Raw genomic sequence first — 44,005 nt, 5'->3', positions numbered from 1 at the left:
GGCCGCGGCCGCGTGCCTGGAGCGCGCCCGCGCCGCCGACGAGGACCGGCGCGCCGTGCAGCGCGCCGCGGACGACGCCCGCCGCACCGCCCGCGCGCTGCGCGCCGAGCGCGCCGAGGTGACCGGCGTGCCCGACGAGGGCGTCGAGGAGGCGGCGCCCGCCGCCGACGCGCCCTCCCTGCCGGCGCTGCGCGAGGCGTACCGGTCCGCGTCCCAGCTGTACGAGAAGGTCGGCGTCGGCGCCGACCTGCGCGCCGAGCAGGCCAGGGCCGAGGGGGACGAGAGCGCCGCGCTGGCCGCCCTCGATCGGCTGAGCAACAAGGTCCGCACCCGCGCCGCCCGGCTGCTCGACGGTCCTGAGGGCGCCGACGGCCCCTCCCGGCAGGCCGCCGTGGCCCGCGCCGAGGCCCTGGTCCAGCTGCTTGAGTCCCGGGCGTCCGCCGCCAGCGAGCAGCTGGGCAGGCTGCGCGGCGAGGCAGAGCGGCTCGCCCCGGCCGACGGGGAGGCGCACATCGAGCTGCCGGCCGAGCGGGTTCCGGCCGACGCCGCGGCGGCCAAGGAGCTGCTGCGCGCGGCCACCGCCGAGTTGGCCGCCCACGAGGACGCGCACGCCGCGGCCGTCGCCGCCCACGAGGACCTGCTGCGCGAGCATCGGGCCGCCCAGGAGGCCGCCGCCGGCTTCGAGGAGACCGCGGTGCCGCTGCGCGACCAGCTGCGCGACCCGGCACCCGGCGCCGGCGCGCCGGCCGCCGAGGGCGGCGACGGCGCGGGGGAGCCACCCGCCGAGCCCTACCAGGGCGGCCTCGACGAGGCTCGCCGGGCCGCGGCGGAGGCCCGCCGCTCCCTGCGTTCCTGCGCCGCCGGGCTCGCCGCGGCCGAGGCCGCCGTCCGGGAGGCCGGGGACCGGCTGGTGCGGCACGCCAACTCGACCCGGTTCGAGCAGGTCCGCACCCCCGCCCGGCAGCAGATCCGCGAGCTGCCGGCCGCCGCCCTGCCGGCCAACGCCGCCGCCTGGGCCGAGGCGTTCGCCCCCCGGCTGCGCGTCCTCACCGACGAGCTCGAGCAGTTGGAGCGCAACCGGGACGGGATCGTGGACCGGCTGCGCGGCCTCGTGGAGTCGGCGCTCGCCACCCTCCGCTCCGCCCAGCGGCTCTCCCGGCTGCCCGAGGGCCTGGGCGAGTGGTCGGGCCAGGAGTTCCTCCGCATCCGCTTCGACGACCCCGACCAGGCCACCCTCACCGAGCGACTCGGCGAGGTCATCGACGAGACCACCAGGGCGGCCGTCCGCAAGAACTCCGACCTGCGGCGCGACGGCGTCTCGCTGCTGCTGCGGGGGGTGCACGCGGCGCTCGCCCCGAAGGGGGTGCGGGTCGAGATCCTCAAGCCGGACGCCGTGCTGCGGGCCGAGCGCGTCCCGGTCGGCCAGATGGGCGACGTCTTCTCCGGCGGCCAGCTGCTCACCGCCGCCATCGCGCTCTACTGCACGATGGCCGCGCTCCGCGGCAACGACCGCGGCCGCGACCGGAACCGGCACGCCGGCACCCTCTTCCTGGACAACCCGATCGGCCGCGCCAACGCCACCTACCTGCTGGAGCTCCAGCGGGCCGTGGCCGACGCCCTCGGCGTCCAACTCCTGTACACGACCGGCCTGTTCGACACCACGGCGCTCGCCGAGTTCCCGCTGGTGATCCGGCTGCGCAACGACGCCGACCTGCGGGCCGGCCTCAAGTACATCAGCGTCGAGGAGCACCTGCGGCCCGGCCTGCCCCAGCAGGATCCGTCGGCCGAGCCGGTGCACGGCGAGATCACCGCCACCCGCGTCTTCCGCAGACCGCGCTCGGGGGAGGGGAGCTGAGCGCCGGTCACTGACGCCGCAGCGGCCGGCGCCTGGCGGCGCTGCTCGGCGTCGAGATCACCCCGTGGCGCTGCCGCCAGGCCTGGCGGGTGATCCAGATGTCGAGCACCGCCCAGGTGGCGACGATCGTGCTGCCGAGCGAGCAGAACGCCATGGGCAGGGCCAGCCAGGACCCGGCCAGGGTGCACAGCAGAACGATCACGACCTGGGTGAGCGTCAGTGCGATGATGATCACGGCACGGACGGCGGCGGCACGCACCGGGTCCGGCATGCGGGGTCTCGCGTACACTCCGCCTTCGCTCCTCGCACGGCAAAGATGCGCTGATATGTCCTGCCCATCCATGGTAGAACGCCTTGCGGGCTCCTCGACGAGGGGTCAGGATGAGGCGCCCGCAGGCCAACTCCTCCCGCGGCCCGGGCCGATACCCCGGTGGCGGCCACGGCACCGGTAGTAGGCTCGCGCTGCGGCGGCGGGAACCCCCGAGTGGCCGCTCGAAGACCAAGGGGAGGGCATGCGCTTTCGCGGCAAGTCGATCCGGCGGAAGACGGGCGCGCTGGTCCTGGTGCCCCTGCTGTCGCTCGTGTCGGTCTGGGCGTTCGCCGCCACCGACGCCATCGGCGAGGCGAGAGCCGTCGGCGCCGCGTCCGACGCCGCCGAGGCCCTCACGGGGCCGACCCACGACGTCACGGCGGCCGTCCAGCGCGAGCGCCGCCAGACACTGGTCCACCTCGGCGACCCGAGACGGGCCGACTCCCTGAGCGAGTTGCGGGAGATCAGGGAGGAGACCGACCGGGCCGTCGAGCGCGCCCGGCAGGGGGCGCGCGAGGCCGGGGGCGGCCTGCGCGACTCGGCCCGCGACCGGCTGGAGCGGCTGCTGTCGGCGCTCGACGGCCTCGACCAGGTGCGCGACCTGGTGCAGAGCAACACCATTCCCCGCGAGAACGCGCTCGCCGCGTACGGCGACGTCGTCGACCTCGCCTTCCGGCTGCTCGCCGTGCTCCAACCGGCCGACGATCCCGACCTCGCCCGGCAGGGCCGCGCCGTGGTCGGCCTCGCCCAGGCCCGCGAGCACCTGTCGGCCGAGGACGCCATGGTCGCCGGGGCGCTGGCCGCCGACCGCACCGACGAGGTGCTCGGCGAGCTCGTCGAGCTGATGGCGCGGCGCGAACTCGCCTACGACACCTACCTGCCGGACCTCACGCTGGACGACCGGCAGGCGCACGAGGCGTTCTGGGAGAGCGGCACCGGCCGGGTCCTGGCCGCGGCCGAGGAGAGCCTGGTCGAGGGCAACGCCGCGGCCGTCCGCCCCGACAGCTGGGAGGAGACCAGCTCCTCCGCCCTCGACCAGTTGACCGCCCTCGGCGGCGAGGCCGCCGCCCATCACCAGGAGCGGTACGACTCCGCCACCTCAGGGCCGGCCGTGCGGGCCTGGCTGGTCGGCGGCCTCGGCCTGGTGGTGGTCGTCGTCTCGGCCGTCGTCGCGGTGCGCGTCGGCCGCGGCCTCACGGGCGAGCTGCGCGGCCTGGCCCGCGAGGCCAGGGACGCCGCCGCGGTCAGGCTGCCCGGGGTCACCCGCCGGCTCGCCGTCGGTGAGCACGTCGACGTGGAGACCGAGGCGCCGGTCCTGGAGTACGGCTCCGACGAGCTCGGCCAGATCGGTCGCTCCCTCAACACCCTGCAGCGCGAGGCGGTCTCGGCCGCCGTCCAGCGCTCCCACACCCGGCGCGGCATGTCCGAGGTGTTCGTGAATCTGGCCCGCCGCAGCCAGGTCCTGCTGCACCGTCAGCTCAACCTGCTCGACGGACTTGAGAGCCGCACCACCGACTCCGAGAACCTGGCCGACATCGTCCGCCTCACCCACCTGGCCACCCGCATGCGCCGGCACGCGGAGGGGCTCGTGCTGCTCTCCGGAGCCGCCCCGGCCCGCCAGTGGCGCAAGCCGGAGCAGCTGATGGACGTGGTGCGGGCCGCCGTCGACGAGGTGGAGGACTTCGAGCGGGTCGAGGTGCGCCGGCTGCCGCCCCTGGCCGTGGCCGGCGGCGCGGTCGCCGACCTTGTCCACCTCGTCGCCGAACTCCTGGAGAACGCCACCGTCTTCTCGCCGCCGCACACCGCCGTCCAGGTCGACGGTGAGCGGGTGCCGCACGGCTTCACGCTGGAGATCCACGACCGCGGCCTCGGCATGACGGCCGAGGCCCTCCGGGACGCCAACCGGCGGCTCGCCGATCCCCCCGAGTTCGAGCCGTCCGACACCGACCGGATCGGCCTCTTCGTCATCGGCCGGCTGGCCGAGCGTCACGGCATCAAGGTCTCCCTGCGGGACTCGCCCTACGGCGGCACCACGGCCGTCACCCTGATCCCCGGCGAACTGCTGACCGAGGTACGGGAGTTGCCCGGTGAGCGGGCCGGTCTCACCGGGCGGCGGGACCGGCCGGCGCCGCACGGCGGCCCGGTGGAGCTCGAGGCGCCGGTCGGCGCCCCGGACCTGGTGCTCGGCCCGGTCTCGGGGCCGCCCGTCGCCGGTCCTTCACCGGCCGTCGGGCACCCCGTGGAACACGGCCCGGCCCACGAGGCCGAGGCGCCGGTGGCGTCGCCCCGACTGCCGTACCGTCACCGCACCCCGGTGCTGGTCGCGGACCACGGCCGACAGGTGGGCGAGCCGCCCGAGCCCGAGCCCGCCCCCGCGGCCCCCATCCCGCTCGCCCGCCCCAAGGCCACGGAGGAGCGCACCAGCACCGGTCTGCCCCGGCGTGTGCGCCGCCCCGCGCCTCCGTCGGGCGGCTCGGGTCCCGGCGACGGGGGGAGCCCCGGTGGCCACCCCGAGGCCGACGCGCTGCCCGACGTCGACGCGGACGAGGTCCGCTCCCGGATGGCCTCCCTACAGCGCGGCTGGCAGCGTGGCCGCCAGCAGACCGGCGACCGCCCGGGGCCGACCCGGCCCGACGCCCGCCCCGAGACCTTCGAGACCCGCGAGACCCCCGAGACGTCGTAAGCCCGTAAGCAGCGAGAGCACCGTAAGGCAGGACCGATGACCGCACCCGAGGCCGCGGCCCACGGCGGCGCCCCACCCGACGAGGCCCAACTGGGTCGCATCCTCGAAGAGTTGGCCGAGCGCGTGCCCAGCGTCCGGCACGCCCTGATCCTGGCCGCCGACGGCCTGCCCAGAGGCGCCACGCGTTCGCTCGGCAGGGACGACGCCGAGCAACTCGCTGCCATGGCCTCCGGCTTCCACAGCCTCGCCAGGGGCGTCGGCAGGCACTTCGAGACCGGCCACGTGCGGCAGACGCTCGTGGAGCTCGACGACGCCTTCCTGCTGGTCACGGCGGCCGGCGCGCGCAGTGCCCTGGCCGTGTTCGCAGAGGCGGACGCCGACATCGGGCAGGTGGCCTACGAGATGGCGCTGCTGGTCAAGCGCGTCGGCCCGCTGCTCGCCACGCCGCCCCGCGCCGACTGAGGCGCCGGCGTCCCCACCCCCCCCGACGTCCCGACGGCGAGCCGCCCAGCGCGGCTCGCCGTGGCCGCCTCGTGCCGAAGATCACCGGAACGCCGCGCCCATGTCGCGAACGCGTGACAACGGGCCGGTGACGCGAACCGCCGCCGACCGGCCCGCGTCCGATCACGATGACGGCGGTGTCCCGGGACCGACGGGGGTGGTCCCGGGGCGCCGCCGTCCTCCGTGGAGCGCCACCCTGGTGCGCGCGTCGCCCACCTGGCATCGTCTCGCCCAGACGTGCCACGTGACCGCGTCGTTCGTGCAGACCAGACGGGAGCCGCCCATGACCGCCGCGCACGCCGCAACGCCCACCGAGCCCGCGCCCCTGTGGCGCCCGTCGCCGGAGCGGGCGGCCGGTGCCCGGCTCACCGCCTTCCACGCCCACGTCGCCGCCCGGCACGGCGCGCCCCCGCCGTCGCCCGACGACCCCGAGGGCTCCTACGCGGCGTTGCACCGCTGGTCCGTCGACGAGCTCGACGCCTTCTGGTCCGCCGTCGCCGACTGGTTCGACGTCCGCTTCGCCACCCCCCACCAGGCCGTGCTCGCCGACCGCGGGATGCCGGGCGCCCGCTGGTTCCCCGGTGCCACCCTCAACTACGCGGAGCACGCCCTCCGTCGGGCCCTCGACCCGGCTGTGGCCGACGAGCCGGCGCTGCTGCGGGTCGACGAACGGCACCGACCCGAGCCCGTCAGCTGGGCCGAACTGCGCCGCCAGGTCGGCTCGCTGGCCGCCGCCCTGCGAGAGCTCGGGGTGCGTCCCGGCGACCGGGTCGCCGGCTACCTGCCCAACGTCCCCCAGGCCGTCGTCGCGCTGCTGGCCACCGCCTGCGTCGGCGCCGTCTGGACCTCCTGCGCCCCCGACTTCGGCGCCCGCAGCGTCCTCGACCGCTTCCAACAGGTCGAACCCGTCGTGCTCGTCACCGTCGACGGCTACCGCTACGGCGGGCGGGAACACGAGCGCGCCACCACCGTGACCGAACTGCGCGCCGGCCTGCCCACCCTGCGCGCCGTGGTGCACGTGCCGCTCCTCGGCACCCCGGCGCCGGACGGCGCCCTGGAGTGGGACGCGCTCACCGGCGCCGACACCGAACCCGAGTTCACCCAGGTGCCCTTCGACCATCCGCTGTGGGTGCTCTACTCCTCGGGCACCACCGGGTTGCCGAAGGCCATCGTCCAGTCCCAGGGCGGCATCCTGCTGGAGCACCTCAAGCAGCTCGGCCTGCACTGCGACCTCGGCCCTGGCGACCGGTTCTTCTGGTACACCTCCACCGGCTGGATGATGTGGAACTTCCTGGTCTCCGGGCTGCTCACCGGAACCACCGTGGTGCTCTACGACGGCGCCCCCGGGTACCCCGACACCGGCGCCCAGTGGCGCGTCGCCGAGCGCACCCGGGCCGCCCTGTTCGGCACCTCCGCGGCCTACGTCATGGCCTGTGCCAAGGCCGACCTGCACCCGGGCCGCGACCTCGACCTCTCCGCCGTCCGCTGCGTGGCCACCACCGGGTCGCCGCTGCCCCCGGACGGCTTCCGCTGGCTGCACGAGCGGGCCGGCGCCGACCTCTGGATCGCCTCGGTCAGCGGCGGCACCGACGTGTGCAGCTGCTTCGCCGGTGCCGTGCCGACCCTGCCCGTCTACCCGGGCGAGTTGCAGGCCCCCGGGCTCGGCACCGACCTGCGGGCCTGGTCGCCCGACGGCCTGCCGCTCACCGACGAGGTGGGCGAGCTCGTGGTCGCGGCCCCCATGCCCTCGATGCCCGTGCGCTTCTGGAACGACCCGGACGACGCCCGATACCGGGACGCCTACTTCACGACGTTCCCCGGCGTCTGGCGGCACGGCGACTGGATCACCCTCACCTCGCGCGGCACGGTCGTCATCCACGGACGCTCCGACTCCACCCTCAACCGGCAGGGTGTCCGCATGGGCTCGGCCGACATCTACGAGGCGGTCGAACGGCTCCCCGAGATCCGCGAGTCGCTGGTGGTCGGCATCGAACTGCCGGACGGCGGCTACTGGATGCCGCTCTTCGTCCGCCTCGCCGAGGGCGCGGCCCTGGACGACGCGCTGCGCGAGAGCATCCGGCGCACCATCCGCGAACACCTCTCCCCGCGCCACGTGCCGGACGAGGTCATCGAGGTCCCCGGGGTGCCGCACACCCTGACCGGCAAGCGCCTCGAAGTGCCGGTCAAGCGGCTGCTGCAGGGCGCGGCGCTGGAGTCCACGGTGAACCCGGGGTCCGTGGACGACGTCGAACTCCTCAGGTTCTTCGAGCGCCTCGGCCGCGAACGGGCCGCTGTCAGTGGTGGCGACTACCGTGGGTGACCAGTAGCTTCCGATCCGTCGAGGGGGAACCATGGCACACACCGGGAAGCGCGTCAGGGCCGGCGGGCGTGGCGGACGTGGCGGGCGGGCCGGCCGTCGGCAGGGAACCGTGCCGGCCGCGCACTGGCGGGAGGCGGCCGGCACGGTCGCGGTGGTCGCCGACGAGGCCGGGTTCGCGCTGCTGCGGCGCCGCTGCCCCACGCTGGGCTTCGCCGACCACGCCGGTTACCTGCGGGCGACCGAGGCGCTGCTGCGCTCGCTCGCCGGCCGCCACGGCCACACGAGCGTGGCGCTGTTCGACCCGGCCGCCTTCGCCGACTACTGCGAGCGGGAGGGGCTGGCACCGGACAGCCCGGCCAGCCGCGCCCGGTACACGGCCGAGGTCGCCGCCCGCGGCGCCACCGTCCCGTACGCGGGCCAGCCGATGGACCGGCTGCTCCCCGAGCTGCGCGCCGAGCGGCACCTGCGGGACACCTGGGAGCTGGGCGGCGACCTGCTGGCCGCCGCCGGTGGCTGTGCCGACTGCGGGGCGCCGCAGGCGCGTTGCGCCTTCCGGCGCGCCGCCGGGCTGCTCGCCGAGGTGCTCGAGCGGGTCGGTCCCGGATCCCACCACCTGGTGGCCACCTCGTTGCCGGACACCGCCCCGCTGGCCGCCGCGCTGACGGTGGAGATCGGCGCCGGCAGCGAGCTGCGGGTGGCGGAGCCGGCGGCCCTGGCGCTGTGCACGGTGCTCGCCGTGTGCCTCGCCACGGGCGACCCCGGCGGTCTCGTCCTGCGCTCCACCCCGACCGGCCCCGGCCCGCAGGAGGTGCGCGGCTGGAGCCTGCGCGACCGCCGGGCCAGGCCCCTCACCGCGAGCGAGGTGTTCGCCGCCTACTGCACGGACGGCGCGACGGGGGAGCCGGTGCCCCCGGAGCCCGGCGTCTCCTACCTCGCCGCCCCCGAGCTGCCGCCCGCCGAGTGCCTCCGGTGGTAGGCGCTCCGTCACCCGCCGGCGAGCACGGCGCGGGCGGCCTCGCGGGCCGTCGCCGCCGTGTCGGCGGCGCGGGCCGCGGCGGCGGCCCGTTCGCAGTGGGCCAGCGTGTGCTTGGCCAGCGTCGCCCGCACGTAGGGGATGGCCGCCGCCCCCATCGACAGGCTGGTGACGCCGAGCCCGGTCAGCACGCAGGCCAGCAGCGGATCCGCGGCCGCCTCCCCACAGACGCCGCAGCTCCTGCCCTCGGCCTTGGCCGCCTCCGCGGCCAGCGCCACCAGGTCGAGGAGCGCGGGCTGCCAGGGGTCCTGCAACCGGGAGACGGCCCCGACCTGGCGGTCGGCGGCGAAGGTGTACTGCGCCAGGTCGTTGGTGCCAAGCGAGAGGAACTCGACCTCCTGCAACAGCGCCCTGGCCCGCAGGGCGGCGGCCGGGACCTCCACCATGGCGCCGGCCTTGGCGGCGAGCCCGGCCGCCCGACAGGCGTCGGCGAACGCCCGGGCGTCCTCCCGGTCGGCGACCATGGGGGCCATCACCTCCAGATAGACGGGCAGCCCCTCGGCGGCCCTGCCGAGCGCCCGCAACTGGGTCTCCAGCACGGCGGGATGGGCCAGCAGCGCGCGCAGCCCCCGCACGCCGAGCGCCGGGTTGGGCTCATCGGCCGGGCTGAGGAACGGCAGGGGCTTGTCCGCGCCCGCGTCCAACACCCGCACCACCACCCGCGACTCGGGGAACGCCTCGAGCACCTGCCGGTACGCCGCCGTCTGTGCCTCCTCGGACGGTGCCGAGCCGCTCCCCTCCCCTTCGAGGAACAGGAACTCGGTACGGAAGAGACCGATCCCCTCGGCGCCCGCCCGGAGCGCGGCGGCGACGTCCGCCGGGCCGCCGATGTTGGCGAGCAGCGGCACCTTGTGGCCGTCCGCCGTGGCCCCCGGGCCGGTCACCGTGTCCAGCGCGGCCCTCCGGTCGGCCGCCGCCCTGGCCAGGGCGGCCCGCTCGGCGGCGCTCGGGTTCACCACCACCTCGCCCGTCGAGCCGTCCACCGCGACCACCGTGCCCTCGGAGATCTCCAGGGCACGCGGGAGCGCGACCACCGCGGGCACCCCGAGCGCGCGGGCCAGGATGGCGCTGTGGCTGGTCGGGCCGCCCTCCTCGGTGACGAAGCCGAGCACCAGCGAGGGGTCGAGCAGCGCCGTGTCGGCCGGGGCCAGGTCCCTGGCGATCAGCACGAACGGGTCGTCGCTGTCCGGCACCCCCGGGATCGGCACCCCCAGCAGCCTGGCCACCACGCGGTTGCGCACGTCGTCGAGGTCCGCGACCCGCCCGGCCAGGTACTCGCCGGCGTCCGCCAGCAGCGCCCGGTAGGCGGCGAAGGCGTCGTAGACGGCGCGCTCGGCCGTGGAGCCCGCGGTGATCCGCCGCTCCACGTCACTCATCAGCTCGGGATCCTGGGCCATCAGGGCCTGCGCCGCAAGCACCGCCTGCGCCTCGCCGCCCGCCAGCGTGCCCCTGGCCGTCAGGTCGGCGGCCACCGCGGCCGCCGCCTGGCCGGCGCGCCCCAGCTCACGGGCCGTCTGCTCCGGCTCGATGCGGGCGTCGGGCGGCTCGACCGCCGCCGTGCCCATGTGCCGCACCTCGCCGATGGCCACGCCCTGGCTGACGCCGACCCCCTGCAGCCTGGTCTCCATCTCACCGCCTCGCAACGCTTCGCCGGGCCCGGCTCTCGCCGGGCCGCACATCACATAAAAGCCCAAGTCGCCGCATTCGGCCCCTCCGACCGCGCCGTCGGAACCGCCGGGTAGGGTTCTTCCGCACAGTAGGAGACACGGGGAACACGGGAGGCTTCCGGGTGGAGCTCCAGGATTCAGGCGTTCAGACCCACCGGATTCTCACCATCCCCAACATCCTCAGCATGGCCCGGCTGGCGGGGGTCCCCCTCTTCCTGTGGCTCGTGCTCTCCCCGGCCTTCGACGGCCCCAACCTCGACGGCTGGGCCCTGCTGGTGCTGGCCGCCAGTGGGGTGAGCGACTACCTCGACGGCAAGCTCGCCCGCCGCTGGAACCAGGTGAGCGCGCTCGGCCGCGTCCTCGACCCGGCCGCCGACCGCCTCTACATCCTGTCCACGCTGGTCGGCCTCACCTGGCGCGACATCCTGCCGATCTGGCTCACCGCACTCCTGCTCGCCCGTGAACTCATGTTGCTGGTCATGGTCTTCGTCCTCGACCGGCACGGATACGCCCCACCCCAGGTCAACTACCTGGGCAAGGCGGCCACCCTCAATCTCATGTACGCCTTTCCGTTGCTGCTGCTCAGTGACGGAAGTAGCTGGGCGGCATCACTCGCTGCTATTTTCGGATGGGCGTTCGCCGGCTGGGGTACAGCGCTGTACTGGTGGGCAGGGATCCTCTACGTGGTCCAGGTCCGCCGCCTACTGAGGGCGGACCCCACGGCCGACTGAGCTCGCCCTGGCAGTGTCGCAGGGGCCTGGCGCCCGCACGTGCCGCTAATTCCGGGGAGCCACCCCGGGCCCGGGCCCCTCCAGACGGGTGCGGTCGGTGTGACTGTCGACTCCCCAAGGAGGACACTTCCGATATGAAGGCCGTCGTAATGGCTGGTGGCGAAGGCACCCGGCTTCGCCCCATGACCGCGAGCATGCCGAAACCGCTGCTGCCCGTGGCCAACCGCCCCATCATGGAGCACGTGCTCCGGCTCCTGAAGCGTCACGGGCTCACCGAAACCGTGGTCACGGTGCAGTTCCTCGCTTCTCTCGTGAAGAACTACTTCGGGGACGGTGAGGAGCTCGGGATGGACCTCACCTACGCCCACGAAGAAAAGCCACTGGGTACGGCCGGAAGTGTGAAGAACGCCGAGGAGGCGCTCCGCAGCGACTCCTTCCTGGTGATCTCGGGTGACGCGCTCACCGACTTCGACCTCACCGATCTGATCCGTTTTCACCGCGAGCGCGGCGCGCTCGTCACCGTATGCCTCACCCGCGTTCCCAACCCCCTGGAATTCGGCATCACCATCGTCGACGACGACGGTCGCGTCGAACGCTTCCTGGAAAAGCCCACCTGGGGCCAGGTCTTCTCGGACACGGTCAACACCGGCATCTACGTGATGGAGCCCGAGGTTTTCGACTATGTCGAGGCCGATATCCCCGTGGACTGGTCGGGAGACGTCTTCCCCCGCCTGATGAAGGAGGGCAAGCCCATCTTCGGCTATGTCGCCGAGGGCTACTGGGAGGACGTCGGCACCCACGAGAGCTATGTGAAGGCCCAGGCCGACGTGCTCGAGGGCAAGGTGGACGTCGACATCGACGGCTTCGAGATCTCGCCCGGCGTGTGGATCGCCGAGGGCGCCGAGGTGCACCCCGACGCCAAGCTGCGCGGCCCGCTGTACGTCGGCGACTACGCGAAGATCGAGGCCGGCGCCGAGATCCGCGAACACACCGTCATCGGCTCCAACGTGGTCGTCAAGGCCGACGCCTTCCTGCACCGGGCGGTCGTCCACGACAACGTCTACATCGGCCCGCAGACCAACCTGCGCGGCTGCGTGATCGGCAAGAACACCGACGTGATGCGCGCCGCCAGGATCGAGGACGGCGCCGTCATCGGCGACGAGTGTCTGGTCGGCGAGGAGTCGATCGTCCAGGGCAACGTCCGGGTCTACCCGTTCAAGACCGTCGAGGCCGGCGCCTTCGTCAACACCTCGGTCATCTGGGAGTCGCGCGGCCAGGCCCAACTGTTCGGCGCTCGCGGCGTCTCGGGCATCCTCAACGTCGAGATCACCCCCGAGCTGGCCGTCCGGCTGGCCAGCGCCTACGCGACCACCCTCAAGAAGGGCTCCACGGTCACCACCGCCCGTGACCACTCCCGGGGCGCCAGGGCCCTGAAGCGCGCGGTGATCTCCGCGCTGCAGGCCAGCGCGATCGACGTCCGCGACCTGGAGAACGTGCCGCTGCCCGTGGCCCGACAGCAGACCGCGCGCGGCAGCGCCGGCGGCGTGATGATCCGCACCACCCCCGGCGTGCCCGACTCCGTCGACATCATGTTCTTCGACGAGCGTGGCGCCGACCTCTCCCAGGCCGGCCAGCGCAAGCTGGACCGCGTCTACGCCCGCCAGGAGTACCGCAGGGCCTTCCCCGGCGAGATCGGCGACCTGCGCTTCCCGGCCAGCGTCTTCGACGCCTACACCGGCTCGGTGCTGCGGGCAGTCGACACCACCGGGGTCGAGGAGTCCGGGCTCAAGATCGTGGTCGACGCCGCCAACGGCAGCGCCGGCCTGGTGCTGCCCAGCCTGCTCGGCCGGCTGGGCGTCGACGCCCTCACCATCAACCCGGGGCTCAACGAGGCGCGGCCCACCGAGACCGCGGAGGCGAGACGGGCGGGTCTCGTCCGGCTCGGCGAGATCGTCTCCTCGGCCCGCGCCGCCTTCGGCGTCCGCTTCGACCCGGTCGGTGAGCGCCTGTCGCTGGTCGACGAGCGGGGCCGGATCATCGAGGACCAGCGGGCCCTGCTGGTGATGCTCGACCTGATCGCCGCCGAACAGCGCAGCGGTCGGGTGGCGCTGCCGGTCACCACCACCCGCATCGCCGAGCAGGTCGCGGCGTACCACGGCACCCAGGTCGAGTGGACGACGACCTCGCCCGACGACCTGACCCGCGTCACCCACAAGGAGGGGTCGGTCTTCGGCGGCGACGGCCAGGGCGGCTTCATCGTGCCCGAGTTCTCCAGCGTGTTCGACGCCACGGCGGCCTTCGCGCGGCTGATCGGCCTGATCGCCCGCACCCAGCTGTCGCTCAGCCAGATCGACGCCCGCATCCCGCGCGCCCATGTCCTCAAGCGCGACGTGATCACCCCCTGGGCCATCAAGGGCCTGGTGATGCGTCGGGTCGTGGAGGCAGCCGGCGACAGGTCGGTGGACACCACCGACGGCGTGCGGGTGGTCGAGCCCGACGGCAGGTGGGTCCTGGTGCTGCCGGACCCCGCGGAGGCCGTCACCCACCTGTGGGCCGAGGGGCCCGACGACGCGACGGCCTCCGAGCTGCTCGACGAGTGGTCGGTGATCGTGGACAGCGCAGAACGCTGAGCCGGGGCCGGCCGGCCGGCCCCGTTTCGATCTCCGCGGGGGCGGCGTGCAATCATGCCCGCCATGCCACAGCAGGAGCCGGCCCCGCGCCGGCCGGTCCGCCCCGACGCCTCCATGTCGCTGCTGACCACCGTCATGGAGCACTCGCTCGACGCCGGGTACGCGCGGGCGGCGGCCAGGCGGCGCGCGGCGGGCGGGGCCCGGCCGGCGCACGGCGCGCGCACCCTGCGCGGCCGTCTGTGGCTGGCCGCCGGGCTCGCGCTGGCCGCCGCCGTGGTCACCCTGGGCGCCGCCCACGCCAGGGACGCCGCTCCCACCGTCGCCAGGGAGCGCGAGGAGCTGCTGGAGCGGGTCGAGGCCGGCACGGACGGTCTCGACCGGCTCCAGGGCGACGTCGACGCGCTGCGTGCCGACGTGGCCGCCAGGCAGCGCGCCGCCCTGCCGGACGACCACGCCGACCGGGCCGATCTCGTGGCCCTGCTCGCCGGGGCCACCGCCGTGTCGGGGCCCGGCGTCGAGCTCACCGTCGATGACGCGGAGGGCGCCGGCCAGGCGGCTCAGGGCGGCCTGGGGGACGGCGGCTTCGGTCAGGGCGGCCGGGTCCGTGACCGTGACCTCCAGTGGATCGTCAACGGCCTGTGGCAGGCCGGTGCCGAGGCCGTCTCCGTGAACGACCAGCGGCTCACCGCGCTGTCCGCGATCCGGGCCGCGGGCGACGCGGTGCTGGTGGACAACCGCCCGCTCGTCCCGCCCTACACCCTGCGCGCCGTCGGCGACGGGGAGGAGTTGGCCGCCGCCTTCGCCGCCGGCCCCGCGGGCAGCTACCTCCAGGTCCTCGCCGACGACTACGGCATCCGCTCCGCCACCGAGGTCCGCGACGAACTGCGGCTGCCCGCCGCCCCCAGCCTGACCATACGTTCGGCCAGTCCCGTGGGCTCGGCCGGATCAGTGACCGAGTGAACGAGACCGACCAAACAGGAGAAGGTAACCCGCAGTGATCGCCGTTCTGGGGCTCGTCCTGGGAGTCGTGGCCGGAGTACTCACCCGTCCCGTGGTGCCCACCGGCGTCGAACCGTACCTTCCGATCGCCGTGGTCGCCGCGCTCGACGCGGTGTTCGGCGGCGTCCGGGCGATGCTCGACGGGGTGTTCGACGACAAGGTCTTCGTGGTCTCCTTCCTGTCCAACGTCACGGTGGCCGCGCTGATCGTCTTCCTCGGCGACAAGCTGGGCGTCGGCGCCCAGCTCTCCACCGGCGTCGTGGTGGTCCTCGGGATCCGGATCTTCTCCAACACGGCGGCCATCCGCCGCCACGTCTTCGGGGCGTGAGGGCGATGAGGGACCCACAGCAGGACCCGCGGCAGGACCCACGGCGGGACTCGCGGCAGGAGCAGGAGCAGGAGCAGGAGCAGGAGCCGGCCGCCGCCGCGCCGGAGCCCGCGGGGGCGCGGGCGCTGCTCGACGCCCTGTGGCCGCCCCGCGTCACCCGAAGTCAACTGCTCGCCGCGGCGCTGCTCTTCGCCCTGGGGCTCGCCCTGGCCATCCAGGTGCGGGCCGCGAGCAGCGAGGAGACGGCGCTGCGCAACGCGCGCCCCGAGGACCTGGTCCGCATCCTCAGCGACCTGGAGGACCGCACCGCGCGCCTCGAGGACGAGCGGGCCGGTCTCGAGGAGCAGCGGTCCGACCTCGAGACCAGCTCCGACCAGGCCGAGGAGGCCCGCAGGCAGACCCTGGAGCGGGAGCGCCAGCTGGGCGTCCTGGCCGGCACCATGGCCGCGCAGGGGCCGGGGATCAGCCTGCGGATCAGCGATCCGCGGGGCGTCGTCGAGGCGGATATGCTGCTCGACGCGGTGCAGGAACTGCGTGCCGCCGGCGCCGAGGCGATCCAGATCAACGACGTGCGGATCGTGGCGGACACCTCCTTCGTGGACCACAACGGCGGGGTGCGCATCGACGGTGTGCCGGCCGGGGCGCCGTACCTGGTCTCGGCCATAGGCCGCCCGCAGGACCTGGAACCGGCGCTCAACATCCCCGGGGGAGTGGTGCAGTCCCTGGAGAACGAGGGGGCCGGTGTCACCATGGACCGCCCGGAGACCGTCGTGGTCGACGCCTTGCGGTCGGCCGAGCAGCCTGACTACGCTCAGTCGTCATCGTGACCTGAGGCGGCGTCAGGGGGGCGGCGGCCCGGTGTGGCGCTCGGTGAGGGAAACTGAACGGAGGCCGTGGACGTTGTCACGACGTTCGAATCGGCCGGTGATAGAAAATGGACCGCCCCGTCCCACCGACGGGTCGGGCTACGCGCGAGGGGATCGCTGGTGAGTTTTTTCGCTCGTTTGTTCGGCAGGCGTCAGAGCGGCAGCCACAGTGCCGCACGGGGCCGCGCCCGCCAGCATGGCGACACGCCAGCGTCGGCGTCCGGTGCCGAGCAGGGGCGCCCGTTGTTCCGTGACGAGGTCGCGGGGCCCGGCGGCATAGGCTCCCAGCCGGCGGCCGGTGGCGCGCCCTGCGGCCGTTGCGGCAGCCGCAACCCCGCGACCAGCCGGTTCTGCTCCAACTGCGGCAACGCGCTGCGCCCCGGCCTCGAGGGCTCCTCCGAGACCACGTCCACGATCTCCATCTCCGGGCTCGAGGCGTACGAGGCGGAGATCACGGGACAGCACCCGGCGCCCGCGCTCTCGGCCGAGGCCCAGGCGGCCGTCGACGCCCTCCCGGGCGGCTCGGCCCTGCTGATCGTCCGGCGCGGGCCGAACTCCGGCAGCCGCTTCCTGCTGGACGGCGACCTGACCACCGCCGGCCGTCACCCGCAGAGCGACATCTTCCTCGACGACGTGACGGTCTCCCGGCGCCACGTGGAGTTCCGGCGCCAGCCGGACGGCGGCTTCACGGTCAGTGACGTCGGCAGCCTCAACGGCACCTACGTCAACCGGGAGCCGATCGACTCCGTGGTGCTCACCAACGGTGACGAGGTGCAGATCGGCAAGTACCGGCTGGTTTTCTTCGTCGGAAGGCACGGATACTGACCGGCCGGGGGGCGTGCGCGGGCCGCATGGTGGTGCTCGACTATCCAAATGCCCCGGGCACGGCCTAGGGTTGCTGTGTGAATCAGCTCGACGTCGTGGGCGTGCGGGTGGAAATGCCCAACAACCAGCCCATCGTGCTTCTCCGTGAAGTCGGCGGTGATCGCTATCTCCCGATCTGGATCGGACCGGGAGAGGCGACCGCCATCGCGTTCGCCCAGCAGGGCATGACCCCTGCCCGGCCGCTGACGCACGACCTCTTCAAGAACGTGCTCGAGGCGGTGGGGCAGGAGCTCAGCGCGGTGCGGATCACCGACCTGCGGGACGGGGTCTTCTATGCCGAGCTCGTGTTCGCCAGCGGGGTCGAGGTCAGTGCCCGCCCGTCCGACGCCATAGCCCTCGCGCTACGCGTCGGAACGCCGATCTACGGCAGCGACGCGGTGCTCGACGACGCGGGGATCATCATCCCGGACGAGCAGGAGGACGAGGTGGAGAGGTTCCGCGAGTTCCTCGACCAGATCTCTCCGGAGGACTTCGGCACCAGCCAGTAGCGGCGCGTGGCGTTCGTTGACGCGCCGAGTGTGGATGCCTAGCTTCAATGGGGCATGTCTTGGGAGGAGCGCTGTGTGCGTGCTCATCGTGACAGCCGGTGAGCGACGAGGGCACAGTCGGGGCATGCGGAACGGAGGCCGGCGTGACAGGTAACGGCGACAGTAGAGCGGTCGGCGGGGTCTCCGCCCTCCCGGGCGCGCCGCCCAGGCCGGGACTTCGGCACTCGGTGGCCCCCCAGGGGCGGGGAAGGACCGAGGAGCTCGGATATCGCGGGCCCAGCGCGTGCGCGGCCGCCGGGATCACCTATCGCCAGCTCGACTACTGGGCCCGCACGGGTCTGGTGCAGCCCAGCGTGCGCCCGGCGCACGGCTCGGGCAGTCAGCGGCTCTACAGCTTCCGGGACGTGCTGGTCCTCAAGATCGTCAAGCGGCTCCTGGACGCCGGCGTCTCGCTGGGGAGCATCAGGACCGCGGTCCAGGCGCTGCGCGCCGCCGACCTGGCCGAGCTCGCGGGGATGACCCTGATGAGCGACGGCGCGGCCGTCTACCGCTGCGCGTCGCCCGACGACCTGGCGGAGCTGCTGCGCGGCGGCCGGGGCGTCTTCGGCATCGCGGTGGGCGCCGTCTGGGGAGACGTGGAGAGCGCGCTCGCCCAGCTGCAGGCCGAGCGGGTGGACACCGGGGAGGCCGTGCCGGCCGAGCACCCGGGGGACGAGCTCGCCCGCCGCCGCAACCGCGCCTGACCCACCCGCCAGGCCCTGACTGTCGGTGCCCTGCGGCACCATCGGTACCGTGAGAGGCCAGCCCAGCATCCTGCACCTCGACATGGACGCCTTCTACGCCTCGGTGGAGCAGGCGGCCAAGCCGAGCCTGCGGGGCAAACCGGTGATCGTGGGCGGTCTCGGCCCACGCGGCGTGGTCGCCACCGCCTCCTACGAGGCCAGGCGCTTCGGGGTGCACTCGGCGATGCCGATGGGGCAGGCCCGCCGGCTCTCGCCGCACGCGGCCTTCCTGGTGCCCAGGTTCGCCGTCTACCGGGAGATCAGCGAGCGGGTCATGGCCCTGCTCGGCGAGCTCTCGCCGCTCGTCGAGCCGCTGAGCCTGGACGAGGCCTTCGTCGACCTGGCGGCCGGCCCCGCCCCGCCCACTTCGTCCGCCGCCGCCCGCCGCGCCGGCGAGGGGCTGCGCGCCCGGATCCGGGCCGCCACCGGGCTCACCGGCTCCGTGGGCCTCGCCGGCTCCAAGATGCTCGCCAAGATCGCCTCCGAGCAGGCCAAGCCCGACGGCCTGCTGCTGATCGAGCCTGGCACCGAGCGGGAGCTGCTCGCCCCGATGCCGGTGCGCACCCTGCCGGGGGTCGGCCCGGCCACCGCGGAGACGCTGCGCCGCGCCGGCCTCGCCACCGTCGGGGACGCGGCCGAGGCGGGCGAGGCCGAGCTGCTGCGACTGCTGGGCAGGGCACACGGCCACGCGGTGCACGCGATGGCGCTCGGCCTGGACGACCGCGCCGTGGTGCCCGACCGGGACGCCAAGTCCATCTCCGTGGAGGACACCTTCGACACCGACGTCACGGACCGGGCCAGGATCAGGTTCGAGGTGGCGCGGCTCGCCGAGCGCTGTGTGGGCCGACTGCGCTCGGCGGCCAGATCGGGCCGCACCGTGGTGCTGAAGGCCAGACGGTACGACTTCACCACCCTGACCCGGTCCGAGACGTTGCGCGGCCCGACGGATGACCCGGTGGTGATCGCGGAGGCGGCGGGGAGGCTGCTGGAGGGCGTGGACACCACGGAGGGCGTGCGGCTGCTCGGTGTGGGCGTCAGCGGCCTGGCCGACTTCACCCAGGAGGACCTGTTCGCGCAGGCGACCCCGTCGGAGCCGACCGCGGGGGCGCCCGCGGTACCCCTCGCCGAGGAGCCGGTCGAGCGGCGCTGGCTCCCGGGCCTCGACGTGACCCACGCCCGGCACGGTCCCGGCTGGATCCAGGGCAGCGGGGTCGGCCGGGTCACGGTCCGCTTCGAGCGCCCCGGCTCACCGCCCGGCCGTGCTCGAACGTTTCGGCTCGACGATCCGGAGCTCACCCACTCGGATCCGTTGCCCCTGGTCACCGACGCGGACGCGGCAGCGGGCACCGTCCGGGGGCCTCGCTAGGTCCCGTCCTCCTGCGGCACGTCGAGGCCGTAGTGGTGGTAGAGCTGCAGCTCCTGCTCGGGGGAGAGGTGGCGGCCGACCCCGAAGTCGGGAGCGTCCCTGATCAGCGAGCGGTCGAACGGCACCCGCAGCGTGTCGCCCACCACCTCGCTCGGCTCCAGGGGGACGAACGCGTCCCGGCTGAAGATCCCGGTCCGCACGGCCGCCCACTCGGGAGCCCCGGTCGCGTCGTCGAGGTAGACCTCGTCCACGGTGCCGATCTTGGTGCCTTCGCGGTCGAACGCCTTGCGGCCGATCAGGCTGCGTGGGTCGATGTCGATCTGCATGGTTCCTCCCGCTGCTCCCCGCACCTCCGGAACCCATCCGGAAAGGGAACGCCACCTCCTACGAAAGGGCACAAACCGGCGGTCGGCCAGTCGAGCGCCGGGCGGCCGCACGGGACGTACGGGCCAGGACGTCCGCTGGTAGGCTCGAAGGCGGTTGACGACCCCGCGCGGGAGAGTCCCGCCGTCGAGCGGACGGCGGGCGCCGAAGGAGCAAATCCTCCCCGGAATCTCTCAGGCCCACGTACCGTGCGAGCGAAACCACTCTGGAAAGCAGGGCGACCACCGGTCGTCCTCACCGACGGTGCAAGCCGGGCACGCGGGTGCCGGGCGAAGCTCTCAGGTCCGGGCGACACGGCCGGATGACAGAGGGGGAGGCCGGTCGGGCAGCGCCGCCCGAACCCCCGAGGTCGCCGCGACCAGGAGGAGCCTCCACCCATGACCGTCCCCCGCACCCCGCTCACCGAACTCGAGCGTGGCACCCCGTTCGCTGCCCGGCACATCGGTCCCGACGCCGCCGACCAGGCCAAGATGCTGGCCCAGGTCGGCTTCGGCTCGCTGGACGAGCTGACCGCCGCCGCCGTGCCCGAGGCCATCCGCAGCGTCGGCGCGCTCCGCCTGCCGGACGCCGGGAGCGAGGCCGAGGTCCTCGCCGAGCTGCGCGCGCTGGCCGAGCGCAACACCGTGCGGCGCTCGATGATCGGCCTCGGCTACCACGGCACCTTCATCCCGCCGGTGATCCTCCGCAACGTCCTGGAGAACCCGGCCTGGTACACCGCGTACACGCCGTACCAGCCGGAGATCTCCCAGGGCCGTCTCGAGGCGCTGCTCAACTTCCAGACCGTCGTCGCGGACCTCACCGGCCTGCCCACGGCCGGCGCCTCGCTGCTCGACGAGGGCACCGCGGCCGCCGAGGCGATGGCCCTGGCCCGGCGGGTCGGCAAGGTCAGGGACGGCGTCTTCCTCGTCGACGCCGACTGCCTGCCGCAGACCGTCGCCGTCGTGCGCACCAGGGCCGAACCCACCGGCGTCGAGGTGGTGGTCGCCGACCTCGACGACGGCATCCCCGCGGAGCTCGCCGAGCGCGGCGTGTTCGGCGTGCTGCTCCAGTACCCGGGGGCCTCCGGCGCCGTGCGCGACCACCGGGCGCTGATCGAGCGGGCGCACGAGCTGGGCGCCGTGGTCACCGTCGCGGCCGACCTGTTGGCCCTCACCCTGCTCACCTCGCCCGGCGACCTGGGCGCCGACATCGCCGTCGGCTCCAGCCAGCGTTTCGGCGTGCCCATGGGCTTCGGCGGTCCGCACGCCGGCTACATGGCCGTCCGCGACGCCTACGCCCGCAGCCTGCCGGGTCGTCTCGTGGGCGTCTCGCGGGACGCCGATGGCCGGCCCGCCTACCGGCTCGCGCTCCAGACCAGGGAGCAGCACATCCGCCGCGAGAAGGCCACCAGCAACATCTGCACCGCCCAGGTGCTGCTGGCCGTGATGGCCGGCATGTACGCGGTCTACCACGGCCCCGAGGGGCTCGCCGCGATCGCCCGGCGCACCCACCGGTACGCCGCGCTGTTGGCCGCCGGACTGCGCGCCGGTGGCGTGGAGATCACGCACGACGCCTTCTTCGACACGGTCACCGCCCGCGTGCCGGGCCGGGCCGCCGAGATCGCGGCGGCCGCCCGCGCGGCCGGGGTCAACCTGCGCGAGACCGACGCCGACCACCTCGGCATCGCCTGCGACGAGACCACCACCCGGGCCGACCTGGCGGCCGTCTGGGGCGCCTTCGGGGTGCCCGCGGACGCCGCGGGCATCGAGGCGCTGGACGCGACCACCCCGGACGCCCTGCCGGAGGCGCTGCTGCGTGGTGACGACTACCTCACCCACCCGGTCTTCCACGAGCACCGCTCCGAGACCGCGATGCTGCGCTACCTGCGCCGGCTCGCCGACCGCGACTACGCGCTCGACCGGGGCATGATCCCGCTGGGCTCCTGCACCATGAAGCTCAACGCCACCGCGGAGATGGAGCCGATCACCTGGCCGGAGTTCGCCGAACTGCACCCGTTCGCGCCCGCCGAGCAGGCCGCCGGCTACCTGACCCTGATCCGGGAACTCGAGGACCGGCTGGCCGAGATCACCGGTTACGACCGGGTCTCGCTGCAGCCGAACGCGGGCTCCCAGGGCGAGTTGGCCGGACTGCTCGCGGTGCGCGCATACCACCGCGCCAACGGCGAGCCCGGGCGCACCGTCTGCCTGATCCCCTCCTCGGCGCACGGCACCAACGCGGCGAGCGCCGTGATGGCCGGCATGCGGGTGGTGGTCGTCGCCACCGGCGAGAACGGCGACGTGGACGCGGCCGACCTGCGGGCCAAGATCGAGGCGCACCGCGACGAGTTGGCGGTGCTCATGGTCACCTACCCGTCCACGCACGGCGTGTTCGAGGAGGACATCGCGGCCATCTGCGCCGCGGTCCACGAGGCCGGCGGGCAGGTCTACGTCGACGGTGCCAACCTCAACGCGCTGGTCGGCCTCGCCAAGCCGGGGCACTTCGGCGCCGACGTCTCGCACCTCAACCTGCACAAGACCTTCTGCATCCCGCACGGCGGCGGTGGCCCGGGCGTCGGTCCGGTCGCCGTCCGTGCCCACCTGGCGCCCTACCTCCCCGGCCACCCGCTCCAGCCGGCCGCCGGGCCCGCGGGCGGCGGCATCGGCCCGATCGCGGCCGCCCCCTGGGGCTCCGCCGGCATCCTGCCGATCTCCTGGGCCTATCTGCGGCTGATGGGCGCCGAGGGGCTGCGGCGCGCCACCCAGGTCGCCGTGCTCGGCGCCAACTACGTCGCCAAGCGCCTGGAGCCGCACTACCCGGTGCTGTACACGGGCCCGGGCGGCCTGGTGGCGCACGAGTGCATCATCGACGTCCGGCCGCTGACCAAGGCCACCGGCGTCACCGTGGACGACATCGCCAAGCGGCTCATCGACCACGGCTTCCACGCGCCGACCATGTCGTTCCCGGTGGCCGGCACGCTGATGATCGAGCCCACCGAGAGCGAGGACCTGGCCGAACTCGACCGTTTCTGCGAGGCGATGATCGCCATCCGCGCCGAGATCGACCGGGTCGGGGCGGGGGAGTGGCCGAAGGACGACAACCCGCTGCGCAACGCGCCCCACACCGCCCAGCAGTTGGCCGGCGACTGGCCCCACCCGTACTCGCGGGCCGAGGCCGCGTACCCCGCCGACGGCGGCCAGCGTGACAAGTACTGGCCGCCGGTGCGCCGCATCGACGGCGCCTTCGGCGACCGCAACCTGGTCTGCTCCTGCCCGCCGGTCGCGGAGTACGCGGGCTGACGCTGACTCATGGCACCGCCGCATGCTGTCAATACGACGGCCCCGCCGGGGACTCCCCGGTGGGGCCGTCGTGTCACGAACGGGGGTGACCGCGAGGGTCAGTCGATGACCTCGTAGATGTTGAACCTTTCCCACGAGCCGGACGGCTCGGCGGAGCGGGCGCGCAGCAGGTACTGGAGAGTGCCACCGTAGCCGTTCTCCATGGCGACCCACTGGCCGTTCAGCGTGGACCGGATCGCGAACTCGAAGGTCTCGGCGTCCTGGAAGAGCTCGAACCGCTCCCAGCCGCCGACGCTCGCCGAGCGGGCACGCAGCATGTTCTGCCGCTCGCCCGTGAGGTTCCTCTCGACCGCGACGTAGAGGCCGTTGGCCCGCGACCGCATCGCGAACGTGCCGGTGGCATCGTCCCAGACGAAGTCGAACTCCTCCCACGCTCCGAAGACGCCCTGGGAGCGGGCGCGCAGGAGGCCGGTGTTCGGGGCCGGGTAGCTCATCTCCGTGGCGACGAAGTTCCAGTTGCGGACCGACTCGATGGCCAGGCGCTCCTCGACGACCACGTCCTGGGCGGTGAACCCGGAGTCCGCCTGCCCCGCCGGCGCGGCCAGCGTGGACCCGGCCAGGGCCTCCGCCAGCTCGGCCTCGCTGTCGATCCTCTCCCACCCCTCCGACACGGCGGCGGGCGTCGCGGCCGGCGAGGCCGCGGTGGCCGTGGTCGGCGCGCCCAGTGCGAAGGCGGCCAGCAGGCCGCCCGTACATGCCATGACTGCGATCTTGCGTCTCACGTTCATCCCTCTGTCAGCCACGGGCTGGTCACCATTCCCCCCGCCCGTGAGCACCAAGTCGAACTCCTGGTGGAATTCTGGGACATGACGTGATCACCGTCGCGCCGCTTTCGACGTGTTCACCTGTCTGTCGACGTGTCTTCCCCCTCTCGTCGCCAGCCGGTTGCGCTGCCATCGCTGGCGCGGTGGTGGTGTTGACCGACTCGGCCGGCGACCGGCCACCCCCGATGGGCGGCCGGTCGGTCTCTGCTCGCGGGGGCTGAAGAACGGTTCCGGCCTTGCGTGCCCCCGGCCGCCGACGAGCCGCTAGCTCGCCAGGCCCAGCGGTGCCACCCGGCTGGTCACCAGTGGCAACAGCGCGTCCGTGCGCACCGGGCGGTCGGCCGCGATGCCGGGCGGCGCCGGCGCGAGCGGCACCAGCAGGTCGTCCGGCAGCGGGTCGCCGGCGGTCGGCTCGGCCTCCAGGTCGGCGTGCAGCCAGAGCGTCAACATGTACAGCTCGGGGATGGAGAGCAACCTGGGCTGGTACGGCGTCGGCAGGGCCTCGGCCAGCCGCACGGCCCGCTCGGTCGACGCGATGAACGGTCCCTCGAGGAAGTGGGAGAACTCCCAACCGTCCGCCGTGAACGCGGTCTCGGCCGCGCCCACGGTCCGGCCGTCACGCTCCAGCAGGAAGCGCCAGCCGGTCAGCCCGGCACGCGGCGGCTCGGTGAGCGAGGAGACCGGCGTCAACCGGTGCAGGGGTAGCGGGAGCACCAGCCGGGGAGTCTCCCCGAGGAGGTGTGCTGGCACCGGGGTCCGTGCGGTGCCCGGGTGCAGCGCGGTGCGGACGGACTGTTCGGCCGTGGCCGGGGCCGAGGGGATACGCAGGGGCATGATGGGTCGCCTCTCGCTTTGGAGTAGGTCGCCTCTGGAATGGGAGACACGCCATCGGCTATTTTATACCGGGCATGTTCTCGCCGTGTTTCGGCTAGCCGCCCCCGGATGTTTCGGCAAGGGGGAAATCGGACGCCGCCGAGCAGTTTCGACCGCCGAATATTCCGGAGGAATATGCCGGATTCCGCCCCCGGGGGCCCGTCGGTCCTGGTTCCCCGGCCCGTGGCGTGGGCAGGATCGTGGCACCGCTCGACGGAGGAGGTGCCCCCATGGGGGAGAAGTTCGTCGCCGACCGCTTCGACCTGGCCGCCCGTCAGGAGTACCGCGCCAGGCTGAACGACTGCCTGACGGCGTTGGCGAGGATGCTGCGCGAGGAGCGCTTCGAAGGGCCGCGCGACCTGATCGGCCTCGAGGTCGAACTGTCCATGGCGGATTCCGGCGGTTCGCCGCGAATGGTGAACGACGAAGTGCTCGCCCGAATGGCCACCAACGATTTCCAGTCGGAGCTCGGGCAATTCACCATCGAGCTCAATATGCCACCGCGGCGACTCTTCGGCAGGGTTTTCGACGATCTGGCCGAAGAACTGCGCATCGCGATCGGCTATGCCGACCGAATGGCCGGCGAATTCGGCGCGGGCCTCGTGCTCACCGGGGTGCTGCCGACCATCACCCCGGAGGAGGTGGCCCCGGGCTCCCTGTCCCCGGGCGACCGCTACACCCTCCTCAACGACCAGATCCTGGCCGCCAGGGGCGAGGCCATCCTGCTCGACATCGCCGGCGCCGAGAGCCTGACCCACTCCTTCGACTCGATCGCCGCCGAGGCGGCCTGCACCTCCGTCCAGTTCCACCTCCAGGTCACCCCCGACCGGTTCGCCGACACCTGGAACGCCGCCCAGGCCACCACCGCCGCGCAGATCGCCGTCGGCGCCAACTCGCCCTTCGTCTTCGGCCACGAGCTCTGGCAGGAGTCACGCCCCCAGCTCTTCCTCCAGGCCACCGACAGCCGCCCACCGGAGCTCGCCGCGCAGGGCGTGCGCCCGCGCGCCTGGTTCGGCGAGCGCTGGATCGACTCCGTGCTCGACCTGTTCGAGGAGAACGTCCGCTACTACCCGGCGCTGCTCCCGCTCCGCGACGAGGAGGACCCGCTCGCCGTCCTCGACGCCGGCGGAGTGCCCAGGCTCGGCGAGCTGGCGCTGCACAACGGCACCGTCTACCGCTGGAACCGGCCGGTGTACGACGTGGCCGACGGCGTGCCGCACCTGCGGGTGGAGAACCGCGTGCTCTCCACCGGGCCCACGGTCACCGACGTCGTCGCCAACGCCGCCTTCTACTACGGCCTGGTGCGCGCGCTCGCGGACCAGCGGGAACCGGTGTGGCGGCGGCTGCCGTTCGCCGCCGCCGAGGCGAACTTCCAGGCGGCCTGCCGGCACGGCATCGACGCCGAGTTCACCTGGCCGTCCGAGGACGGCGCCGCCCTGGTCAGGCAGCCCGCGCACCGGCTGATAGGCGAGCGGCTGCTGCCGCTCGCCGAACGGGGTCTGGAGGCCGCCGGCGTGGCGGCGCCCGACCGCGAGCAGTACCTCTCCGTCATCGCGGAGCGGTGCCGGCGTCGGGTCACCGGCGCGGGCTGGCAGACTCGGACCTACCACCAACTGGTGGCCAGTGGAGCTGACCGGTCGACCGCGCTGCGCGAGCTCGTCCGGCGATACTGCGATCTGGCGCGCACGGACGCCCCCGTGCACAGCTGGCCGGCCGGCGTCTGAGCCGCCGGCGGCGGCCCGGGCCGGCGTCCGCGACGCCGGACGGGAGGCCAAGTGGCGTTGAAGCCGGACGGCGAGGGCACGGCGATCCAGGCGCCGGCGACCGGGGCCGGTGCGGGGCTCGGCCGGCGCGTGGCGCGGGACGAGCTGCTGCTGGTGCTCGCGCTCTCGCTCGGTGCCAGCGCGGTGAGCGCGCTGATCAGCTTCACCGGGGTGCTGACCCGCCCCGGCGGCCTCGGCGACCACGCCGCCAACCTGAACTCCTCCCGCGCCCCCGACCGGCCCTGGCTCGACCTCGCCTGGCAGCTGTTCGGCATCGCCACCGCGCTGGTGCCAGTGCTCCTCGTGGCGCACCTCCTCTCCCGGGAGGGCGGCTTCCGACCGGGCTCCGGGCTGCGGGTCATCGGCTTCGACGCCGCCCGGCCGCGCTTCGACCTGGCCTGGGGGGCCGTGGTGGCGGCCGGCATCGGCGGCTCGGGGCTGATGCTCTACCTCGGAGCACACGCGGCCGGCGCCAGCCTCACCGTCGTCCCCGAGTCGCTGCCCGAGGTCTGGTGGAAGTTCCCGGTCCTGATCCTCTCCGCGATCCAGAACTCCGTCGTGGAGGAGGTGATCGTGGTGGGCTTCCTGCTGCTGCGGCTCGAGCGGCTCGGCTGGTCGCCGACCGGGGCGCTGGTCGGCAGCGCGGTGCTGCGCGGCACCTACCACCTGTACCAGGGGATCGGCGGCTTCTTCGGCAACGTCGCGATGGGCGTGATCTTCGTCTGGCTGTACCGGCGGTGGGGACGGGTGATGCCGCTGGTGGTGGCCCACGCGCTGATCGACATCGTGGCCTTCGTCGGCTACGCGCTCCTCGCCGGCCGGGTGGACTGGCTGCCCACGGCGTAGCCGGACCCGGGCGGGCCCGGCCACGCCGCATCCGGTGGCTACTCCGCCGGGCCGCTGCCGACGGCCAGCGGCAGGGCCTCGATCCGGCCGGCGCCGCAGACCTGGCCGAGCTCCCAGTCGGCCGGCGTGGCCGACTCCTGGTCGGGCGGGATCACCTCGAGCCTGGACGGATCGGGGCCGCAGGTGCCGTCCGCCGGGTCGTCGTCGCCGGCCACCACCGTCCAGTGCAGCTGCGCCCAGGCGCTGGCGCCCGGCTCGATGGTGAGCTGGCTCGGCTGCCGAGAGTCGTCCCTGACCGTGGTGGTGGGGATCGCGTCGCCGTCGCCGGTCTCCAGCGCGAGCCCCGGCCAACCCTGTGTGCGGCAGGCGGTGTCCGAGGTGTTGGTGAGCACCAGGGCCGCGTAGCGCTGGCCCGCGGCGGCGTTGAGCGGGCTGAGGGAGGCCGCGAGCGCGTCGGTGGCGCACCAGCCGGGGGCGGCCGCCCGCGCCGAGCCCTCGTCGTCGGCCGAGCCGTCCTCCGGCTCCGCCTCCCGCTGCCCGTCGCCCGCCTCGGCGGCGGAGTCGGAGTCCGGGGCGGAATCGGAACCGGAATCGGGATCGGTGTCCGGCAGGGTTCGGGCCTCCTCGCCGCCGGGCGAGCTCTCGCCCGCCTGGGAGTCGGCGGCCGCGTTGCCGTCCTGTGCCGTGTCGTTGGACCCGCCGCAGGCGGCGAGGGCGAGAACGCCGAGGGTGATGACTGCTGCCGAGCGGAGCGGACGAATGGCCACGATCGCCTCCGAGTGTGGGGAGTTCGGCCGGTTGTGGGGGGTGGGCGCCGGGTGGGCGCCGCGCGGGTTTGGACGCCCGCGCGGCGAGCCGGGTTCCCGTCCGCCGTCTTCCCTATACCCCGCCGGGGCTCCTCACCCGGTGAGGCGCGCCAGATAGGCGGGCGCCATGCCCTCTCCCGCCGGCTCCGGCGGCCCGTACGCGGTGCGCGTGGGGAGCACTCCGCTCCAGTGGGGCAGGTCCCGGTCCTCAGGGTCGTCGTTGGGGCCGCCGGTGCGCACCTTGACCGACACCTCGGCAAGGTCGAGCTCGAGCAGCGCGGTGGCGGCCAACTCCCTGGCGCTGGGCGGCCGGCAGTCCGCGGCCCGGCCCGGCACCACCTGGTCGACGACCGCGTCCAGCACCCGGCGCTTGACGGCCTCCTCGGTCACCGGCCTGGCGAGGCCGTGCACCACCACGGAGCGGTAGTTGACGGAGTGGTGGAAGGCCGACTTGGCCAGCACCAGGCCGTCCAGGTGGGTCACGGTCAGGCAGACCGGCAGGCCCTGGGGCTCCTCGGCCGCCGACCGTACCGGGCGGGAGCCGGTGGACCCGTGCACGTAGAGCCGCTCACCGAGCCGCGCGTAGAGGGTGGGCAGCACCACGGGCCCGCCGTCCCTGACGAAGCCCAGATGGCACAGGTAGCCGTCGTCCAGGACGCGGTGCACGAGATCCCGGTCGTAGGACACCCGGTCGCGTGCCCGGGTGGGGGTGGTGCGCGGGGTCCGCGGGTACGCGGGGGCGCTGTCGATGGCCGCCACGGTGGCCTCCTCGGTCGCTCGCTTCGACTTGCGAAAGGGTATGCATTAGTGCAAAATCTTTCTTGTGCTAGGAGATTATCGGATCGAGGGGCGGCGCGCCGCCGAGATTTCCGCCAGCGTCGAGCGCGGGGTCAGCAGCGGCGACCTGGTGCCCGGCCAACCGCTGCCCTCGCTGCGCGAGCTGGCCGACCAGCTGGGGGTCAACCCGAACACGGTGGCGGCCGCCTACCGCACCCTGCGGGACCGCGGCGTCGTGGAGACCGCGGGTCGTCGTGGCACCCGGGTGCGGGCCCGCCCGGCCAGCACCCCGCGCGACGCCATCGCCGTCGAGGTGCCGCCCGGCGTCCGCGACCTCTCCCAGGGCAACCCGGACCCGGCGCTGCTGCCGCCGCTCGGCCCCGCCCTGGCCGCGGCGGCGGAGCGCGCCGAGCGCTCGCCCATGCTCTACGGCGGGCCGCCGGTCGCCGCCGAGCTGGCCCGCGTCGCCAGGGCCGCCCACGACCGGGACGGCGTCCCCGCCGGGCCGCTCACCGTCACCTCGGGCGCGCTCGACGCCGTCGAGCGGGTCCTCAGCGCCTGGCTGCGGCCCGGTGACGCGGTGGCCGTCGAGGATCCCGGCTGGGGCAGCCTGCTCGACCTGGTCGCGGCGCTCGGCCTGCGGCCGGTGCCGGTGCCGGTGGACGACGAGGGGCCGCTCGCCGGCGCGGTCGGCCGGGCGCTGCGCGGCGGCGCCCGCGCGATCGTCGTCACCTCCCGCGCCCAGAACCCGACGGGCGCCGCCGTGTCGGCCGCCCGGGCCGCGGAGTTGCGCGCCGAGCTCGCCGCGCACCCGGACGCGCTGCTCGTCGAGGACGACCACGGCCACGGCATCGTCGACCTGCCCTACCACTCGCTGGCCGGCGGCAGCGTCCGCTGGGCCCTGGTCCGCTCCAACGCCAAGGCGTTCGGGCCCGACCTGCGGCTCGCCGTCTGCACCGGCGACCCGGTCACGATCGACCGGGTCCAGGGCCGGCTGCGGCTCGGCCCCGGCTGGGTCAGCCACCTGCTGCAGGACGCGGTCGCCGAGCTGTGGCGCGACCGGGGGGAGGCCGTCGCCGCGTCCGCCCGCCGCTACGACGAGTGCCGCGACGCCCTGCTGCGCGCCCTCGCCGACCGTGGGGTCGCCGCCCACGGCCGCAGCGGGCTCAACGTCTGGGTGCCCGTGCCCGACGAGACCGCCGCCATCACCCGCCTGCTGCGCGCCGGTTGGGCGGCGGCGCCGGGCGCCAGATTCCGGATCGCCGCCCCGCCAGGGTTGCGGCTCACCGTCTCCCCGCTGGCCGCGGCCGACGTGGAGCCGCTGGCCGCCGCGGTCGCGGCCGCCGTCCGCCCCCCGGCCGTCCGGCGCTACGACTAGGGCCGGATAGCCTGGGGCGGTGCTCCGCGAAACCTGCGCCATCCGCTATGTGACCCCCCTCAGGGAGGGGGGTTCGTTGCCCGGGATCGTCGAGGCCGACGACCTCGGCACCTATGTCATGAAGTTCACCGGCGCCGGGCAGGGCCGCAAGTCCCTGGTGGCCGAGGTGATCTGTGGAGAGCTGGCCCGCCGCCTCGGGCTGCGGGTGCCCGAGCTGGTCAGGATGCGCCTCGACCCGGTGATCGGGCGGGCCGAGCCCGACCAGGAGGTGCAGGAGCTGCTGAAGGCCAGCGGCGGGCTCAACCTCGGCATGGACTACCTGCCGGGCTCCATCGGCTTCGACCCGCTGGCCTACCGGGTGGACGCGGCCCAGGCCGGCCGGATCGTCTGGTTCGACGCCCTGGTCAACAACGTCGACCGCTCCTGGCGCAACCCCAACCTGCTGGTGTGGCACGGCGACCTCTGGCTGATCGACCACGGCGCGGCGCTGATCTGGCACCACAACTGGCCGACCGCGACCGCCTCCGCAGCCCGCGGCTACGACGCCTCCGACCACGCCCTCGCCCCCTTCGGCCCGGATCTCGCCGCGGCCGCCGCGGAGTTGGCCCCGCGGGTCACCCCGGAGCTGCTGGCCGAGGTGCTGGCCCAGGTGCCCGACGAGTGGCTGGCCGACGAGCCGGGCTTCGCCACCCCGGACGAGCTGCGCGCGGCCTACGCCGGCATCCTGGCCGAGCGCGCCACCACCATCGGAGAGCGCCTCACGGTCGGCGCCCCGACGCCGGACCGCCCGTCCCAGGCCCCCGGCTGGCTCACCGGCCGTCCCGACCAGCCGAGCGGAGCCGCCCGATGAGCGCGCCACACGAGGGACGTGAGGTCTTCGAGTACGCCCTGCTGCGGGTCGTCCCCCGGATGGAGCGCGGCGAGACGATGAACGCGGGCGTCCTCCTGTACTGCCGGGCCGCCTCGTTCCTGGCCGCCCGCGTCCACCTCGACACCGACCGGCTGCTGGCCCTCGACCCCGACGCCGACGTGGCCGGCGTGCGGGCCGCGCTGTGCGCCGCCGAGCGGGTCTGCCACGGCGGCCCGGGGGCCGGCCAGGCCGCCGGCGAGGACCCGGGCCGCCGCTTCCGTTGGCTGATCGCCCCGCGCAGCACGGTCGTCCAGCCGGGCCCCGTGCACTCGGGGCTCACCGCCGACCCCTCGGCCGAGCTCGACCGGCTGCTCGACGTGCTGGTCCGTTGACAGTCGGTGCCGCCCCTTCTACCGTCGCCCCTGCGCTCGTTACCAACGAGTAGCGCCCGGTAGCCCACTCGACGGCGAGGAGAAGCCACCATGTCCACCACCGAGCAGCGCGTCGCCATCGTCACGGGGGCGGCTCGAGGCATCGGCGCCGCCACCGCCGTCCGGCTCGCCGCCGAGGGCCGGGCCGTCGCCGTGCTCGACCTCGCCGAGGAGAGCTGCGCCGACACCGTCGCCGAGATCACCGCCGCCGGTGGGCGCGCGCTGGCGGTCGGCTGCGACGTCGCCGACGCCGAGGCGGTGGACCGCGCCGTCGCCCGGGTCGCCGACGAGCTCGGCCCGCCGGTGATCCTGGTCAACAACGCCGGGGTGCTGCGGGACAACCTGCTCTTCAGGATGAGCGAGTCGGACTGGGACACCGTGATGAACGTCCACCTGCGCGGCGCCTTCCTGATGTCGAGGGCCTGCCAGAAGCACATGGTGGACGCCGGCTTCGGCCGCATCGTCAGCCTGTCGTCGAGCTCCGCGCAGGGCAACCGGGGACAGGCCAACTACTCGGCGGCCAAGGCCGGTCTGCAGGGCTTCACCAAGACCCTCGCCATCGAGCTCGGCAAGTTCGGCGTCACCGCCAACGCCGTCGCCCCCGGGTTCATCGTCACCGACATGACGGCCCAGACGGCCGCCCGGGTCGGCGCGACCTTCGAGGACTTCCAGCGGGCCGCCGCCGAGTCGATCCCGGTGCGGCGCGTCGGCCGCCCGGAGGACGTCGCCGGCGCCATCGCCTACCTCACCGGCGACGCGGCCGGCTTCGTGTCGGGCCAGGTCCTCTACGTCGCGGGCGGCCCTCTGGACTGAGGTGCCCGCTGTCAGCGGCTGCCGGTACGTTTTCCGCGACAACTGATCGCGAACCCTCGGAGGTTGACGACGTGACCGGCATGCTGCCCGAGTCCTGGCAGGGCGTTCTCGGCGAGGAGCTCGACAAGCCCTACTTCAAGGAGCTCACCGAGTTCGTCGAGGAGGAGCGGGCCAGGGGGCCGGTGTACCCGCCGCGCGAGGAGGTGTTCGCCGCCCTGGCCGCCACCCCCTTCGAGAAGGTCAAGGTGCTGATCCTCGGCCAGGACCCGTACCACGGCGCGGGCCAGGGCCACGGCCTGTGCTTCTCGGTGCGCCCCGGCGTCCGCGTCCCACCCTCGCTGCGGAACATCTACAAGGAGCTGCACGCCGAACTCGGGCACCCCGTCCCGGACAACGGCTACCTGATGCCCTGGGCCGAGCAGGGCGTGCTCCTGTTGAACGCGGTGCTCACCGTCCGGGAGGCCGAGCCCAACTCCCACAAGGGGCGCGGCTGGGAGAAGTTCACCGACGCGGTGATCCGCGCCGTGGTGGCCCGCGAGGATCCGGCGGTGTTCGTGCTGTGGGGCGCGTACGCCCGCAAGAAGCTGCCGCTGATCGACACCGGGCGGCACGCCGTGGTGGAGGGCGCGCACCCCTCGCCGCTGTCCGCCAAGAAGTTCCTCGGCTCCCGTCCCTTCAGCCAGATCGACGCGGCCGTCGCCGCCCAGGGGCACGAGCCGATCGACTGGCGGATCCCCGACCTCGGGAAGTGAGGGGCGGGGGCGCGCCCGTCGGTCAGGCCGGCTCCTGGTCGAAGGTGTAGGGGATGTCCTTCGCGCCGGGCTCGGCGGTGAAGGCGCCCGTGCCGCGCAGCCCGGCGAGTTCGCCGCTGCCGGAGCCGGGCAGCACCTCGAACGAGCAGCGCACGACGCCGCCCTCGTCGAAGGTGCCCCACTCCCGGAGCGTGAAGGTGCCGGCGCGTCCGGCCACCGTGCCCTCGCACCGCTCGTAACCGGTGAACGAGCCCGTGCCGTCGGCCGCGTAGGAGATGGCGTACACGCAGGCCGTGGCCGCCGCCTCGATGGCGCCGGTGAACGTGTTGACGACGGTCGCCGTGGCCAGTCGGGCCCCGCCCTCGACGCCGGCCACGACGGTCTCCTGCCAGTCCTTGTAGGTGAAGCTCCCGGTGGTGGGCGTGCTGGTGCCGGTCATGACGTGCTCCTCGATGGGCGTGGTGCGTTGACGTGACCCACCCTGGCCGCCGTACCTGACATCTTCTGTCAGGTACGGCGGCACAATGGGGGCGTGCGCGCCGACCGACTCCTGACGACCCTGCTCCTGCTGCAGAACCGCGGCCGACTGACCGCGCCGCAGCTCGCCGCCGAGCTCGAGGTGTCGGTCCGCACCGTCTACCGCGACATCGAGGCGCTGGCCGCCTCGGGCGTCCCGGTCTACGCCGAGCGCGGCCCGGCCGGCGGCTTCCGGCTGCTCGACGGCTACCGCACCCGGCTCACCGGCCTCACCGGCGAGGAGGCCGACTCGCTCGCGCTCGCCGGCATGCCGGCCGCCGCCGCCGAACTCGGCCTCGGCGCCGACCTGGCCACCGCCAGCCTCAAGCTGGCGGCCGCGCTCCCCGCCGAGCTCGGCGAGCGCGCCCGCCGCGTCCAGGAGCGCTTCCACCTGGACGCCCCCGGCTGGTTCCGCGACGCCGACCCCGTGCCCTTCCTCGCCCAGGTCGCCGCGGCCGTCTGGGAGGGCAGCCGGTTGCGGGTCAGGTACCGCCGCTGGCGGGGCGAGGTGGACCGTGACCTCCACCCGCTCGGCCTGGTCCTGAAGGGCGGCATCTGGTACCTGGTCGCCGCCGTCGACGGCACGCCCCGCACCTACCGGGTCTCCCGGCTGCTGGCCGTCGAGCCCCTGGGCCAGCCGGTCGCGCGGCCCGCCGACTTCGACCTGGCCGACTACTGGGCCGGCTCCGCCCGGGCCCTGGAGGCCGCCCGCTACCAGGGCGAGGCCCGGCTGCGCGTCTCACCACGCGGCCGGCGGCTGATGCCGATGATGTTCGGCGCCGCGGGTGCCCGCGCCGTCCGGGAGGCCGGGCCCGCCGACCGGGACGGCTGGGCCGAACTGACCCTGCCCGTCGAGGCGGTCCCGGTCGCCGTCACCGACCTGCTCAGGCTCGGCGCGGAGGCCGAGGTGCTCAACCCGCCCGAGCTGCGCGCCGCCCTGGCCGCGACCGTCCGCGAGCTGGCCGACCGCTACCGGTGAACCGCTCGCCGGCGCCCGCCGCGTAAGCTGCCCGTCCACGGCGGCGGTCCCGACCGCGGGCAGCCGCACCACGGGCGACAGCCACACCACCAGGGGGACAGGCGTGAAGGTCGGCGTGATCGGTCTCGGCGACATCGCCCACAAGGCGTACCTGCCCGTGATCACCACCCAGCCCGGAGTGCGACCGCTGCTGCACACCCGCAGCCCCGCCACCCTGGCCCGCGCCGCCCGCACCCACCGCGTCCCCGAAGAGCACTGCCACGCCGACCTGGACGGGCTGATCGCCGCCCGCCCCGACGCCGCCTTCGTGCACGCCCCCACCCACGCGCACCCGGCGATCGTCGGCCGGCTGCTCGCCGCGGGGATACCCACCTATGTCGACAAACCGCTCGCCTCGGAGCTCGGCGCCGCCCAGCGGCTGGTCGACCTCGCCGAGCGGGGCGGGGTCTCCCTGGCCGTCGGCTTCAACCGCCGGCACGCGCCCGCCTACGCCCACTGCCTGGAGCACCCCCGCGACCTGATCGTGCTCCAGAAGCACCGCAGGTCGCTGCCCGAGGACCCGCGGCACACCGTCTTCGACGACTTCATCCACGTCGTCGACACCCTGCGCTTCCTGGCGCCGGGCCCCGTCGACCGGGTCGGCGTCACGGCCCGGGTGCGCGACGGGCTGCTGCACCACGTGGTGCTCCAGCTCTCCGGCGACGGCTTCACCGCGATCGGCGCGATGAACCGGGTCTCGGGCTCGGCCGAGGAGATCCTGGAGATCTCCGGGCAGGACAGCAAACGGGAGGTGCGCGACCTGGCCGAGATCACCGACCACAAGGGCCAGCCGAGCGTCAGGCGCCGCGGCGACTGGGTGCCGGTCGCCCGGCAGCGCGGCATCGAACAGGCGGTGGTGGCCTTCCTCGACGCCGTGCGCGCCGGTCGCACGCTCAGCGCCCGCGACGCGCTGCGCTCCCACGAACTGTGCGAGCGGGTAGTGCGCGTCGCGCTCGATCAGGACTGAACCCGGCGGGCCCTCCTCGACGCCGTCAGGTCACGCTGATCGCGCCCGTCACCACCGCGAACGGGACATAGGCCAGCGAGACGGGGATCCCCCAGCGCAGGGCGTGGCGGTGGAAGTCGCCGAGCTCCGTCCTGACGAGGCCGAGCAGCACCCACAGCGGGGCCGAGGTGGGGCCCATCATGTGGAGGATCTGGCCGATGGCGCCGGCGCGGGCGATCTCGTTGGGGTCGGTGCCGTAGTGCGCGGCGGACTCGGCGAGTACCGGGATCATCCGGGAAACCGGTTAACCGATAGACCGCTAGGGGTAACCCGACGGCCGCCCGGTGCGTCAATAGCCGAGAGATGCCGCGTTCGCGGTGACGTCCCTGAGGCTGTTGAACAGCCGGTTGACCGGTTGACCAGAACTCTCTACAGTGGCGGCGCGGCGACGGCAGAGCCCGGGGCGCCGCCCACCGAAGAGGGGAAGCCAGGTGAGTGCACGCCATCCGGTGATCGCCATGATCCACGCCGTGTCGGCGGGGGCCAGCGTCGCGGGCAGCGCCTTCGCGCGGGAGTTCCCCGAGGCGCGCCCGTGGAACCTGCTGGACGACCGGCTCCTGGACGACGCCCGCGCGGAGGGCGGCCTCACCAGAGCCCTCCACCGCAGAATGCTCCGCCTCATCGCCCACGCGGTGCGCGGCGGCGCCGACGGTCTGCTGCTCACCTGTTCCTCATACGGGGACGTGGTGGACACGGCCCGCACGCTGTGGGACGTGCCCATGCTCAAGGCCGACGAGGCGATGTTCAGGACCGCGCTCGCCGGCCCCCACGACCGGCTCGCGGTGGTCGCGTCCACCCCACCCGCCGTGCCGGCGGCCGTCGCACAGCTGACGGCGCTGGCCCCCCGGATCCGGCCGGACCGGCCGGTGGAGATCGTGACCGCGCTCAGCGAGCGGGCGGCCACCGCCGAGAGTCCGGAGGAGACCGCCCGGCACCTGGCCTACTCGCTCCGGTCGGACGGGGCGGGCCCCGCCCCCGTGGTGCTGCTCGCGCAGTACTCGCTCGCCCCGGCGGGTCCCCGACTCTCCGAGTCGCTGGGGGTACCGGTGCTCGACGGGGCCGGCGCCGCCGCCAGGGAACTGCGCGGCCGGCTGCTCGGCGGCGTGCCGGAGCCCGCCGGAGCGGCCTCGTGACCGCCGGACCGCCGTTGTGGCCGCTGGTCTACACCGTCTCCACCGACGACTGCCACGCGCCGGTGCCGCTCGGCTTCCTGGCGCCGCTGGCCGAAGCCGCCGCCCAACTCGCCGAGTTGGGCTACGACGGCGTCGAGGTGCAGGTGCGCGACGTCGACGCGCGGGACGCGCGGGCGTTGGCGAAGGCCGTCGAGACCCCGGGCCTCCGGGTGTTCGCGCTGGCCACCGGGCCGATCGCCACGCAGGACCGGCTCACCCTCACCGACCCCTCGCCCGACGTGCGCCGCCACGCGCTCGACCGGTTGCTTGGCGCCGCCCGGCTCGCCGCGGCGCTCGGCGTCCCGCTCACCCTGGGCCAGACCCGCGGCACGTTCCTGCGCGGTCTCGAGGACATCCAGCGCCACTGGGCCGAAACGGCCGTTCAGCACCTCGCCGAGGAGGTGGCCGCGCTCGGCGGCACGCTGCTGCTCGAACCGCAGTGCCGGGAGAACACCTCGCTGTGGCACACCCCGGAGGAGGCGCTTGCCTTCGCGGCCAGCCTCAGCTGCCGGACGGGCCTCGCCCTCGACACCCACCACCTGGCGCGCGAAGGGCTCGACCCGATCGCGGCCGCCCGCGACCACGCCAGGGCCACCCACTGCCTGCAACTCGCCGCCGCCACCGGCCGTGGCCCGCTGCCCCTGGGCGACCTGAGACTCCCGCCCCTGCTGCGGGCGCTGTGGGACGCCGGCTTCACCGGCTGGCTGACCCTGGAACACACCCAGGAGGGTGGCAGCCCCCTGGCCGCCGCCCGCTCCTGGACGGCCCTGCACGACGCTGCGGGCACGCCGGCGTGACCCATGGACGCCAACCACACCCACCCGTTCACCAACTCACCGAAGGGGAAGCGGAGATGAGCACCACCTACCGACTCGGCGTCCTGGAAGGCGACGGCATCGGCCCCGAGATCGTCCCGTCCGCCGTCGAGATCGCCACCACCGCCGGCCAGGCCGCCGGCGTCGCCGTCGACTGGATCACCCTCCCGCTGGGCGCCGGCGCGATCGACAGCCACGGCACGCCGGTGCCGGACGAGACCAGGGCGGCCCTCGCCGAGCTCGACGGCTGGTTCCTCGGCCCGCACGACTCCGTCAGCTACCCCGAGCCGCACAGGTCGGCGCTCAACCCCTCCGGCACCCTGCGCAAGCACTTCGGGCTGTTCGCCAACATCCGGCCGGCCAAGAGCTTCCCCGGCGCGCGAGCCGTGTGCGAGAACGCCGACCTGGTGATCGTCCGCGAGAACACCGAGGGCTTCTACGCCGACCGCAACACCTTCGCCGGAACCGGCGAGTTCATGCCCACCCCGGACACCGCCATCGCGATGGGCATCATCACCCGCGAGGCCACGGAGCGCGTCGCCCGGGTCGCGTTCGACCTGGCGCGCTCGCGGCGGCAGAAGCTGACCATCGTGCACAAGGCCAACGTGCTGAAGCTCACCACCGGGCTCTTCCGCACCGTCTGCCAGGAGGTCGCCGCGGAGTACCAGGACGTGACGGTCGACGACTTCCACATCGACGCCATGACCGTCCACCTGGTACGCCGCGCCCAGGACTTCGACGTCATCGTCACCGAGAACATGATGGGCGACATCCTCTCCGACCTCGCCGGCGAGATCTCGGGGTCGCTGGGCACCGCCCCGTCCATCAACGCCTCGGCCGACCGGGCCATGGCCCAGGCCTCGCACGGCTCGGCCCCTGACATCGCCGGCCGCGACATCGCCAACCCGGTCGCCATGATCCTCTCCGGCGCGATGCTCTTCGAATGGCTCGCCGCGCGCCACGAGGACCCCGCGCTGGCCAGGACCGCGCGGATCGTCGAGGCCGGCGTGGCCGCCGCGATCGCCGCCGGCACCTCGACCCGCGACCTCGGCGGCTCCGCCACCACCACCGGGTTCACCACCGCCGTCGTCGAGGCGATCAAGGCCGGCGCCGGTCAGGACTGACCCGGGGCGAGGCGGGCGCCCCGAGCCACGGCGCCCGCCCCGCGCACCCCCCTGCCCCCGCACGTTCGAGGAGATCTCCCATGTCCCTGCGCATCGGCTGCGTGGCCGACGACTTCACCGGCGGCACCGACGTCGCCGCCGCCTTCCGGCGCGCGGGCCTGCGCACGGCCCTGGTCTTCGGCGTCCCCGACCCGGACACGACCCTGCCCGCCGACTGCGACGCCGCCGTCGTCGCGCTCAAGTCCCGCTCCGCACCGGCCGACGAGGCCGTCGCCGACTCCCTCGGCGCCCAGCACTGGCTGTGGGACCGGGGCGCCGCGCAGACCTTCTTCAAGTACTGCTCGACGTTCGACTCCACCCCGGCGGGCAACATCGGACCGGTCACCGACGCGCTCCTCGACGCCGCCGGCGCCGCCCTCACCCTGGCCTGCCCGGCCTTCCCGCTGGGCGGCCGCACCGTCTACCAGGGCCACCTCTTCGTCCACGACCAGCTGCTCTCCGAATCCCCGCTGCGCCACCACCCGCTCAACCCCATGACGGACTCCTCGCTGCCGCGCCTGCTCGCCGCCCAGACCCGGCACCGCGTCGGCCTGATACCGCTGGCCACCGTCCGCCGGGGCGTCGCGGCCGTCCGCGACGCGCTCCTCGACCGACGGCGCGACGGCGTGCGGCACGTCATCGCGGACGCGCTCACCGACGACGACCTCGCCGTCCTCGGCGCCGCCGCACTCGAACTGCCCGTCGTCACCGGCGCCGCCGGACTCGCCGAGGGACTCGGCCGCGCCTACCCGGCCACCCGGCACCCCACCGCCGAGCCGCGGCCGCCCGCCGGCCGGGCCGCCGTGCTCGCCGGCAGCTGCTCCGCCCGCACCCTGGAGCAGATCGCCCACTTCCGTGCCGCCGGCCTCCCCACCCACCACCTCGACGTCCTCGCCGCCGCCGCCGGCCGGGACGTCGCCGACGAGGCCCTGGCCTGGTACGACGCCCAGGATCCCGACCTGCCCGTCCTCGTGTTCGCCTCCGCCACGCCCGACGAACTCGCGGCCGTGCAGCAGGAGCTGGGCGTCACGGAGGCCGCCGCCCAGGTGGAGGCGCTTCTCGGCGCCCTCGCCGTCCGGCTCGTGCGCCGCGGGACGCGCCGGCTGCTCGTCGCCGGCGGCGAGACCTCGGGAGCCGTCACCACCGCCCTCGGGATCGACGCCGCCCTGGTGGGCGACGAGATCGATCCCGGGGTGCCCTGGACCCACACCGGCGACCTCGCGCTCATGCTCAAGTCCGGCAACTTCGGCGCCCCCGACCTCTTCGTCCGCGCCCTGCGGCCCGTCCCCGTCAAGGAGCCCACGTGACCACCCACACCGACGAGTCGACCGCCCGCGCCCGGATCGTGCGCACCGCCAAGTCCCTGTTCGAGAGGGGCCTCACCCACGGCTCGACCGGCAACCTCTCGGTGCGCCTGGCCGACGGCAGCCTGCTGCTCACGCCCACCGGCTCCAGCCTGGGCACCGTCACCGAGGCCGAGCTGTCCCGCACCGACCCACGCGGCCGCCACCTCGACGGGCCGCCGCCCACCAAGGAGGCGTTCCTGCACGCCGCCTTCTACCGAGCCCGCCCCACCGCCCACGCCGTGGTCCACCTGCACTCGACACACGCCGCGGCCGTCTCCTGCCTCGCCGGCCTCGACCCGGCCAACGCCCTGCCGCCGCTGACCGCCTACTACGCGATGCGCGTGGGCACCCTGCCGCTCCTGCCCTACCACGCGCCGGGCGACCCGCGACTCGAACCGCTGGCCGAGCGGACGGCCGCCACCCACCACGCCGTGCTGCTCGCCAACCACGGCCCCGTGGTGGCCGGAGCCACCCTGGAACAGGCCGCCGACGCCGTCGAGGAACTGGAGGAGACCGCCAGGCTCCACCTGCTGCTGCACGGGCACGCCACCCGGCCCCTCACCATGGAGCAGGCGGCCGCCCTGGCCCGCTGACCCCACGACGGAGCGACCATGACCGAGATCACCAGCACCGCCGACCTCTACGACGCCCACGGCGAGGAACTACGCGTGTGCGACACCCAGCTCCGCCAGTACGGCGGACTCCACACCTTCCACGGCCCGATCCGCACCGTCTCCTGCCACCAGGACAACGCCCTGCTGCGCGAGCTGCTCCGCACCCCGGGCGGCGGCCACGTCCTCGTGGTCGACGGCCGCGGCTCGCTGCACACCGCCCTCGTCGGCGACCTGATCGCCGGCTCGGCCCGGGACAACGGCTGGGCGGGGCTCGTCATCCACGGGGCCGTCCGGGACAGCGCCGCCCTCGCCGGAATGCGCCTCGGCGTCAAGGCACTGGGCACCAACCCCCGGAAGAGCGCCAAGGACGGTGTCGGCGCGGTCGACATCCCCGTCTCCTTCGGCGGAGTCACCTTCCAGCCGGGGGACCACCTGTTCGCCGACGACGACGGCGTGGTCCTGCTGGGCCGGTGACCGCCCCGCCGCCAGCGCCTCAGCCCCGACCCGGTGCCCCGCACGAGGAGCGGATGACCAGGCGTGGCTGCAGGGTGAGTTGACGGATCGGAAGGCCCGAAGGGTCAGCGGCCTCCAGGCGTTCGAGCAGCAGCTGCGCGGCCAGTTCGCCGAGTTCCCGCTTGGGCGGGGCGATGGCCGTCAGCGGCACGTCGGCCAGCGCGGAGATCTCGTCGTCGTACGCGATCAGCGCGAGGTCGTCCGGCGGGCGGAGACCCAGCGCACGCATGCGTCGCATCATCCCGATGGCGTCGTGGTCGGAGTGCACCAGCGCGGCCAGGGTGCCGCTGGCGCGGCAGTCCGCGATGAACCGGTCGTAGAGGACCGTGGCCCGGCCCCCGCCGAGGGTCGGGTGGCCGCTGTCGACGACCGGGGCGCCGGGGGCCAGGCCGAGCTGCCGGGCGGCCGTGGCGTAGCCCTCGCGCACCAGGGGTGCCGTCGGACTGCCGTTGGTGAACAGCCCCACCCGCTCGTGGCCGAGTTCGGCGAAGTGTCGGACGGCCGTCGACGCGCCCTGCTGGTGGTGCGAGATGACGTACTCGCAGGCGGCGAACACGTCCTGCGGCCGGCGCTCCACCAGGACGAAGGGCAGCCCGCCCCGCCGCAGCCGCTCCAGCGCGGCGGTCGGCAGGTGGGCCGCCTCCGCCGTGACCACGAGCAGCCCCGTCGCCCCGGCCACGCCGAGCTCGTCGAGCCGTTCGAGATCGCGGGGCCGCGCGTAGTCGGTCAGCCCGATGACCAGGCGCGCCCCGCGCCGCGCCGCCACCGCCCGGACGCCGGCGACCACCTCCGGGTAGTAGTAGTCGGTGGACGGGACGAGCAGCCCGATGGTCTGCCCGGAGCCGCCCGGGGACGGGACCACCGCCCGCGCCCCGTCCGGCGGGTTCCGGACGGGGCGCGAGCCGGCCAGCAGGGCGCCGCCCCGCACCCGGGTCACCCGGCCCGCCGCCTCCAGGCCCAGCAGGTCCCGCCGCACGGTGTCACGGGAGACGCCGAGACGCGTGGCCAGTTCGGTGACCTTGAGTACGCCGGCCGCCTCCAGTTCCTTGATCAGCAGTGCCTGCCGCTGCGGGACGAGCATGTCGGCCATGGCCCTTCCATAGAACGGTCCTCACGGGCCGGGGCGTCCCCGACCGTCGCGCCCTCAGCGCGTGCCGCCCGCCTGCTGCAGCTGCTCCTCGTACCCGGTGCGCATCCGGTCACCGACCGCCGAACGCCAGTCGTCGACGGCCCGGTCGAGGTCGGTCAGCGACGTGCGGCCCTGGATGACGTCGTCCCGGGTGGCGAGCAGATTGCGTTCGGCGGCCTCGGCCCTGGCGGTGGCCGAGTCGACGTAGAGCCCGAGGGTGGGGTCGTCCTTCCGCCGCTGGAGCACCGTGGTCTGGAAGGCGTGCTGGTAGTCCACGTCGTCGGGGCGACCCGGCTGGTAGAGCACGGCGGGGGCGTCGACGAGGTACCGGGTGGGCACGGCGGTGTTGGTCTGCCCGTCCGAGGTGTAGATGGGGTCGCCGTCGTCGTTTCGCTCGTGGTCGACGCCCGCCTCGCCGTAGACGCGGTACAGGTGCTCCTGGGTGCCGAACGGGGCGGCCAGCCAGTTCAGGACGCGCAGCACCAGCCTGATCCGCTCCGGGTCGTCCTGCCTGCGCAGTCCTGCGGTGTTGAAGACGCCGTTGCCGGTGTGCCAGGCGGCCAGCTCGGTGCCCTCCCGGTCGTAGACCGGCATCAGGCCGAGCTCGAACCCCTCGTTGTCCACGTTGCCGAGGGTGGTGGTCGACCAGGAGCCGTACCCGTCGGCGAGGGACAGGACGGTGGTACCGGCGCCGAAGTACTGGGAGAACGGAGTGCTCGGGTTGAAGGTGTCGGGGTGGATGACGCCGGCCTCCCACAGCGCGGCCATGTCCCGCACGGACTGCTGGTACTCCTCGGTCTCGTAGAAGTGGGTGAGCCTGCCGCCCTCCTCGCGCCAGACGTTGGGCTCGTCGTTCATGCGGGCCAGGAAGTACATGGCCTGGGTCACGCTGCCGATGGCCCACCTGCGCCGGGAGGGGTCGGTCAACTCCCGGCAGAGTGCCAGGAACTCGTCCCAGCCCCGCGGCTCGCCGCTGACGCCGAGCTCGTCGAGGATGTCCTTCCGGTAGAGGTTGTAGTGCCGGATCCGGCCGCGGGGGACGGGGACGGCGTAGATGGCGCCGTTGTAGACGCAGTTCCTCCAGTGCGCGGTCGGGATGTTCGCGAGGTTCGGGTAGTCGGCGACGGCGTCGCCGCCGATGAACTCGTCGAGCGGGGCGAAGGAGTTGTGCAGCATGTCGGCGAAGTTGGCCCCGGGCCACAGCTGCATCACGTCGGGCAGGTCTCCGCTGGCCATGGTGATGGAGAACGTCTGCTCGTAGTCGGCGTTGGGCACCATCTGCATGTCCAGGGTGACGCCGAGGCGCTCGTTGAGCCCCTGCCAGTAGGAGTTCCGGTCCACGCCGGGCGGCACCGCGCTGTAGATGTTGGCGAGCCCGGAGACCGTCTCGCCGCTGCCGGGCGTCTCACCCACGCTGCGGGGCGTCTCGGTCGGGTAGTGGCGGAACCCCGGCAGCACGCCGGTGGTCTCGTCGCCCGGCAGGTCCGGCGTCACCCC

40 protein-coding genes, 1 pseudogene and 1 riboswitch (1 of these 42 cut by a window edge) are annotated in these 44,005 nt (G+C 74.2%); of the genes and pseudogenes, 30 read left to right on the top strand and 11 right to left on the bottom strand.

From position 1 onward, the window contains the following. Nucleotides 1-1,855: pseudogene (locus tag ACFWI8_RS17640) on the top strand (hypothetical protein); the annotation flags it as partial. A gap of 7 nt (nucleotides 1,856-1,862) precedes the next feature. Here ACFWI8_RS17640 and ACFWI8_RS17635 read toward each other — a convergent pair. Then, the gene (locus ACFWI8_RS17635; RefSeq protein ID WP_387091921.1) at nucleotides 1,863-2,144 is read right to left on the bottom strand and encodes a hypothetical protein; all 282 of its coding nucleotides are present in this window, start codon (nucleotides 2,142-2,144) and stop codon (nucleotides 1,863-1,865) included. A gap of 223 nt (nucleotides 2,145-2,367) precedes the next feature. On the opposite strand from ACFWI8_RS17635, the gene ACFWI8_RS17630 reads away from it, so the two are divergent. The 4 genes from ACFWI8_RS17630 (at nucleotide 2,368) to ACFWI8_RS17615 (ending at nucleotide 8,645) form a co-directional block, all read left to right on the top strand. Continuing rightward, nucleotides 2,368-4,848, top strand: coding sequence for a nitrate- and nitrite sensing domain-containing protein (locus ACFWI8_RS17630; RefSeq protein ID WP_387091918.1), 2,481 nt, complete (start codon nucleotides 2,368-2,370; stop codon nucleotides 4,846-4,848). Nucleotides 4,849-4,884: 36 nt separating this feature from the next. Next, nucleotides 4,885-5,310: a roadblock/LC7 domain-containing protein gene (locus tag ACFWI8_RS17625; protein WP_387091915.1), complete on the top strand. Its 426-nt coding sequence runs from the start codon at nucleotides 4,885-4,887 to the stop codon at nucleotides 5,308-5,310. Nucleotides 5,311-5,632: 322 nt separating this feature from the next. Beyond that, nucleotides 5,633-7,669, top strand: a complete 2,037-nt coding sequence (locus ACFWI8_RS17620) for an acetoacetate--CoA ligase (protein ID WP_387091912.1) — start codon at nucleotides 5,633-5,635, stop codon at nucleotides 7,667-7,669. A gap of 31 nt (nucleotides 7,670-7,700) precedes the next feature. After that, entirely contained in the window at nucleotides 7,701-8,645 is a 945-nt protein-coding gene (locus tag ACFWI8_RS17615) for a hypothetical protein (RefSeq protein ID WP_387091910.1), read from the top strand. Nucleotides 8,646-8,653: 8 nt separating this feature from the next. Here ACFWI8_RS17615 and ptsP read toward each other — a convergent pair whose 3' ends face one another. Continuing rightward, a complete protein-coding gene (ptsP, locus tag ACFWI8_RS17610; protein ID WP_387091907.1) occupies nucleotides 8,654-10,330 on the bottom strand; it encodes a phosphoenolpyruvate--protein phosphotransferase in 1,677 nt (558 codons plus the stop codon). A gap of 161 nt (nucleotides 10,331-10,491) precedes the next feature. Between ptsP and ACFWI8_RS17605 the strand changes: the two genes are divergently transcribed. From ACFWI8_RS17605 to ACFWI8_RS17565, 9 genes are all read left to right on the top strand, one after another. Further along, on the top strand, nucleotides 10,492-11,100 hold the full coding sequence (locus ACFWI8_RS17605) for a CDP-alcohol phosphatidyltransferase family protein (RefSeq protein WP_387091904.1): 609 nt from the start codon (nucleotides 10,492-10,494) through the stop codon (nucleotides 11,098-11,100). Between the two features lie 134 nt (nucleotides 11,101-11,234). After that, nucleotides 11,235-13,730: a sugar phosphate nucleotidyltransferase gene (locus tag ACFWI8_RS17600; protein ID WP_387091901.1), complete on the top strand. Its 2,496-nt coding sequence runs from the start codon at nucleotides 11,235-11,237 to the stop codon at nucleotides 13,728-13,730. Between the two features lie 63 nt (nucleotides 13,731-13,793). Beyond that, nucleotides 13,794-14,690 carry a DUF881 domain-containing protein gene (locus ACFWI8_RS17595; protein WP_387091898.1) on the top strand — a complete coding sequence of 299 codons (897 nt, stop codon included), beginning with the start codon at nucleotides 13,794-13,796 and terminating at the stop codon, nucleotides 14,688-14,690. A 34-nt stretch (nucleotides 14,691-14,724) separates the two neighbouring features. Then, entirely contained in the window at nucleotides 14,725-15,057 is a 333-nt protein-coding gene (locus ACFWI8_RS17590; protein ID WP_387091895.1) for a small basic family protein, read from the top strand. 5 nt (nucleotides 15,058-15,062) lie between these two features. Beyond that, nucleotides 15,063-15,884, top strand: a complete 822-nt coding sequence (locus tag ACFWI8_RS17585) for a DUF881 domain-containing protein (RefSeq protein WP_387091893.1) — start codon at nucleotides 15,063-15,065, stop codon at nucleotides 15,882-15,884. Between the two features lie 282 nt (nucleotides 15,885-16,166). After that, complete coding sequence (locus ACFWI8_RS17580) at nucleotides 16,167-16,748, top strand: FHA domain-containing protein (RefSeq protein WP_387091891.1); 582 nt, start codon at nucleotides 16,167-16,169, stop codon at nucleotides 16,746-16,748. A 77-nt stretch (nucleotides 16,749-16,825) separates the two neighbouring features. Next, nucleotides 16,826-17,296, top strand: coding sequence for a bifunctional nuclease family protein (locus tag ACFWI8_RS17575; RefSeq protein ID WP_132818669.1), 471 nt, complete (start codon nucleotides 16,826-16,828; stop codon nucleotides 17,294-17,296). A gap of 143 nt (nucleotides 17,297-17,439) precedes the next feature. Next, nucleotides 17,440-18,039, top strand: coding sequence for a MerR family transcriptional regulator (locus ACFWI8_RS17570; protein WP_387091889.1), 600 nt, complete (start codon nucleotides 17,440-17,442; stop codon nucleotides 18,037-18,039). 49 nt (nucleotides 18,040-18,088) lie between these two features. Further along, on the top strand, nucleotides 18,089-19,444 hold the full coding sequence (locus ACFWI8_RS17565) for a DNA polymerase IV (RefSeq protein WP_387091886.1): 1,356 nt from the start codon (nucleotides 18,089-18,091) through the stop codon (nucleotides 19,442-19,444). Here ACFWI8_RS17565 and ACFWI8_RS17560 read toward each other — a convergent pair. After that, nucleotides 19,441-19,770: a PRC-barrel domain-containing protein gene (locus ACFWI8_RS17560; protein ID WP_311594560.1), complete on the bottom strand. Its 330-nt coding sequence runs from the start codon at nucleotides 19,768-19,770 to the stop codon at nucleotides 19,441-19,443. The two genes, ACFWI8_RS17565 and ACFWI8_RS17560, sit on opposite strands and share 4 nt — an antisense overlap. Nucleotides 19,771-19,928: 158 nt before the next feature. Beyond that, nucleotides 19,929-20,027, top strand: a riboswitch (glycine riboswitch). Nucleotides 20,028-20,205: 178 nt separating this feature from the next. On the opposite strand from ACFWI8_RS17560, the gene gcvP reads away from it, so the two are divergent. Continuing rightward, the gene (gene gcvP, locus ACFWI8_RS17555; RefSeq protein ID WP_387091883.1) at nucleotides 20,206-23,103 is read left to right on the top strand and encodes an aminomethyl-transferring glycine dehydrogenase; all 2,898 of its coding nucleotides are present in this window, start codon (nucleotides 20,206-20,208) and stop codon (nucleotides 23,101-23,103) included. A 98-nt stretch (nucleotides 23,104-23,201) separates the two neighbouring features. On the opposite strand, the gene ACFWI8_RS17550 is transcribed toward gcvP, so the two are convergent. Both ACFWI8_RS17550 and ACFWI8_RS17545 read right to left on the bottom strand, forming a co-directional pair. Continuing rightward, on the bottom strand, nucleotides 23,202-23,864 hold the full coding sequence (locus ACFWI8_RS17550; RefSeq protein ID WP_387091880.1) for a hypothetical protein: 663 nt from the start codon (nucleotides 23,862-23,864) through the stop codon (nucleotides 23,202-23,204). A gap of 327 nt (nucleotides 23,865-24,191) precedes the next feature. After that, on the bottom strand, nucleotides 24,192-24,761 hold the full coding sequence (locus ACFWI8_RS17545) for a hypothetical protein (RefSeq protein WP_387091877.1): 570 nt from the start codon (nucleotides 24,759-24,761) through the stop codon (nucleotides 24,192-24,194). 269 nt (nucleotides 24,762-25,030) lie between these two features. Between ACFWI8_RS17545 and ACFWI8_RS17540 the strand changes: the two genes are divergently transcribed. Together ACFWI8_RS17540 and ACFWI8_RS17535 are read left to right on the top strand one after the other, a co-directional pair. After that, entirely contained in the window at nucleotides 25,031-26,524 is a 1,494-nt protein-coding gene (locus ACFWI8_RS17540) for a glutamate--cysteine ligase (RefSeq protein WP_387091874.1), read from the top strand. A gap of 84 nt (nucleotides 26,525-26,608) precedes the next feature. After that, on the top strand, nucleotides 26,609-27,409 hold the full coding sequence (locus ACFWI8_RS17535; RefSeq protein WP_387091929.1) for a CPBP family intramembrane glutamic endopeptidase: 801 nt from the start codon (nucleotides 26,609-26,611) through the stop codon (nucleotides 27,407-27,409). 38 nt (nucleotides 27,410-27,447) lie between these two features. On the opposite strand, the gene ACFWI8_RS17530 is transcribed toward ACFWI8_RS17535, so the two are convergent. Then, nucleotides 27,448-28,176: a DUF4232 domain-containing protein gene (locus ACFWI8_RS17530; protein WP_387091871.1), complete on the bottom strand. Its 729-nt coding sequence runs from the start codon at nucleotides 28,174-28,176 to the stop codon at nucleotides 27,448-27,450. Nucleotides 28,177-28,308: 132 nt separating this feature from the next. Further along, the gene (locus tag ACFWI8_RS17525; RefSeq protein WP_387091868.1) at nucleotides 28,309-28,974 is read right to left on the bottom strand and encodes a pyridoxamine 5'-phosphate oxidase family protein; all 666 of its coding nucleotides are present in this window, start codon (nucleotides 28,972-28,974) and stop codon (nucleotides 28,309-28,311) included. A 64-nt stretch (nucleotides 28,975-29,038) separates the two neighbouring features. On the opposite strand from ACFWI8_RS17525, the gene ACFWI8_RS17520 reads away from it, so the two are divergent. The 5 genes from ACFWI8_RS17520 (at nucleotide 29,039) to ung (ending at nucleotide 33,216) form a co-directional block, all read left to right on the top strand. Then, on the top strand, nucleotides 29,039-30,370 hold the full coding sequence (locus ACFWI8_RS17520) for an aminotransferase class I/II-fold pyridoxal phosphate-dependent enzyme (protein WP_387091865.1): 1,332 nt from the start codon (nucleotides 29,039-29,041) through the stop codon (nucleotides 30,368-30,370). A gap of 19 nt (nucleotides 30,371-30,389) precedes the next feature. Then, nucleotides 30,390-31,220, top strand: coding sequence for a HipA family kinase (locus ACFWI8_RS17515; protein WP_387091862.1), 831 nt, complete (start codon nucleotides 30,390-30,392; stop codon nucleotides 31,218-31,220). Next, nucleotides 31,217-31,612, top strand: a complete 396-nt coding sequence (locus tag ACFWI8_RS17510) for a DUF3037 domain-containing protein (RefSeq protein WP_387091860.1) — start codon at nucleotides 31,217-31,219, stop codon at nucleotides 31,610-31,612. Before ACFWI8_RS17515 ends, ACFWI8_RS17510 begins: the two co-directional genes overlap by 4 nt. A 90-nt stretch (nucleotides 31,613-31,702) precedes the next feature. Further along, complete coding sequence (gene fabG, locus ACFWI8_RS17505) at nucleotides 31,703-32,464, top strand: 3-oxoacyl-ACP reductase FabG (protein ID WP_311594570.1); 762 nt, start codon at nucleotides 31,703-31,705, stop codon at nucleotides 32,462-32,464. A gap of 80 nt (nucleotides 32,465-32,544) precedes the next feature. Then, entirely contained in the window at nucleotides 32,545-33,216 is a 672-nt protein-coding gene (ung, locus tag ACFWI8_RS17500; RefSeq protein ID WP_387091927.1) for a uracil-DNA glycosylase, read from the top strand. A gap of 22 nt (nucleotides 33,217-33,238) precedes the next feature. On the opposite strand, the gene ACFWI8_RS17495 is transcribed toward ung, so the two are convergent. Continuing rightward, on the bottom strand, nucleotides 33,239-33,655 hold the full coding sequence (locus ACFWI8_RS17495) for a DUF3224 domain-containing protein (RefSeq protein WP_387091857.1): 417 nt from the start codon (nucleotides 33,653-33,655) through the stop codon (nucleotides 33,239-33,241). A gap of 93 nt (nucleotides 33,656-33,748) precedes the next feature. Between ACFWI8_RS17495 and ACFWI8_RS17490 the strand changes: the two genes are divergently transcribed. Together ACFWI8_RS17490 and ACFWI8_RS17485 are read left to right on the top strand one after the other, a co-directional pair. Next, a complete protein-coding gene (locus ACFWI8_RS17490; protein WP_387091854.1) occupies nucleotides 33,749-34,711 on the top strand; it encodes a helix-turn-helix transcriptional regulator in 963 nt (320 codons plus the stop codon). A 103-nt stretch (nucleotides 34,712-34,814) separates the two neighbouring features. Beyond that, nucleotides 34,815-35,717, top strand: a complete 903-nt coding sequence (locus ACFWI8_RS17485; RefSeq protein WP_387091851.1) for a Gfo/Idh/MocA family protein — start codon at nucleotides 34,815-34,817, stop codon at nucleotides 35,715-35,717. 25 nt (nucleotides 35,718-35,742) lie between these two features. Here the strand turns inward: ACFWI8_RS17485 and ACFWI8_RS17480 are convergent, their stop codons facing one another. Then, nucleotides 35,743-35,988 (bottom strand): hypothetical protein, encoded by a 246-nt coding sequence (locus tag ACFWI8_RS17480; RefSeq protein ID WP_387091848.1) that lies wholly within the window; start codon nucleotides 35,986-35,988, stop codon nucleotides 35,743-35,745. A 199-nt stretch (nucleotides 35,989-36,187) separates the two neighbouring features. Here ACFWI8_RS17480 and ACFWI8_RS17475 point away from each other — a divergent pair, with 199 nt between their 5' ends. The 6 genes from ACFWI8_RS17475 (at nucleotide 36,188) to rraA (ending at nucleotide 41,340) form a co-directional block, all read left to right on the top strand. Then, nucleotides 36,188-36,889: an aspartate/glutamate racemase family protein gene (locus ACFWI8_RS17475; RefSeq protein ID WP_387091845.1), complete on the top strand. Its 702-nt coding sequence runs from the start codon at nucleotides 36,188-36,190 to the stop codon at nucleotides 36,887-36,889. Next, a complete protein-coding gene (locus ACFWI8_RS17470) occupies nucleotides 36,886-37,725 on the top strand; it encodes a sugar phosphate isomerase/epimerase family protein (RefSeq protein WP_387091843.1) in 840 nt (279 codons plus the stop codon). Before ACFWI8_RS17475 ends, ACFWI8_RS17470 begins: the two co-directional genes overlap by 4 nt. Nucleotides 37,726-37,781: 56 nt before the next feature. Next, a complete protein-coding gene (locus ACFWI8_RS17465; protein ID WP_387091841.1) occupies nucleotides 37,782-38,867 on the top strand; it encodes an isocitrate/isopropylmalate dehydrogenase family protein in 1,086 nt (361 codons plus the stop codon). Nucleotides 38,868-38,947: 80 nt separating this feature from the next. Continuing rightward, nucleotides 38,948-40,213 carry a 3-oxo-tetronate kinase gene (gene otnK, locus ACFWI8_RS17460; protein ID WP_387091838.1) on the top strand — a complete coding sequence of 422 codons (1,266 nt, stop codon included), beginning with the start codon at nucleotides 38,948-38,950 and terminating at the stop codon, nucleotides 40,211-40,213. Further along, nucleotides 40,210-40,845 (top strand): 3-oxo-tetronate 4-phosphate decarboxylase, encoded by a 636-nt coding sequence (gene otnC / locus ACFWI8_RS17455; RefSeq protein ID WP_387091835.1) that lies wholly within the window; start codon nucleotides 40,210-40,212, stop codon nucleotides 40,843-40,845. Before otnK ends, otnC begins: the two co-directional genes overlap by 4 nt. An 18-nt stretch (nucleotides 40,846-40,863) precedes the next feature. After that, nucleotides 40,864-41,340: a ribonuclease E activity regulator RraA gene (gene rraA, locus ACFWI8_RS17450; protein WP_387091832.1), complete on the top strand. Its 477-nt coding sequence runs from the start codon at nucleotides 40,864-40,866 to the stop codon at nucleotides 41,338-41,340. A gap of 19 nt (nucleotides 41,341-41,359) precedes the next feature. Here the strand turns inward: rraA and ACFWI8_RS17445 are convergent, their stop codons facing one another. Continuing rightward, on the bottom strand, nucleotides 41,360-42,469 hold the full coding sequence (locus tag ACFWI8_RS17445; protein ID WP_387091829.1) for a substrate-binding domain-containing protein: 1,110 nt from the start codon (nucleotides 42,467-42,469) through the stop codon (nucleotides 41,360-41,362). A 54-nt stretch (nucleotides 42,470-42,523) separates the two neighbouring features. Then, nucleotides 42,524-44,005: the 3' portion of an extracellular solute-binding protein gene (locus ACFWI8_RS17440; protein ID WP_387091826.1), read on the bottom strand. The gene runs 168 nt beyond the window's last position; only the last 1,482 of its 1,650 coding nucleotides appear in the window; its start codon lies beyond the right edge, outside the window; its stop codon occupies nucleotides 42,524-42,526.

The sequence above is a fragment of the Streptomyces sp. NPDC127098 genome (assembly GCF_042722465.1).
Classification (GTDB): domain Bacteria; phylum Actinomycetota; class Actinomycetes; order Streptomycetales; family Streptomycetaceae; genus Streptomyces; species Streptomyces millisiae.
The sequence above is the reverse complement of the archived record's forward strand: the minus strand, read 5'-3'. Positions and strand labels throughout refer to the sequence as shown.

Bases quoted from the DNA above. Each gene is read 5' to 3' on its own strand.
- ACFWI8_RS17510 (WP_387091860.1), top strand. From the start codon at position 31,217: ATGAGCGCGCCACACGAGGGACGTGAGGTCTTCGAGTACGCCCTGCTG.
- ACFWI8_RS17560 (WP_311594560.1), bottom strand. From the start codon at position 19,770: ATGCAGATCGACATCGACCCACGCAGCCTGATCGGCCGCAAGGCGTTC.
- ACFWI8_RS17600 (WP_387091901.1), top strand. From the start codon at position 11,235: ATGAAGGCCGTCGTAATGGCTGGTGGCGAAGGCACCCGGCTTCGCCCC.
- ACFWI8_RS17625 (WP_387091915.1), top strand. From the start codon at position 4,885: ATGACCGCACCCGAGGCCGCGGCCCACGGCGGCGCCCCACCCGACGAG.
- fabG (WP_311594570.1), top strand. From the start codon at position 31,703: ATGTCCACCACCGAGCAGCGCGTCGCCATCGTCACGGGGGCGGCTCGA.
- ACFWI8_RS17445 (WP_387091829.1), bottom strand. From the start codon at position 42,469: ATGGCCGACATGCTCGTCCCGCAGCGGCAGGCACTGCTGATCAAGGAA.
- ACFWI8_RS17545 (WP_387091877.1), bottom strand. From the start codon at position 24,761: ATGCCCCTGCGTATCCCCTCGGCCCCGGCCACGGCCGAACAGTCCGTC.
- ACFWI8_RS17540 (WP_387091874.1), top strand. From the start codon at position 25,031: ATGGGGGAGAAGTTCGTCGCCGACCGCTTCGACCTGGCCGCCCGTCAG.
- gcvP (WP_387091883.1), top strand. From the start codon at position 20,206: ATGACCGTCCCCCGCACCCCGCTCACCGAACTCGAGCGTGGCACCCCG.
- ACFWI8_RS17620 (WP_387091912.1), top strand. From the start codon at position 5,633: ATGACCGCCGCGCACGCCGCAACGCCCACCGAGCCCGCGCCCCTGTGG.
- ung (WP_387091927.1), top strand. From the start codon at position 32,545: ATGCTGCCCGAGTCCTGGCAGGGCGTTCTCGGCGAGGAGCTCGACAAG.
- rraA (WP_387091832.1), top strand. From the start codon at position 40,864: ATGACCGAGATCACCAGCACCGCCGACCTCTACGACGCCCACGGCGAG.
- ACFWI8_RS17495 (WP_387091857.1), bottom strand. From the start codon at position 33,655: ATGACCGGCACCAGCACGCCCACCACCGGGAGCTTCACCTACAAGGAC.
- ptsP (WP_387091907.1), bottom strand. From the start codon at position 10,330: ATGGAGACCAGGCTGCAGGGGGTCGGCGTCAGCCAGGGCGTGGCCATC.
- ACFWI8_RS17630 (WP_387091918.1), top strand. From the start codon at position 2,368: ATGCGCTTTCGCGGCAAGTCGATCCGGCGGAAGACGGGCGCGCTGGTC.
- ACFWI8_RS17550 (WP_387091880.1), bottom strand. From the start codon at position 23,864: ATGGCATGTACGGGCGGCCTGCTGGCCGCCTTCGCACTGGGCGCGCCG.
- ACFWI8_RS17480 (WP_387091848.1), bottom strand. From the start codon at position 35,988: ATGATCCCGGTACTCGCCGAGTCCGCCGCGCACTACGGCACCGACCCC.
- ACFWI8_RS17615 (WP_387091910.1), top strand. From the start codon at position 7,701: ATGGCACACACCGGGAAGCGCGTCAGGGCCGGCGGGCGTGGCGGACGT.
- ACFWI8_RS17585 (WP_387091893.1), top strand. From the start codon at position 15,063: ATGAGGGACCCACAGCAGGACCCGCGGCAGGACCCACGGCGGGACTCG.
- ACFWI8_RS17465 (WP_387091841.1), top strand. From the start codon at position 37,782: ATGAGCACCACCTACCGACTCGGCGTCCTGGAAGGCGACGGCATCGGC.
- ACFWI8_RS17595 (WP_387091898.1), top strand. From the start codon at position 13,794: ATGCCACAGCAGGAGCCGGCCCCGCGCCGGCCGGTCCGCCCCGACGCC.
- otnK (WP_387091838.1), top strand. From the start codon at position 38,948: ATGTCCCTGCGCATCGGCTGCGTGGCCGACGACTTCACCGGCGGCACC.